The following is a 56,048-nucleotide window of genomic DNA, read 5'->3' as shown; positions in this document are numbered from 1 at the left end:
TCGCGACGACGGCGAAGCCGAGGGCGGCGAGCGCCTCACCGGTGCCCGGCATGGCGCTGTCGAAGGCCGGACCCGCCCGGTGGATCTGCGGGCCCGGGTAGATGCTGTCGATCACCGGGTAGCGCCGCGCGGGGTCGAACCCGTGCGGGCGCCAGAGCAGGCCGTACACCGGGGTCCGGCCGTCGGCGGCCGTCGTCCGGAAGCGCTCCGGCGGGCTCCAGCCGAGCTCGACGAGCGCGTCGGTGGTCGGCGCCTCCAGCTCCACCAGCACCTGACCGTCGCCGCCGAGCACCCGGGACCGGGGGGCGTGCGCGGGGGTGGAGGCCCGGTCGAGCAGGTGGCCGCCCTCGGCCGGGCTCTCCGCGTCGTGGTCGAGGTCGTCGTCGGTGAGCCGGGTGAACCCGGTCCCGTCCAGACCGACGCGGCAGATCTGGCGCGCGTACGGGTCGTCGGCGACCAGGCCGGTCGCGAGGAACCACACCTGCCGGGTGTCCTCGTCGACCCACAGCACCGTCCGGACGAGCCAGGAGCCGCGGGTGAGTTGGACCGGCTCGTCGGACCCGCCGGGGTACAGGTACAGGTGGCCCCACCCGTCGCGCTGGGACCACCACAGGATCTCCCCGGAGTCGAGCACGCGGACCATGGGCGGCTCGCCGAGCTGCGGCGTCGGGTCGACGCGGGTCTCCCCGGTCTCCTGCACGAGCGTCGTGGTCCCGCCGGTGGAGGGGTCGAGGCGGACGAGCTCGAGGGTCCGGGCATCGCGGGACTGCCGCAGGTGGTGGACCGCCTCGCCTTTCTCGCCCGACCACCACACGTGCGTCAGGGTCACCGGGTGGACGATCGGTCGCGGCTCCTCGTCCTGGCGCACGACCGTGCCCTCCGCGACGTCGATCACCGCCCACGACATCGTCGCCTGGGCCTCGTCGCCGGGGATCGGGTAGCGGAAGCGGTGCTCCACGGGCCGGCCGCCGTCGGCGGGGGACGACTCGACGAGGACCTGCTCGGCGACCCCGCGCTCGTCGAGGCGGTGCACCAGCAGCCGGGTGGAGTCCGGTGACCAGAACGCGAGGAAGATCGTCCTCAGCCCGAGGCGGCGCAGGTTCATGCGGCTGCTCATCGCGTCGGTGAGGGCGCCGTACTGCACGCCGGGTTCGGCGTCGTCGGTGAGGGCGGTCTCGTCGCCGGTCTCCGCCGAGCGCACCCACACGTTCCCGTCGCGGCGGAAGGCGACCCAGCGCTCGTCGGGGGAGGGGAGCTCGAACGGGTCGGTGGGGCCGTCGTCGAGCCGGGTGAGGGTGCCGTCGGCGAAGCTCCACCGTCCCCCGAGTGCGGAGAACCGCGGGACGTCGTCGTCGAACTCCAGGGAGGCGACCGGCAGGTCCGACGCCACGACGGCCGTCCCCGTCGCCCGGGAGAGCTCGGCGGCGAGGCGGTCGTGGTCGAAGGCGTCGTGCCGGGTGCCCGCGGCGGGGTCGACGAGCACCCATCGCCTGCCGGCCTCGTACCAGAACCGCCGGCCGTCGGCGATCCAGTGCGGGGTCACCCGGGGCACCCGTCGGCTCCGGTACGGGGCGAGCATCTGCTCGGCGCGGGCGTAGTCGGTCGTCGAGAGGTGGGTGTCCGTGGTCATGGCGCCATGAGAAACCCGGACGTCACGGCACACTCAAGTCCTGTCCGACGACGGGTCGGTCAGAAGGTCAGCGACGTCTCGTGCGGCCCCTGGTCGAAGTGCCGCCGGGTGTAGCGGGCGATCAGGAACAGCACCGTGCCGACCGCCAGGTAGACCGCCGCCAGCAGCCAGATCTCCGCCGACTGCTGGAAGAGCAGGGCGACGCTGGCGATCACGGCGAGGATCGGGACGATGCGCGGGATCGTGAAGTGGCGGTGGTCGACGCGGTCGTTCTTGAGGACCAGGCACGAGATGTTCGTCGAGATGAACACGAACACCAGCAGCAGCACGGTCATGTCGGCGAGTGTCCCGATCCCGCCGACGAAGCTCATGCCGATCGTCGCCGCGCCGACCACGAGGATCGCGACCCACGGCGTGCGCAGGGTCGGCGCGACGTTGCCGAAGATCGAGGGCAGCAGGCCGGCCTCGGCGAGCCCGTAGGTCGCGCGGCTGGCCATCACCATGAACAGCAGCGCGCCGTTGGCGATCGCGACCAGCGCGATCAGGGAGAACAGCCAGCCGGGGATCGCGAGGCCGGATGCCGTGATCACCTCGAGCAGCGGGCCGGTCGACTCGGCCATCCGCAGCGGGTCGACGACGATCGCGGAGCCGAGGGCGATGAGCAGGTAGATCACGCCCGCCGTCCCGATCGCCCCGAACAGTGCCCGCGGGTAGGCCCGGCTGGGCTCCTTGACCTCCTCGGCCATGTTCGCGGCGGCCTCGAACCCGAGGAAGGAGAAGAACGCCGTCACCGACGCCGCGAAGGCGCCGTAGAGGATGGGCTGGTCGGGCGACGGGGTCAGCAGCCGGGCGACGTCCCCGCCGCCGCTGCCGAAGACGATCGCGGCCACGACGATCACCAGCACGAGACCGCTGACCTCGATCACGCTGGCCACGACGTTGGCCGACAGCGACTCCTTGACCCCACGCAGGTTGATCGCGATCAGGAGCAGCAGGAAGATCACGGTCACCGGCGCCGCGGGCACGTCGATCAGCTCAGAGAGGTAGTCGCCGGAGAACGCGCTCGCGAGCAGGGCCGACGTCGTGATCCCCGAGGACAGCATGAAGAACCCGACGACGAACGTGACGAACGGGATCTTGAAGGCCCGCTCCGCGTACCGGGCCGCGCCGCCGGCGTGCGGGTACTTCGTGATCATCTCCGCGTAGGTGCCCGCGGTCAGCAGCGCGAGGACGAGGGCGAGGACCAGGGGCAGCCACAGCATGCCGCCGACGTCCTCGGCCATCGTCCCGACGAGCGTGTAGATGCCCGCGCCGAGGGTGTCCCCGACGATGAAGAAGAACAGCAGGACGGTCCCCACGGTCCGCTTCAGCTTCGTCGCCTGCGGCGCCGTCTCGGTCGGTGCTGCCGGTTCACCCATCGGGGAATGGTCACACGATCCGCGCCGTATGTCTGTTTCGCGGAGTTACGACGTCGTGACTCGCCGACGTGGGTCCCCGTGGACCCTCTCCGCGGGCGATGATCGTGCCGAGCCGACCTCAGCCGCAACGGAGCGTGAACCGATGACCGTGATCCGGGACGCCGGGCCCCTCGACGGGACCGCCCTGGGGGAGTTCCTCGCCGGGCTGGACCGCCGGTTCGAGTCCTACGCCGAGCTCCACCGCTGGTCGGTGGAGGACCTCGACGGGTTCTGGCGGGCGGTCCGCGACCACTTCGGGGTGGAGGGCCTGTCCGACGAGGTGCTCGCGAGCCGGGAGATGCCCGGCGCGACCTGGTTCCCGGGCAGCGCGATCAACTACGCCGAGCACCTGCTGCGCGGCGGGCCCGATGACACCGCGGTCGTCGCCTACTCCCAGACCCGCGAGACGCGCGAGCTGACCTTCGGCGAGCTCACCGACCGGGTCGCGCGGTGTCGCGCGGGACTGCAGCGGCTCGGCGTCGGGCGCGACGACCGCGTGGTGGGCTTCCTGCCCAACATCCCGGAGGCACTCGTCGCCTACGTCGCCTGCGCCTCGCTCGGCGCGGTCTGGGCCTCGTGCGCCCCGGAGTTCGGCGCGCGCAGCGTCATCGACCGCTTCGCGCAGGTGGAGCCGACGGTGCTGCTGACCATCGGCGGCTACGTCTACGGCGACAAGCCGATCGACAAGTCGGCCGACGTCGCGACGATCCGCGCCGGGCTCCCGACCGTGCGGCACGTGGTGGCCGTGCCCTACGGCGCCCAGGAGGTGCCGGACGCGCTGAGCTGGGACGACCTGCTCGCCGAGCCGGGAGAGCTCGCGTTCGAGCCGGTGCCGTTCGACCACCCCCTCACCGTGCTGTTCTCCTCGGGCACCACCGGGCTGCCCAAGGCCATCGTCCACGGGCACGGCGGCATCCTGCTCGAGCACCTCAAGAGCCACGCCCTCGCGCTGGACCTGCGCCCGGGCGACCGGTTCTGCTGGTTCACGACGACCGCCTGGACGATGTGGCCGATCCTCGTGTCGGGCCTGCTGTGCCGGGCCGCGGTCGTGCTCGTCGACGGCAACTTCCTGCACCCCGACCTCGGGCAGCAGTGGCGCATCGCGGCCGACGCCCGCCTCACCCACCTCGGCACCAGCCCCGCCTATCTCATGGCCTGTCGCAAGGCCGGGGTCGAGCCGCGGTCGGTGGGGGACCTGACGTCGCTGCGGGTCCTCGGCATCACCGGCTCCCCCCTTCCCGACGACGGGTACGACTGGGCCGCCGAGCAGCTCGGCCCGGACGTGCTCGTCAGCTCGATGAGCGGCGGCACGGACGTCTGCTCCGGCTTCGTCGGCGGGAGCCCGTGGCTGCCGGTGTACCGCGGCGAGCTGCCCGGGCCGTGCCTCGGCGTCGACGTGACGGTGTTCGACGAGTCCGGGCGGGAGGTCGTCGACGAGGTCGGCGAGCTGGTCATCCGCCGACCGATGCCGTCGATGCCGGTGCGGTTCTGGAACGACCCCGGCGACGAGCGCTACCGCGACTCCTACTTCGACGTCTTCCCGGGCGTGTGGCGCCACGGGGACTGGGCGATCCGCACCAAGCGGGGCAGCTTCGTGATCACGGGCCGGTCCGACGCGACGCTCAACCGCGGTGGCGTGCGGCTGGGCACGGCCGAGTTCTACAGCGTCGTCGAGGACCTCCCGGAGGTCGCGGACTCCCTGGTCGTCCACCTCGAGGCGTCCGACGGCGGACCGGGGGAGCTGCTGCTGTTCGTCGTGGTCGCCGGCGGCGGGGACCTCGACGACGCGTTGCTCGCCCGCATCCGGGGCGCGCTGCGATCCGAGCTCTCGCCGCGGCACCTGCCCGACGTCATCGAGGCGGTCCCGGCCGTCCCGCGCACGATGACCGGCAAGAAGCTGGAGAAGCCCGTGAAGCAGATCCTCCGGGGACGGCCGGTCGAGGAGGTCGCGAGCCCCGGGGCGGTCGACGACCCGACCGCGCTGACGGTGTTCGCGGAGCGGGCGGCGCGATGATCGACGTCCACGCCCACTTCGTCACCGACGCCTACGTCGCCGCGGCCCGCGCGGCCGGGCACGAGCAGCCGGACGGGATGCCGGGCTGGCCGTCGTGGACGCTCGCCGGGCAGCTGGAGCTGATGGAGGAGTGCGGGATCGAACGGTCGGTGCTGTCGATCTCCTCGCCGGGCACGCACTTCGGGGACGACGGCGCCGCGCGGGCGCTGTCGCGCGAGGTCAACGAGGTGGGCGCCGGGTTCCGGCGGGACCACCCCGACCGGTTCGGCCACCTCGCCTCGCTCCCGCTGCCCGACGTCGACGGTGCCCTCGCCGAAGCGGCGTACGCCCTCGACGAGCTCGGCAGCGACGGCGTCACCGTGGAGACGAACGCCCACGGCCGCTACCTCGGCGACGCGTCGTTGGCGCCGTTGTGGTCTGAGCTCTCGCGCCGGGAGACGGTGGTGTTCGTGCACCCCACCTCGCCGGTGGGGGCCGCCGCGCTGACCGCCGGGCGTCCCCGACCGATGCTGGAGTTCGTCTTCGAGACGGCCCGCACCTTCGCCGACCTTGTGCTGAGCGGCACCCTCGCCCGCTTCCCCGGCATGCGGTGGATCGCGACGCACGGCGGGGGAGCGTTGCCGCTGGTCGCCGAGCGGCTCGAGCTCTTCCGCTCCGGCTTCCTGGGTGGAGACGGCGAGCCGGTGCCCGACCAGCTGCGCGCGCTGTGGTTCGACACCGCGGGCACGCCGTTCCCGCACCAGGTCCCGCTGCTCGACCGCGTCGTCGGGCTCGACCACCTCGTCTACGGCAGCGACTCCTGCTGGACCCCACCCGCCGTCGTGACGGCGCAGGTCGCGTCGATCGACGCGGCCGACCCGCCGCCCGGAGGCGGCACGTGGCGGGAGCTGACCACCGCGAACGCCGGGCGGCTGTTCGCCTGAGGCCGCCCGGGGTCAGCGGCCGAACCGGGCGTCGATCCCGGCGACGAGGGCGTCGAGCTGGCGGTCGAAGCGGGCGGTCGTGTCGTGCCGGGCACGGCCGAGCTCGGCGACGAGCGGGACGCCGTCGCCGAGCCGTCGGTCGCGGTCCTCGTCCGCGTAGCGCGTGGGGTCGTCCGTGGCGGAGCGGAGGCGCTCCTGCTCCTCGATCACGAAGCCGACGACGAACGCGGTGACCAGGTCGAAGCCGTCGAGGGCGTCGATCGCCGACACGCCGGCGGCGCGCCAGCGCCGGAGCCACGGTTCCTGGGCCCGGAGGACCGCGGGATCGGTCACCAGGGTGCCGCTGAAGGTCCGGGCCCCGTCGCGGTGCGCGAGGTGGACGGTCCGCAGTGCCCGCGCGTAGGCGACGAGGTCGTCCGTCCAGTGCTCCCCGGGCGGGCGGCCGGCGAGCTCCGCGACCACGCGCCGCTGAATCTCGGTGCCCATCTCGTCGAGGAGCTCCTGCTTGTCGCGGACGTGGTAGTAGAGCGCGGGCGCCCGGACCCCGAGCCGGCCCGCCACCGCCCGCACGGTGACGCCGTCGATCCCCCGGTCGTCGAGGACCTCGAGCGCGGCGCCGACGATGCCCTCGCGGCTGATCCCCCTCGCCATGCTTGACAGCTTAACTTAGTTCGACGACGCTTCTGAACAAAGTTCAACACGGACGTCGCAGGAGGACCCGTCATGACCGCGCTCGGCTCCCCGGGACTGCGAGCCGACCGGCTCCTGCTCTTCAGCGACGCTGTCGCCGCGATCGCCCTGACGCTGCTCGTGCTCCCGCTGGTCGACCTCGTGCCCGAGGCGGTCGCGCGGCACGAGGCCCCCGTCGAGGTCCTCGCCCGGAACCTCGTCGCGCTCGGCAGCTTCGTCCTCAGCTTCTTCGTCGTCTGGCGGGTCTGGACCGTCCACCACCGCCTGTTCGACCGCACCGTGACCGTCAGCCCCCGCGTCGTGCGCCTCAACGCACTGTGGTTGCTGTGCGTGGTCTTCCTCCCGTTCCCGGCGGAGATGGTCGCCTCCTACGGTGAGGCGCCGCTCGTCCCGGCCCTCTACGTCGGCGTGCTGCTCGCCTCGAGCGTCACGCTGGTCGCGATGGCGGTGGCGATGCGCCGGACCGCCCCGGAGGGCGAGGCGCCGGACCGGGCGGACCTCGAGCGGGTGGCCGGGAACGCGAGCTGTCTCGCCGTCGCGTTCGTGATCGTGGTGGCCGTGCCCGCCGCCGGCTACTGGCCGCTCCTGCTGCTCCTCGTGGACGGGCCCGTGCTGGCGGTCGTCCGACGGGTCCGCCGGCGACTCGCCCTCGGGGGTTCCTGACGCCGCTCGCGAGTTCCCGTCACGCGTCCTGGCGGGACACGCCCGTCGTCCGGAACCGCCGCCGGTAGGCGCCGGGGGAGAGGCCGACCTCCTGGCGGAACCGCCGCCGGAGGGTCTCGGCGGAGCCGAGGCCGGACCGGCGTGCGATCACGTCCAGCGGGGCGTCCCCGGTCTCGAGCAGGGTGCGGGCGGCCTCCAGGCGGATCTCCTCCACGTAGCGCGCGGGCGAGACGCCGAGCTCCCGCATGAACACGCGCGCCAGGTGCCGTTCGCTGTAGCCCGCCCGCACGCTGAGGGCCGCGAGCCCGTGGTCGCCGGCGGGGTCGGCGACGACCGAGTCCAGCAGTCCGCGCAGCGCGGAGTGCGGCGGCGGCTCGTGGCGCATCCTCGCGCTGAACTGGTCCTGGTTGCCGGGGCGCTGCAGGAAGACCACGAGGAACCGGGCGACCTGCCGGGCGAGCTGCGGCCCGTGGTCGTCCTCCACCAGGGCCAGCGCGAGGTCGATCCCCGCGGTGACACCCGCCGAGGTGAACAGGTCGCCGTCCTGGGTGAAGATCGGGCCGCGTTCGACCTTGGCCTCCGGGAAACACTGTTCCAGGTCGTCCAGACACGTCCAGTGGGTCGTCGTGCGCTTCCCGTCGAGCAACCCGACGGCGCCGAGGAGGAAGGCGCCGCCGCAGACCGCGGCCACGCGCCGGCTCCGTCGGGCCCCTGCCGCCACGGCCGCGGACAGGGCCTCGTCGTGCATCGCCCGCTCCCAGTCGGGGCTCCCGGGCACGACGAGGGTGTCGATCTCCCCGGGGAGGTCGTCCGGCGACGAGCGGACCCCGAGGGTCATCCCCGAGCTGCACTCCACGTCGGCGCCGTCCGGCGACAGGACGACGACCCGGTAGAGCTCCGTCCCCGCCTCCTGGTTCGCAGTGGCGAAGACCTCCGCCGGGCCGCTGACGTCGAGCGACTGCGTCGTGTCGTACGCGAGCAGGGCCACGGTCCTCGCCACCGGGTCAGTATGCCCACGAGGTCCGGATCCGAGGGTGCCGTGTCATGGCGGACGACCGCGGGCGGGAGCAGCGTCGGTGCTCGTCCCGAGCACCTGTCCCCTGGAGGTCAGACCGTGTCCACGTCCCTGCCCAGCATCGTGTTCGCCCACGGTCTGTGGGCCGACGGCTCCTGCTACGCGAAGGTGATCCCGCTGCTGCGGGCCGACGGCTACGAGGTCCTGTCCGCGCAGAACAGCCTGGACTCGCTCGAGGGCGACGTGGCCGCCGTGCGTCGGGCCCTGGGGCGGGTCACGAGCCCTGCGGTCCTGGTCGGCCACTCCTACGGCGGCACCGTGATCACCGCGGCCGGCGCCGACGACCGCGTCGCCGGGCTGGTGTACCTCGCGGCGCTCGCGCCGGACGCGGACGAGACCTCACAGTCCCTGCAGGACCGGTTCCCGACGACCGACGTGTTCGCCCACATCGAGGTCGCCGAGGGCCGCATCTGGCTGCGCGCGAGCGGCATCGACTGCTTCGCGGGCGATCTGCCCGCGGAGGAGCAGCAGGTGGTGTGGGCCACGCAGGGCGTCCCCGACGCCGGGGTCTTCGACCAGCAGGTCGCGGGCACCGCCTGGCGGACGAAGCCCAGCTGGTACGTCGTCGCCCGCGACGACCGCACGGTGAACCCCGAGCTCCAGCGCTTCTGCGCCCAGCGGATGGGGGCGACGACCCACGAGCTCGCGAGCAGCCACGTGCCGATGCTGTCCCACCCCGAGGAGGTGGCCGACGTGATCCGGGCCGCGGCCGCGGCGGTCGGCTCGTCCGCGGCCGGCGTCGCTGCGGGGGGCTAACCGGACGGGTCGGGACCGTGGTCCCGGACGAGCGGCGTCGCGTACCGCTCGCCCCACTCGCGCAGGGCGCCGATCACCGGCATCAGGTCCTGCCCGGCGCGGGTGAGCAGGTACTCGTCGCGCGGGGGGTGCTCGGAGTAGCGCCGCCGCTCGACCAGGCCGGACGCCTCGAGATCCCGCAGGCGCGCCGCGAGGCTCGCCCGCGGGGCTCCGGTGAACCCCTGGATGTCGGTGAAGCGGGTGACCCCGAAGCCGAGTTCGCGCAGCGCGAGCAGGGCCCAGCGGTCGCCGACCAGGGTGAGAGCGTCGGCCACCGAGCACACCCGCGGCCGAGTCGGTTCGACATCTGAACTCACGTCCTCTAGCGTAGCGCTCGTCAGTGAGTTCAGATGTTGAACCGACAGGAGGACATCTGCCATGAGCTCGGTACTGATCACCGGGGCGTCGAAGGGGATCGGGCGCGCGATCGCCACGGAGTTCGCCCGCCGCGGCCACCGGGTGGTCGCGACGGCGCGGAATCCAGCGACCCTGGCCGACCTCGACGTCGCGGATCGCCTCGCCCTGGACGTCACCGACCCGGGGAGCATCGCCGCGGTCGAGCGGGCGGGGGAGGTGGACGTGCTCGTCTCGAACGCCGGGGTGATCTTCTACGCCGCGGTCGAGGCGACCCCGCCGGAGGAACTGGCATCCCTCTTCGAGCAGAACACGGTGGGCGCACTGCGGGTCGCCCAGGCCGTGCTGCCGGGGATGCGGGCCCGCGGGTCCGGTCGGCTGCTCTTCATGTCGAGCGTTGCAGGGCGCACCGTGCTTCCGCCCGGCGGCGCGTACGCCGCGACGAAGTGGGCTCTCGAGGCGCTCGTCGAGGCGCTGGCGATCGAGGTCGCCCCCTTCGGGCTGCAGGCCACGCTGCTGGAACCCGGCGCGGTGAGCTCGGGCGCGCTGGACGACGTCCCCTGGCACCGGCTCCCCGACGACCCCTACCCCCAGCTCGGTGCGGGTGGCTCGGCACGCCGGACGTTCATCACCCCCGAGCAGGTGGCGACGGCGGTGGTCGACGCCGCCGAGACCCCGGACCCGCCGCTGCGTCTCCCGATCGGTGAGCCCGCCGAGAAGCTCCTCGCCGCTCGCCACGCGGCTCCCGACGACCGCCCCTTCGTCCCATGACCGTCCTGGTCACCGGCGCGACCGGTCGGCTCGGCGGTGCGGTGAGTGCGGAGCCTGGGCGCAGCGTCATCGACACACCCGGGACCGTGTCCGAAGGACACGGTTGCCGCGTTGCCGCTGAGTCGCCGCGGCCCCTGCGCCGTGCTGGTGGACCCGCATCCGGCTCGAGTCGGCGGCGGCCGGCCGGTCCACGTCCCCGGGCGCTCAGTCGGCGGGTTCGGTCGCTCGGGCCAGCAGCTCCAGGGAGTGCTCGAGCTGCTCGCGGCCGATCAGGGGCAGGTAGGGCTGGGCCTCGGGGTCGGAGTTCCGCGACCAGTCGTAGATCTGGCTGACCTCGGTGTCCTGCCCTGCGGTGACGAGCCGCCAGACGAAGGTGTGGCCGGCCGCGGGCTGTCCGGGCTCGCCCGGCGCCCAGCCGATCGCGCGGTCCGGTTCGTGGACCACGACGTGGTTCTCGATGCGGTGGTCGCCCTTGAAGTCGTTGCGCATGTTGATCAGGAAGGTCGTCCCGACGCCTCCGATCGGGGACTCGTCCTGCGCCTCTCGGATCATCCCGCTGGTGTCGAGGGCATGGTGGTTCCCGGGCCGGGACAGGAAATCGAAGAGGACGTGCGCGGGCGCCCGGACCGTCCTCGTGACGGTGATCGACTGCTCGCCATCAGTCACGGTGCCGCCCCCCAGCTCGAGATGGAGCAGCACCGTACTCGCCGGGCTGGTGGCCTCACGATCCGTCCGTCGCGACGAGCACCGCCCTGCCGTCGACCACGCCGGCCCGGTCGTCCTCCATGGCCTGCCGGGCCTGCTCCAGCGGGTAGGGCACGGTCCTCGGCGTGCGGAGGTGACCGGCGACGGCCCGGGCTGCCGCGTCGGCGAGAGCGCCGGGCACCCACCGGCGCCCGACGAAACGCACTCCGTACCGCGGTGCCTGCGGGTCGGCGACGGTGACCACCCGCTCCGGCCCGCCCGCCAGGGCGACCAGGTCGGCGAGGTCACCATGTCCGGCGAGGTCGAGCACGCCGTCGACGGCGGGTCCGTCGGACTCCGGGCGGGCGACCGCCTCCCGGACCCGGTCGCGGAGGGCGTCGCCGCGGACCACGGGCGTGGCGCCCAGCGAGGCGACGTACTCCCGATGGGTCGGACCCGCGGTCCCGACGACGCGCAGCCCGTCCGCGACGGCGGCCTGCACGGCCATCGTCCCGACCCCGCCCGAGGCCCCGTGGACCAGCAGGACGGCGCCCGCGAGGAGCGCCAGCTCGTCGAGCGCACTGCGCGCGGTGTGCACCGCCACCTCGAGAGCGCCCGCGACCTCCCAGCTCATCGCCGAGGGCTTGACCACGATCTCGTCCACCGCGGCCAGGGTCTTCTCGGCGTACGCACCGCCCGTGGCCCGGCCGAGCACCTCGTCGCCGACGGCGAAGGCCGTGACGCCCTCCCCGAGGGCCTCGACCACCCCGGCGACGTCGGTCCCCGGCACGACCGGCGCGTCGGGTGCCTCGGAGGACGCCAGGAGCCCGTCGCGCAGCTTGTGGTCGAACGGGTTGACTGCGGCCGCCCGCACGGCCAGCCGGACCTGCCCGGGTCCGGGCTGCGGGTCCAGCCGCGTCTCGGCCTCCAGGACCTCGGGTCCGCCGTAGCGGGCGTAGCAGAACGCGTACGAGCGGTGCTCGTCGTCGGTCACGGTGGCTCCTCGTGCTGGCTGGGATGACACAGTCGCAGTGTAGCTTTAGCACAAAGCTACTTGGCGACGTGCTAGGTTCCGCATGTGGGCGGCGGCGAGCAGGACGTCGGGCGGCGGCAGCGCGAGCAGGTCGCCCAGGCGCTGTCGGCGTACGCGGCGGGCCAGAGCGAGCTCGGCCGCGTCTTCGCCCGGCGCTCCGGGCTGCACCCCACCGACGCGGCGGCGCTGGTGGAGATCCTCCGGGCCGAGCAGCGCGGGCACCCGCTCACGCCGGCGCGCCTCGCCCCCCTCGTCGGTCTGACCAGCGGCGCGACCTCGATCCTGCTGAACCGGCTGGAGGAGGCCGGTCGCGTGACCCGGGTGCGCGGGCACGCCGACCGCCGCACCGTGACGCTGCACTCGAGCGCCGCGGTCACCGAGTCCTCCGAGGCCTTCTTCGGCCCGCTGCGCGCCCGTCTCGACGAGATCCTGAGCAGGTACTCCGCGACCGAGCTCGACGTGGTCGGGACGCTCGTCCACGAACTGAGCGCCGCGGTCGACGCCTACACCGGGCCGCCGTCGACCTGACGCCCCACTCGGCGCGCGCCCGGCGGAGGTCCGGGGCTACCGGTCGCCGCTCGTCTCCGGGGTGAGGTCCTGACGGCCGACCACGCCGAGCAGCTCGAAGAGCTCGACGGAGTCGGTGCCCACCGCCGGGGTGAACCACAACAGGCGCTGGAGCCCGTCCTCGCTGAACAGGTTGAGGCAGTTGACCTCGATGACGCCGAGCTGCGGGTGGACGATCCGCTTGCGGTCGTCCCGCCGGACCGCGACGTCGTGCCGGTCCCACAGGGCGACGAACTCCGGGCTTCGGCGCCGGAGATCGGTGATCATCGCCGACGCCTCCGGGTCCGTCGGGCCCCGGCGGGCGACGGCGGCGCGGAGATCGGCGACGAAGGTCGCGGCGTGGCGGTCGTGGTCGTCCTCGGGGTACAGGCGACGGCTCGCCGGGTCGGTGAACCACCGGTGGACGAAGCTCGCCGCGAACCCCGTCTGCCCGACGGCGGGTCCGAGCAGCGCCTCGGCGAGGTGGTTCTGCACGAGGGTGACGTGCAGGTCGGTGACGACGGCCGCGGGCGTGCCCGACACGCGGGTGAGCAGGTCGAGCATCCCGGGGTGGACGTGCCCGGCCGGGCCGCCCGCGGCGGGCACCGGGCGCCCGGCGAGGTGGTGGAGGTGGTCGCGCTCGTCGTGGGTCGACCGCAGCGCCCGGCTGAGCGCGGCGACGGTCTGCTCGGAGGGCTGGGCGCCGCGGCCCTGCTCCAGCTCGGTGTAGTACTCCACGGACACGCCGGCGAGGCGGGCGACCTCGTCGCGCCGCAGACCGGGGACCCGGCGTCGGGCGGTGGCGGGCAGACCGACGTCCTCGGGCCGGACGCGGTCACGGCGCGACTTCAGGAAGCGACCCAGGTCGACGAGGTCCACGACGCCCAGTCTGCGCCACCCGCCGGCGGCGAGGCAGGCGTCGTCGACCCAGGGGACGTCATCCCCAGGGTGAACGCCCGCTGGTCGATCTCTGCGGTCGCGACGACCGTCGACGGCGTCCCACCCACGGAACACACCGAGGAGAGATCGTGTCGGATCGCATCGCACTGGTGACGGGCGGCAACCGCGGACTCGGCCGGTCCACCGCGCTGGCCCTCGCCGAGGACGGCGTCGACGTCGTGCTGACCTACCGCTCGAACGCGACGGAGGCCGACGATGTCGTCACGGAGCTGGAGAAGACCGGGGTGCGGGCGGCGGCCCTGCGCCTCGACGTCGGCGAGGTGGACGGGTTCCCGGCCTTCGCCGAGGAGCTGCGCACCCTGCTCGGCCGCACCTTCGGCCGCAACCGGATCGACCACCTGGTCAACAACGGCGGCCACGCCGCGCAGACCCGACTGGGCACCACCACGGTCGAGGACGTCGACCGCCTCTACGCCGTGCACTTCAAGGGCCCGTACTTCCTGACGCAGGCCCTGGCCGGGCTGATCTCCGACGGCGGGTCGATCGTGAACCTCTCCAGCGGGCTGTCCCGCTTCGCGGGCGACGGCTGGTCGGTCTACGGCTCGCTCAAGGCCGGCGTCGACCAGCTCACCCGCTACCTCGCCACCGAGCTCGGCCCACGCGGCATCCGCGTCAACGCCGTCGCCCCCGGGCCCATCGCCACCGACTTCGGCGGCGGGACGATGCGCGACGACGACGGGGCGCGGGCGTTCATGGCGTCGCGCGCTGCCCTGGGGCGCATCGGCGAGCCCGACGACGTCGGCCCCCTGATCGCGACGGTCCTCTCCGAGCGCGCCCGGTGGGTCACCGGCCAGCGGATCGAGGCGTCGGGCGGCACCCTGCTCTGAGGTCGGATTCGTCCAAGCCGCCGGGCGCGCCACCGTCGATCATCGGGTGCCATGACGAACAACCGGACGCGCGGGCGCGAGATCACCGTGATCGGGGCGGGGGTCATCGGGCTCTCGATCGCGGTGCTGCTCGCCGAGCAGGGCGACCACGTCGCCGTGGTCGCGGACCGGATCGCGGAGGAGACGACGTCGTGGGCCGCCGGTGCGATGCTCGGCATCGCCGGCACCCCACCGGACGACCCGTCCACCCGGTGGGCGGAGATCGCGACCCCGCGGTTCACCGAGCTCGCCGCCGAGCCCGGGAGCGGAATCCACCTCCTGCACGGCCGCATCTTCACGGACTTCGCCGACGAGGCCCCGCCGTGGGCCCGCGCGCTCCCGGACTTCCGGGCCCTCACCGGCGCGGGGACCGAGGGCTTCCGCAGCGCGATGGAGGTGACGCTCCCGTTCGCCGACATGCCCATCTACCTGGAGCACCTCCGGCGCCGTCTGGAGTCGGCGGGCGGCCGGATCGAGCGACGGCGGGTGAACGACCTGCGGGACGTGGTCGGCACGGCGGACGTCGTCGTCAACGCCGGCGGCGCCGGTGCCCGCGACCTGTGCGGGGACGAGGCCGTGCGCCCGGTCCGCGGAGTCCACGTGGTCCTCGACCACCCCGGGCTCGACACCTTCCGTATGGAGGCCGTCGCCACGCCCGCGTGGACCAACGTCTTCCCGTACCCGGGCCGCGTCGTCGTCGGCGGGGTCGCCCTGCCGGAGGGCGAGGGTCCTCCCGACGACGAGGTCGCCGAGGCCGTCCTGCGCCGCGCCGTCGAGCGGCTCCCGGAGCTGGCCGACGCCCGGGTCCGTGGGCACGAGGTCGGGTGGCGGCCGGTGCGGGCCCGACCCCGCCTCGACGTCGAGGACCGCGAGGGCACCACCGTCGTCCACGCCTACGGCCACGGCGGGATCGGCGTCACGGTGTCCTGGGGTGTGGCGCACGACGTGCACGCTGTGCTCGACGGCGCCGCCTGATCGGGAGCGCTCGACCGCCGAGCGGGTACGCAGCGCTGTCGCAGGTGCGTCCGGAGAGCGCTCAGCACCCGTTGATCACGGTCGTGCGACCCCGAACTCCGGCCGGCGCTTCGCGAGGAACGCGGCGATGCCCTCGCGGCCGTCCGCCGAGGCACCCCGGGCGTACAGCGCTGCGGACTCCCGGTCGAGCTGCTCGTCCAGGGTGGCGTCCGGGCTCGTCGCGACGAGGTGCTTGATCGCGCCCAGCGACCCGGGTGACCCGCGCAGGGCGGCGTCGACGTAGTCGTCGACGGCCGCGTCGAGCCCGCCCGCCGGCACGACCTGGTTCACCAGTCCCCACTCCACGGCGGTCGCGGCGTCGAGGCGGCGGTTCGTCAGGGCGAGCTCGAAGGTCCGCCGCTCGCCGACGCGGCGGGGGAGGAAGTACGAGGCGCCGCCGTCGGGGGACAGGCCCGCCGCCCCGTACGCGAAGACGAAGCTCGCCTCTTCCGCGGCCACCGCGATGTCGGCGGCGGCCACCAGCGACAGGCCGGCGCCGGCCGCCACCCCCTGGACCCGGGCGATCACCGGGGCGTCCGCCGCCGCGAGCGCCCGGACCGCGACGTGGAACGCCTCCGCGGTCTCCTGCAGCCGCGGAGCGGGATCTCCGGTGAACGACGACAGGTCGCCCCCGGCGCAGAAGAACCGTCCGGTGCTGCGCAGGACGATCACCCTGGCGTCCGCGGCCTGCTGTGCGGCGGTGCCCAGGGCGGTCGCCGTCGCGACGTCGATGCTGTTCGAGGCCTCGGGACGGTTCAGCTCGACGACCGCGACCCCGCGGTCGTCGACGGTCAGCCGGACGGGCTCAGGAGACGCCACGCCCGGCAGTCTCCCAGTACGGCGCTCGGAGCTCGCGCTTGAGGATCTTCCCGGCGCCCGAGATCGGCAGGGCCTCGACGAACTCCACGCTGCGCGGGCACTTGTAGCCGGCGATCAGCGCGCGGCAGTGGTCCCGCAGCTCCTCGGCGGTGGTCGACGCCCCCGGTGCGATGACGACGACGGCGTGCACCCGCTCGCCCCACTGCTCGTCCGGTACCCCGATGACGGCGCAGCTGCTGACGGCGGGGTGGCGGGCGAGCGCGTTCTCGACCTCGGCGGAGTACACGTTCTCCCCGCCCGACACGATCATGTCCTTGATGCGGTCGACGACGAACAGGTAGCCGTGCTCGTCGAGGAAGCCGCCGTCCCCGGTGTGCATCCACCCGCCGCGCAGCGCGGTGTCGGTCTCCTCCGGGCGGTTCCAGTAGCCCAGCATCACGTGCGGGCCCCGCGAGACGATCTCGCCGACGGTGCCGGGCGGCACGTCCCGGTCCTCGTCGTCGACGACCCGGACCTCGCTGTGCGGGGCGGCCCGTCCGGCGGAGCGACGCAGCCCGTCGCGACCGTGGTCGTCCGGCGTGAGGATCGTGCACACCGGTGACAACTCGGTCATCCCGTAGAGCTGGGAGAACTCGGCGGTGGGCAGGCGCTTCGCGGCGCGGTCCAGGACGGCCTCGCTGATCGGGCTCGCGCCGTACACGACGCGCTGGAAGCTGGACAGGTCGTACGACGCCGCCTCCGGCGAGTCCACCAGCATCTGGATCATCGTCGGGACCAGCAGCGCGTCGGTGACCTCGTGCTCCGCGACGGCGGAGCCCACCCCGACCGGGTCGAACCCGGGGACGATCACGTGCGTGCCGCCGACGAGGTTGCGCGCCACCCAGGCGGCCCCGTCGGCGAGGTGGAACATCGGCGCGGTGTGCAGGAGCCGCCCACCCGGCACCAGGAAGTGCTCCGTCGCTGCGGTGCCGAGTGCGGAGCTCAGCAGGTTGGCGTGGCTCAGCATGACGCCCTTGGGGCGCCCGGTCGTGCCGCCGGTGTAGTAGATCGCGGCGAGGTCGTCCCCGCCGCGCAGCGCGTCCGGCACCGGATCGTGCCGCGCGATCAGGTCCTCGTAGGCGTGCTCGCCGTCTCCGACGTCGTCCCCGACGTGGATGACGGTCCCGACGCCGGGTGCGCGCTCCAGGATGCCGGGGACCATCGTCCGGAAGGTGTGCTCGACGATCAGGACCCGGGTGCCCGAGTCGGCCAAGGAGAAGGCGATCTCCTCGACGCTCCAGCGGGTGTTGACCGGGACGGTCACGCCGCCCGACCACGGCACCGCCAACTGGACCTCGTGGTAGTCGTCCCGGTTGAGCGAGAGGATCGCGACGCGGTCGCCGGTCTCGACCCCGAGCGCGCGGAGCGCCGCGGCGAACCGGGCGACGCGGTCCTGGCTCTCCCGCCACGTCCGGGTCCGGCCGCCGAACACGGTGGCGGCGAGGTCGGGGGTCTGCTGGGCGGCGCGGGTCGGCCCCTGGGTCAGGCGCATCGGTCACCTCTTCGTCGAGAGGACTACAACCTCACATCACGCCTCGAACTAGTCAAGGCGTACTAGTCAGCGGGTACGGTGACCCGGTGCCGGCTTCCACGAACGCCCCGCTCCCGGTGCAGCAGCGCGCCTGGGAGACCCGCGAGCGCATCCTCGGCGCCGCGGTCACCTGCCTGGCCGAGGACGGGTACGCGGCGGCCACCACCTCGCGCATCCAGGCGCGGTCCGGGGTGTCGCGCGGCAGCCTGCTCCACCAGTTCCCGTCCCGGGAGGACCTGCTCATCGCCGCGGTGCAGCACCTCGCGGCCGCGCGCACCGCCACGCTCGACGCCCCGCCCTTCGAGCGCGGTGACGTCGACGCCTCGATCGACGCGCTGTGGAACTCCCACCACGGCACGCTGTTCGCGGCCACCCTCGAACTGTGGGTGGCCGCCAAGAACCACCCCGACCTGGCGACCGCCCTGGCCCCCCGTGAGCACGAGCTGGGCCGGGCGATCCGGGGCGCCGTCGCCGAGATGTTCGGCCCGGAGATCGCGGGTCGGCCGTGGTTCGGCGACTTCGTCTCCGTCCTGCTCACCAGCCTCCGCGGCGCGGCGTTGACCTACACGTTCGCGGCCCGCGAGCACACCGTCGATCCCCTGCTGGGCGTCTGGAAGCGCCTCGCCCGCCTCTACCTCGCGAGCGACCCCGGGCTCGCGTGACCGGGTGCCCCGCCGCCGGTCACGTCGTCGCCGGCGTGGCGAGGTGGAGGGTCTCCGTCAGGTAGCGGCGCAGGTGCTCGGGCGCGACGGTGTCGTCGACGAGCCCGAGGTAGCCGTCGGGCCGGACGAGGGCGATCCCCTCGGAGCCGAACCCGTAGTGCCGTCGCAGGAGCCCGTCGGACTCGGCGAGCTCCACGAGGGTGCCGAGGTCGCCCAGGCCGTGGCGCAGCTCGTCGACCCGGGCCGGGTCGTCGCACCGGACCAGGGCGAGGAACCCGGGGGCGGTCGCGAGGTCCTCGACGGCGACCGTCGTGCCGTCGGACCGGGTCAGCCCGAACGGGTCGGGAGCGTGGTCGCCGGCCTGTGCCGCGCCGTGGTGGTGCGGGGCGTGCTGGACCGAGAGGACGCTGTCGCGATAGGAGACGGTGACCTCGGTGGTCTTGGCAGCGACGGCGTCCGCGACCCGCCGGACGTGGCCCACGAGGTACAGCGCGAGATTCCGCACGGCGGCCTCCGCGCCGGTCGCGGTGCCGACGGCGGTGAGCACGGTGGTGGTCCGGACGACGTCCGCGCCCACGGGGTGGCGTTCGTCGTGGTAGGTGTCGAGCAGGCGCGCGTCCGCCCCGCCCCGGGCGACCGTCGCCAGCTTCCAGGCGAGGTTCGCGGCGTCCTGGATGCCGGTGTTCATGCCCTGCGCGCCCGCGGGGCTGTGGATGTGGGCGGCGTCGCCGGCCAGGAACACGCGACCGTGCCGGTAGCGGGGGACCTGGGCGTGGTGGACCTCGAAGTAGGTCAGCCAGAGCGGGTCCCGCATCCGCACCCGCCCACCCATCCGCACGTCGGCCAGGGCCTGCACCTCCGCCAGCGTCGGCGCCTCGACCCCCGCGGGCGGCGGGTCGACGAGGAAGATGGTGCGGGCGCGACGGCCGGCCAGGGGGAAGAGCATCGCGATGCCCTCGTCGTGGGTGAACATCCGGATCGTGTCGGGCGAGAGGTCGGTGTCGACCTCGACGTCCGCCATCGCGAAGTGCTGGCCGTGGAAGCCGCCCTCGAGCTGCGTCCCGACCAGCTGCCGGGTGGTGCTGTGGCCGCCGTCCGCGCCCACCACCCAGCCGACGCGCCGACGCTGCTCCCCGCCCGCCGCGCGCAGGGTGACCTCGACGCCGTCGTCGCCCTGCGCCAGGGCCGTGAGCTCGACGCCCCGCTCCACGACGACGCCGAGCTCCGCGGCACGCTCGGCCAGCACGGCCTCCGTGTCGGGCTGGGCGATGTCGAGCATGCAGGGGTGACGGCTCGGCACCTGGTCGAAGTCCATCCGGGCGCGGGTGCGACCGGAGGTGCCGTCGAGCATCTCGAGCCCCCCGATCCGGCGCCCGCGGGCCTCCAGCCGCGGCAGCACGCCCAGCGACACGAGCATCTCGAGGCTGCGGGGGTGCACCCCGACCGCGCGGGACTCGGTCGTCGGTTCCCCGAGCCGGTCGACCACGCGCACCGCGACGCCGAGCCGGGCCAGCTGGCAGGCCGTCGTCAGGCCCACGGGCCCGGCGCCGACCACCAGGACGTCGTCCGTCATCGGGCCTCGCTCCCGGTCGGGGCACGACCCAGCCGGTGGGTCGTGAGGATCAGCAGTGTGAACGCGACGATCGCCAGCACGACGTAGACGATCAGCCCGCCGACCGAGTCCCAGACGGTGTGCAGCACGACGGCGACGACGTAGGTGCCGAGGAACCACCACAGGCCGTGCCCGAGCCGGGTCCACCGCCAGAGCGCCGCCGCGGTCAGCCCGGTCCAGGCCATGTGCGCGGCCGGGCTGAGCAGCCCGCGGAGCAGCAGCTCGCCGTCGACGGCGGCGATGTTCCCGCGGGTCTGGACCAGCACGGTCAGCGCGTAGCCCATCGTCTCCAGCGCGGCGAAGCCCGCACCCGAGGCGACGCCGAGCACCAGGCCGTTCGCCGGGCCGTGCCGGAAGCGGGCGACGGCCAGCATGGCGGCCGGGATGATCAGCTTCGCCGCCTCCTCGATGAGCGCCACGGCCAGCATCGGCAGCCCGCCGAGGCGTTGCATCGCGTCGTACTCGAGGGTCCCGGCGACGACGGTACCGATGACGCCGCCGAGCAGGGCCGCGACCACGATCGGGCCGGAGCCGAGGTCGGTCGGGAGGCGGCGGCTCGCGACGAAGGTGAGGAAGGCGGCCGGCACGACGGCGGCGCCGAGCAGGATCAGCGAGGGCAGGAAGTTCGGGTTCTGGGTCGCGACGAGGGTCCGTCGGACCAGCTCGAACAGCACGATCCCGACGACGAGGACGACGATCCACGTCCAGCGCGCGACGCGCGGCGGCGCCTCCGAATCCCTCCGGCCGGTCCTCGTGCTCTCCACCTGGCTCACGCCGCACCTCCTCGCCCGGACCCGCCGTCGGGAACGGTCTCGTCGAGCCAGTCGAAGATGCGCTCGCCGCGCAGGGCCGGCGCGAGGGGCTCGCAGTGCCGGTCGGCGCCCTCGACCGCGGTGAAGGACATCCGGGTGACCGGGCAGGTCAGCGCCTCGGCGAGCCGGGCGGACTGCCCGGGCCAGAACTGCTCGTGCTCGGGGTCGGTGATCAGCACCGGACAGCGGATCGCCGCCATCTCCTCGGGGGTGAGCCGGTACGCGCGGGCGGCGGTGAAGAACTCGTAGGGCGAGGTGACCCCGTAGGGCCGCATCCGCCAGGCGAGCATCGTCGCCAGGCCGCCGCGCGAGAACCGCAGCCCCCAGGACATCTCCTTGTCGAACTTCACCTGGTCGCCGGCGTCGAGGACCTTGCGCAGGAAGCCGGGGAGGTTCGACGTCATGGCCGTGGAGACGTCCATGACGCCGGGGTCGACGACGGCGGCGGCGACGCGGTGCTCGTGGGCGATCGCCCGCGGCACCCAGAAGCCGCCCTGGCTCAGGCCCAGCACCGCGACGCGGTCCGGGTCGACGTCCGGGCGGGCGCTGACATGGTCGATCAGCGGGGTGAGGACGACCTCCCAGTCCGGGCGGAAGGGGATCCCCTGGCGGACGAGGGCGGCGTTCTGTCCCGGCCCGTCGACGGTGACGACCGTCCAGCCGCGCCGGAGCGCGTCGACGGCACAGTCGGTCCAGGCGCTGACCACGGACCCGTCACTGCCGTTGACGAAGATCAGCGTGCGTCGCGGTCCGCTGCCCGGGGTGCCGAACACGTACCCGGGCAGGGTGGTGTCCTCGTAGGGGACGGTGATCGGCTCGATCGTGGTCTCGCCGATCCGCGTGGTCAGCTCCGCGAACCGGTCCCAGGCGTCGCGGTGGTGCTCCCAGACGCCCGTGAACGCCTCGGTCGTGTCGGCGGAGTCGGTCGCCCGCGCGTAGTAGTTCGAGGCCCGCAGCCACCGGGCGGCGGCGGAGCGGAGGTGGCCGGCGGTCTCGGCGGTGCGGGCCTCGTCGGCGACGCGGTCGGCGGTGGCGGTCCACTCGGCGACCCACGCCTCGGGCTTGCCGTCGGGGATGCGGGCGATGGTCGCCAGCACCTCGCCGACGTCGGCGGCCCCGTGGAGGACGGCGCCGAGGGTGCACTCGACCCCGTACTGGAACCCGTCGTCGGAGAAGAACGTGTGCCTGGCGTTCGTGCTCATGCTCGTGCTCCCTGGTGCCCGGTCGAGCCGTGGGGTTTCTCGTTGCGCATGACCGTCCACGCGACCATGGCGGAGTCGAGGTAGGCGCGGACCTCGACGATCCGCGCCCCCGGCTCGTCGGAGTCGAAGCGGCAGACCCAGCAGAAGGTGTTGTCGTAGGGCGCCCCGTCGAGCGTGGTGGACAGGCCGCGCAGCTCGGCGATCACCGTCACCCCGTCGACGAACAGGTGCTCCAGCGCGAGGTGGACCTCGTCGCGCATCAGGGGGCCGAGCCGTCCGAAGTCTGTGCCACGAACGTCGTCCTGTCGGTCCACCGCCCCGCGAGGGGGTGGGTGCCCTGCACGGTCCAGTCGACGTCGTCGGCGACCCGGCGGAAGAAGGCGGGGATCGTCTCCGGATGCGCGAGGTTCTCGAACAGGCGGGTGCGGTCCTCGCGGAGCACGGTGGTCATGGCGCCTCCGGGTGCTGTCCGAGGACGCCGTCGAGCCAGCGGAAGAGGCGCTCGTGGAACACGGCGCGTCCCGTCATCTCGCAGTGGCCGGTGACGTCGTCGTCGTGCCCGAACTCCGCGTACTCGACGGGGCAGGTCAATGCGGCGGCGAGCTTCGGGGCGTCCGCGCTGATGTCGTCGCCGAGGGTGTGGGCGACGAAGGTCGGGCAGCGCACCAGGTGCTCGCGGCCCTTCATCGTGTAGTCCCGGGCGAGCTCGATGAAGGCCATCGGGTCGGCGACGTCGTGCACCCACAGGTTGCGGCGCAGCGCCCAGCCCGCGGAGGGCTTGCGCATCGTCGACTCCATCGCCTTCTCCAACACCCCCAGCGCGAGCCGGTTGCCGTCGGGGAGCTGGTGGGCGAGGACCCCGGGGATGCGGGAGACGGTGGCGTCGTAGAGGTCGTACGGGCCGGAGTCCGCGACGCAGGCCGCGAGCCGGTGCTCGCCGGTGGCCGCACGTGCCGCGGTGTAGCCGCCGAAGCTCCAGCCGACGAGCACCAGCCGGTCGGCGTCCACCTCCGGCCGGGCCACGGCGACGTCGACGACGGGCGTGACGACGTTCTCCCAGTCCGGGCGGAAGGGGATGCCCTGGTCGAGGATCACCGAGCCCTGTCCCGGCCCGTCGAAGGCCAGGACGTGGTAGCCGCGCTCCAGGGCGGCGGCCGCGTTGGCGAAGTACAGCTCCTCGACGGTGCCGTCGTATCCGTTGGTGAGCATCATGGTCGCCCGCGGTGTCCGGTCGTCCGGGTCGCCGGCGCGGAAGAAGTACCCGGGCAACGTCGTGCCCTCGTAGGGGATCGCGAGGATCTCCGGAGGGGAGTCGAACAGGGCCGCGCCCGCGCGAAACGCGGCGGTCTGCCGGTGGGAGGTGTCCCGGAACCGTTCGTCGACCGGCTTGCCCATGAGGAACAGGCCGGCGGTCCGGAAGTAGTTCGAGGCGCGGAGGTACGCGCCGCGGGCGCCGACCCGGTCGCCGGCCGTGGTGGCGGCGTGCGCGGCCGCCTCGGCGCGCTCCGCCGTGGCCAGCCACTCGCGGTACCAGAGCTCGCCGTCGGTCTTCGTGATCCGCCGCGCGGTCCCGAGGCACTCGCCGAGCTCCGCGCCGCCGGACCGCACGTAGGCGAGCGCCCGGACGAACTGGGCGTCGAAGAGGTCGTCGTCGAGGACGATGTTTGACACAGCGTCAGCATCGACGTCTCGACGATCCCTCATCATCGGCCGACCAGGTGACGTACCGGGCGCGGATGACCGGTGTTCACTGCACCCGGTGTAAGAGGCTGGTTCCTCAGCTGGACGGCGGGACGGGCGGGAAGTCGACGGCGCTGTAGATCAGCGGGAGTTCTCCGGACCGCGGACCGGGTGGCGGCTGCGTGAGCACGGTCTCCGGTGTCACGGTGCCGACGTAGGTCAGCGAGTCGATCACCCACGGGAGGTTGGTGGCGGTGAGCGGCTGCGGCGAGTCCATCAGCCCGAAGTGCAGGTGGGACTCACTGGTGTTGCCGGAGTTCCCGGTGCGCGCGATCTCCTGCCCGCGTCGGACCCGGTCGCCGACGCGGACCTCCGGCGACCCCGTCCTCAGGTGGGCGTAGAAGGCGTACACCCCGTTGCCGAGGTCCAGCACGACGCGGTTCCCGCCCAGGTCGTTCACGGGGAGGGTCAGGAACTGGTGCGGCGGCGCCTCGGGGAGGTCCCCGACGACGGCGACCACGGTCGCGTCCCCGACGGCGAGCACCGGCTGGTCGAACGTGAGGTAGTCCTCGTTGCGCGTGGGATCGCCGCGGAAGGTGGCCTGGGTGCCCGCGGTCAGGTCGACGATCGGCCGCGCGGTCAGGTCGAAGCGCGACCAGTCCACGGCGTAGCGCTCCCCGCCGTTGATGCGGCCGTCGAGCGGCACCATCGCGCCCCGGTGCGGCGACAGTTCGCAGCACGCGTTCACCGCCACCCAGTCCGGTCCGCTCAACGGAGGTCCGATCACGGTGGGAGGCCGGCCGTCCGCGCGGACCGGCTGCCGGGTGACCTGCTCACTCGTCGTCGGGAAGTTCCCGGCGAACGTCGCCTGCCCGGGCGGGAGAGGTCCGTAGGTCGCCCGGACCCGGTGCACCGTCGCGACGGGTACCGCCTCCGGCGTGTCGTACACGTCCTCCAGGATCAGCAGGATCGTGCGTCCACCGGGGACCTCCGCGACCGGGACCGGCGGGAGCGTGTAGTCCCCGACGAGCAGTGACCGGGCGGTCACCTCCGGGCCGGCCACGCTCCCGACCACCCGGCCCCCGGGGCCGTCGGCGAGCGAGTCGACGGAGGTCAGGGTCGCGGCCCGGGGCCCGGCGTTGAGCACCTGGAGCTCGTAGACCAGGTGGTAGCGGCCGTCCGTCCCGCGCACGGGTGCCGGCGGCTGGTCGAGCGGCGTGATCACCAGGGGCTCGAAGACGGCCGGGTCCTGCGGGGCGGGCCCCGTCGGGGGCGGGGGAGCCGGGGCCGCCGTGCTGCATCCGGCGAGCACCACGGCCGTCACGAGGACGGCGGCGGCGAGGCGGGCACGGCGCATGCCGGCTCCTCGGGGACGAGGGGGAGGGACCGGTCCGACGCTAGGCACCCCGACGACGACGCGGCATGGGTCCAGGTCCCGTCCGCGACCCGACTCCTGTCCATGACGCCCTCGTGGACGGTCGGGTCGCGCGCTGAACCCGGGTCACCACCCGGAGGGCGCCTCCAGCACCAGCCGCGTGCCTCGCCCGTCCGGGCTGTCGAGCACGACCGTCCCGCCCAGCGCGCCGGCGCGGTCGGCGATGCCCCGCAGCCCGGCGCCCCGGCCGACCGCGGCACCACCGATCCCGTCGTCGGCGACCGTCACCCGCAGCCGGCCGCCCACGCGGGCGAGGTCCACGTCGACCTTGGTGGCCCGTGCGTGCTTCACCGCGTTCGTGACCGCCTCGACGACGAGGTGGTAGACGGTGCTCTCCACCGCCGGCGGCAGATCCTGGTCCACGCCCGGCCCGGTCACGAGGAGCACCGGCAGCGGGCTGCGACGGGCGAGGTCCTCCACCGCGGCGACGAGACCGCGCTCGAGCAGCAGGGCCGGCATCACCCCCTGGACCAGCTCCCGCAGCTCGGTGACGGCGTCCTCGATGCCCCGACGCACCGCCGCGAGCGACCCCTCCTCGGCGATCGCGGCGTCGGAGGCGGTGATCGCGAGCAGCACGAGGCGGCTCTGCAGCCGGTCGTGCAGGTCCCGCGCGAGCCGACGGCGTTCGCTGTCGCCGGAGCTCAGCAGGCGGGCGCGGGAGGCGCGCAGCTCGTCACGGCTGGCGAGCAGCTCGGCGGTGAGCCGCTCCCGGTCGGCCGCGAGCGCCACGATGCGCCCGGCGGCCCGGACGGGCCCGGGGTCGGGCAGCAGCGCGCGGTCGTGGATCACGACGGCGACCTCGCGGTCCGCGAGCACGACCGGCATCGCGACCCGGTCGGCGCCGGGGGTGGGGAGCGCGACCGCCGTGCCCGACTCGTCGACCCACTCCCCGGTCGGCCCCTCGGGGTGCTCGACCCGGAAGGCGAGAGCCAGCGAGGGGTCGCCGAGGGCACGGGCCAGGGCCCCGCGCAGGTCGCCCCCGCGGCCCGGGCGGGCGAGCCACGCGGCGAGCTCCTCGAGCTCCCCGGTCCGCGCGAACCCGCCGCCGAGCATCGCCGCCGTGAACGCCACCGGCACGCCGGCCTGCACGAGCAGCTGGACGAGCGGCACGACGATCGGGTCGACCCCGGCGTAGCGGGTCAGGGCACTGAGCACGGCCACACCGAGGATCGCGGCGGCCCCGTAGGCGTACACGGGGGCCAGCGCGTGGCGGCGGGCCCGGTCGGCGGCCACCAGGCGGCGCACCAGCACGACGGCCACGACCGCCACGAGGAGGGCCGCGGCGACCGACTGCACCACCGACGCGGCCGCCGCGACGTCCGGCCGGTTCGCGACGAACAACGGGTCGTAGGGAGGCCGCGCCGGCGTCGCCGCGTACCGCACGGGTTGCGGCACCACGGCGACGACGTAGGCCAGCGCGACCAGGATCCGGGGGCCGTGTGCCACGAGACGGGGCGGAGCCGCCGCGCCGGAGGTCGGAGAGCGGCCGGCGAGGCGTCCGGACGGGAACGCGAGGAGCGCGTGCACCACGACCGCGACCGGGACCCACGCGACGATCTGCCCGGCGGCGATCAACGCCGGCACGAGCGTGTTCACGAGGCCCGCGACGAGCCAGGCGAGGCCGCCGGCGACGAGCAGGGCCCCGATGCGGTTGCTGGGTCGCCGCTCCCACGCCACCGCGCCGACCGCGACGTAGATCAGCCCCGTGAGCGGGAGCAGCACGAGCAGCCCGTAGGGCGCCTCGGGGCTCCCGACCAGCAGGACCATCTCGATCGCGACGACGAGCACGGCCGCGCCGAGCAGGGCGAGGAGCGCGAGGCGCAGCGTGCGGTGTGCGCCGGTGCGCGTCCTCCCGTCGATCACGGGGGAACCGTGGCACGACGGCGCATCCGGGTCGAGCGCCGGGAGTCGCGCACCTCCTCGCCTACGGCGCCTCCTCCGGCGAGGGGGCGGCGTCCGTGGCGGCCACGGTGAACAACGCCGGCTCGGTGCGGGACGGCATGAACCCGTTCCCGCCCCGGTGGTCGGCGGCGAGGCCGAAGGTCCCGGTCCCGATGCGGTCGACGGGGATCGTGAACGTGGCCCGGCCGTCGACGACGTCCGCCGACCCGATCCCGGCCACGTTCCCCGGCCAGGTCATGAGGAACTGCACGCGCCCGGAGGCTGCCGACGGCAGGGTGGCCGTCGCGCGGAGCTCGTCGCCGGGCTGCAGCGTCGTCGACTCGAGCTCGATGGTCTGGGCGAACACCGTCACCGGCGTGGCGGCCGACTCGCCGGGGAGGTAGCGGGCGTCGCCGCGGTGGACGACGCGGAGTTGGTGCTCGCCCTCCGACAGCGGGACCGCCAGCCACCCGCGGCCGGCGTGCAGCTCGACGGTGCCCACGACGCGGTCGCCCTCCAACACGTCGACGGGTCCTTCGGCGTAGGGCAGCGTCACCGTGAGCTCGGCGTCCGTGCCCGGGGTGACGTGGGTGAAGGGCGTGGTCACGGTGGGCCGCGCCGTCGGCTTCGGCACCGAGATGCCGCCCGAGGACGTCCGCATCGCGGGGTACGTCGCGTCGCCGGAGTACGTGGCGAGGATGGCCTGGTTGGACCCGGCCTCGATCGCGCCGGGCGGGATGCGGACGGTGGCGCGGCCGTCCACGACGGGCGCCTCGCCGAGCTTCACGTGGTCGGCCCAGGACCGCTCCCAGTAGATCTCCGCGGTGCCCGACGCGTCGGAGGGCATCGCGACGGTGACGGTGCGGGCCTCGTCGCCGTTCGCCGGGGTGTCGCCCTTGTAGAGCGTCAGACCCGGGCCGGTCGACCGGTACTCCACCTTGGTGTCGCGGGGGTGCAGCGAGCCGACGGGCAGGCGCATCTGGGGCTTCCACTCCGACCACTGGTCGGTGTCCACGCGCCAGAACCACTCGGTCGCGGCGTGACCGTCGATCGGGAACGTCGAGATGCCGCGCGCCTCGGTCCACGGAGCGAGGGAACTGCAGGCGGCGCGGACCCGGTAGCCCTCGGTCGGGTACCGGTACTCCTCGACGAACTCCGAGGTGCACGACGAGACGGGCGGGTGTCCGGGGGCGGTCGAGCCGCGCTCCGGGATCTCGGGGATGCCGGCCTCGGCCGGCGCGGCGAGTCCGACGAGTCCGGTGACGACGGCGGCGAGGACGAGTCCGGCGCGGCGCCGCCGCCGGGGACGTGGGGGAGGGGTGACGTCGACGCTCGTGTCGGCGGTCAAGGGAGGTCTCCTCTCGGGGCACCGCGCGGTGCGGTGCGTCCCGGGAAGCGTCCGGCGCCGGGGCCTCCGGTCCTGTCCCCCGACGGGCCCGCGCTCCGGGGGAACGCTCCGTCCTCCCGTCGGAGGACACCGGAGTCTGCCGTCACCCGTCCGGACGATGGATCTGCTCGGAACCGGGAGGAACGGTACGAAGCGTGACCGACACCGTCGCCGCGCCCGAGGTCCACCCGTCCGTCGAGCAGATCGTCACCGCCCTCGAGGCCGCGGGCGACCGGATCGTCCTGGTCCACCCCGACGGCCGGACCACCGGGGCCGAGCTCCTGGCGGCGATCCACCGCTACGCGCGGGCGCTGGACGCGCTGGGCATCGGCTCCGGCGACCTGGTGGCGCAGTACGCCCCGAACCGGCCCGAGGCGCTGGCCGTGCGCTACGCGACGCACCTGATCGACGCGGCCGCGGTGTACCTGTCGGCGCCGCCCGGGGCCGACCGCCGGGCCCGCCAGCTCGAGCAGATCGACCCGCGGCTGGTGGTGGTGTTCCCACAGACCGCGCACTGGCTGCCGGAGACGACGGCCCCGGTCGCGTCGGTCGGCCCGGTCGACGGCGTCGAGGCGCGCCTCGACGAGCTGGCCGCCGGGGCGTCCGCCGAGCCGTTCGCGTCGCGCTCACGGCTCGGCGACCTGGGGACGGTGCTGTCCTCCGGCGGGACGACGGGCATCCCCAAGGCCAGCGTCCGCGACGTCGCCGCGTGGGCCGCGGCCGTGGCCACCCCGCACCGTCCGGAGCGCCGCCAGCTCGCATCCGGGGCCGAGGCGTACCTGACACAGATCCTCGTCGCGCAGACGATCATCGGCGGCGGGACGGTCGTGCTCCGCGACGACTCCGAGCCTGCCGCGTTGCTCGAGCAGATCGAGGCCGAGCGGATCACCGACCTGTTCCTCGTCGAGTCGCAGCTGGTCGAGCTGATCGACCACCCCGACGTCGAGCGGCGCGACCTCTCGAGCCTGCGGACCCTCACGCACATCGGTGCCTCGGCCCCGCCCGCGCTGCGCCGCCGGGCCCACGAGCGGCTCGGACCGGTCCTGCAGCACACCTACGGCGCCAGCGAGATGGGCATCGTGAGCGCGCTGCGGCCGGACGAGTACGACCCGACCGAGGACGAGCGGGCCACGAGTGCCGGCCGCATCCTCCCCGGGGTCGACGTCCGCTTCCGCGCCGCGGACGGGACCCTCGACCCGACGTCCGGAAGCATCGAGGTCCGCTCGCCGGCGATGGCGCACGGCTACCGCAACCGACCGCAGGAGCAGGCCGAGCACTTCGTCGCCGGTTGGTACCGCACCGGCGACCTCGGCCGCCTCGGCGCGGACGGCCACCTGCACATCCTCGGCCGGGCGGTCGACTGCGCCGTGGTCGACGGCCGGCTGGTGACCCCCACCGCGATCGAGGAGACCCTGATGGGGCTGCCGACGGTCCGCTACGCCGTGGTCGTGTCCGACCTCCCGCACGACCGGCGGGTCGCAGCGGTGCTGCCGTGGGCCGGCTCCGAGGTGGACGCCCGGGCCTGCCGCGACGCGGTGGCGGCCGCGCACGGCGAGGCGGTGGCGGCCACGCTCGTCGTCCCGATGGAGGAGCTCCCGCTCACCGAGCAGGGAAAGCCGGACCGCGCCGCGATCCTGGCGCGGGCGTCTCAGCGCTGACCGTAGCCACGGAGCCGTTCGACGACGTCCGCGACCTGGTCGGCGTCGAGCAGCCGCGGGGTCCCGACGGCGGACGCCCGCAGCCAGACGTCGCAGAGCCACTCCAGGTGGGCGGCGCCGTCGTAGGCCGCGCGCAGCGAGGAGCCGAGCACGATCGTCCCGTGGTGGCGCATGACCGCGGCCGTGCGGTCGGCCAGGGCGGCCGAGGTGTTCTCGGCCAGCTCGTCGGTGCCGTAGGGCGCGTACTCGGCCACCGACACCCCACCGCCGAAGATCGCGGTCTGGTAGTGCACCAGCGGCACGTCGTCGCGCACCAGCGACAGCGCCACCGCAGCGGCCGAGTGCGTGTGGACCACGGCGGACGCCCCGTGGCGGGCGTAGCAGAGCAGGTGCAGCGGCAGCTCGCTCGTCGGCCGCAGGGTCCCGACGACGGGTGCGCCGGCCAGGTCGACCACGCAGACGTCGTCGGCGGTCATCGTGTCGTAGGCGACCCCGGACGCGGTGACCGCGACCAGGTCGCCGACCCGCACGCTGAGGTTGCCCGCCGTCCCGGCCACGAGCCGGTCGGCGACCAGCCGCCGGGCGTGCTCGGCGACCGAGGACCGGGCGGCGGCGAGGGCGGGATCGTCGAGGCCGGTCACGGCAGCGTCGTACCAGAGAGCGCGAAGTCCTGTGCCTGCCGCGCCCAGAACTCCCGCGCCGTGTCGACGTGGGCCCGGTAGCGCCGGTACCCGGGCTCGTAGCAGTCGTCGGCGTGCGCGCTCGGCTCGACGGTGCGCGACGGCGCCGCCCAGTCGGCGGGGTCCACGTCCTCGCCGAGCGCCCGCAGGGCGGTGACGGCGGCGCCGCGGGTGCCCAGGCCGGGGTCGTCCGGGACCACCAGCGGCACGTTCAGCACGTCCGCGAAGATCTGCGCCCACGGGCCGGAGCGTGACCCGCCACCGCACGCCACCAGTCGCCCCTGCACGTGCGACGCCTCGGCCGCCCGCTCGAAGCAGTTCCGGGCCGTGTAGGCGATCCCCTCGCACACCGCCCGGACCACCTGGCCGCGCGTGGTGGAGAGCGTGACGCCCTCGACCTGGCCGCGCGCCCGGGTGTCGACGAACGGCGCCCGCTCGCCGGAGGCGGACAGGAACGGCAGCGCCGAGACCCCGCCCGCGCCGGGCATCGTGCCGTCGAGCAGCTCGGAGAGCGCGTCGATCCCGACACCGAGGAAGTCGAGCAGCCAGTCCAGTCCGGCGGTCCCGACCATCGCCGGCATCGCCCGCAGCCACCGGTCCGGCTCCGGCGTGCACAGCCACATCCCGGCCGGCTCGCTCGCGGCGCCGATGTCGACCGTGTCGGTGAAGACCTCGCAGGCCAACGTCGTGCCGATGATCAGCAGCCCGTCGCCGGGTCGCGACAGACCGGCACCCACCGCGCACGCGGGCAGGTCGAACGGTCCGCCGGTGACGGGAGTGCCGACGGGGAGGCCGGTGATCTCCGCGCCGCGCCGGTCGAGGGCGAGGACCGTCCCGGCCGGCGCCGGATCGGCGAGCAGGTGCCGGTACTCCTCGATCCCACAGGCCGCGATCGCCGCGTCGTCGTAGCGGCGGGTCGCGACGTCGAGGAAGGGCAGGGACGCGTCGGAGGCGTCGACCGTGATCTCCCCGGTCAGCCGCTGGATCAGGGCGTCCACGCAGTAGCCGGCGACGGCCGCACCGCCGAGTGCCTCCGGCTCGTGACGGGCGAGGTGGTGGATCAGCGGCGCGTGGCAGCCGGGGAAGAGCCCGGAGCCGGTGCGCCGGTAGACCTCGTGCACCGTGCCGTCGTCCTGCCAGCGCCGGACGACGTCGCCGGCCCGGTCGTCGAGCCAGGAGATCGGCGGGCGGGTGGCGTGCCCGTCGGCGTCGCGCAGCCACAGGCCGTCGCCCTGCCCGGTGATCGCGAGGACCCGGACCGGCCGGTCCCCGACCTCGTCGGAGACCCGCCGGATCACGTCGGCCGCGCTCGCGAGGACGTCCTCGAGGTCCTGCTCGACCCGCCCGTCGTCGTACTGCTCGAGCCGCGACGCGCGCTCGGCGGAGGCGAGCTTCGACCCGTCGTCGTCGTAGGCGTCCGCCTTGGTCATCGACGTGCCGACGTCGACCCCGATGATCATCGCGTGCTCCCGACCGTGTTGGCCGGGTGCGCGAGTGCCTCGCCACGCAGGAACCGGGCGGCCTCACCGGCGGCGATCGCGGCCGCCCGGTGGGCGGTCTGCCGGGTCGCGCCGGCGAGATGCGGGGTCGCGACGACGTTCGGCGCGCGGTGCAGCGGCCAGTCCGGCGGCGGCGGCTCGACGTCGTAGACGTCGAGCGCGAGCCCGCCGAGCCGTCCCGACTCCAGTGCCGCGGGCAGCGCCCCGTAGTCCAGCAGCCCGCCGCGGGCGGTGTTGACCAGCACGGCCCCGTGGGGGAGCAGGTCCAGCTCGCGGGTACCGATCAGCCCCCGCGTCTCGTCGGTGAGCCGCGCGTGCAGCGACACCACACTCGCGCGGCGCAGCAGGTCGTCGAGGTCGGTCAGCTCGATGCCGTCCTCCGCCGGGGCGTACGGGTCCGAGACCAGCACGGTCGCGCCGAAGGCCCGCAGCACCCGCGCGACGATCCGCCCGATGGCGCCGTAGCCGACGAGCCCGACGGTCGCGCCGTCGAGCTCCAGCCCGGCCTCGTCGTAGGCGTAGAAGTCGCCGCGCCAGCGCCCGTCCCGCAGCTCGCCGTCGGCCAGCGGGATATGGCGCAGGGCCGCGAGCATCATCCCGACCGCGAACTCCGCGGCCGCGGCCGCGTTGCGCCCCGGCGCCTGCGCGACCGCGACCCCCGCGGCGTCGGCGGCCGCGAGGTCGACGTTGACCGGGCCGCCCCGGCACACCGCGACCATCTCGAGCTCGGGTCGGGCCTCGAAGACCCGGGCGGTGAAGGGCGCCATCTGGGTCAGACAGACCCGGACGCCGTCGAGCGCGGCGATCAGGTCGTCCTCGGTACCGGAGGCCTCGTCGACGACGCTGTCACCGGTGCCGACGGGACCGAACGGCTCGGTCGGCCACCCGGCGGTCAGGGTCCGCCCGTCGAACTCGGCGGCGCCCTCGGTGCGCAGGGCGTCCAGGAACAGGTCCGGGGCGACGAAGTGGTCGCCCGCGGCGAGCACACGCAACATCGGGTGGCTCCTCTCGCTCAGCTGTCCTGCTCGAACGCGGTGATGTGGGCGACCTTCTCGGCGCTCGCCGAGGTGGGGTCGAACTCGTAGCCGAGCCACTCGTCGACGATCTTCTTCGCCAGTTCCGGGCCGATGACCCGGCCACCCAGGCAGAGCACCTGGCAGTCGTTGGAGCGGATCGAGCGCTCGGCGGAGTAGCTGTCGTGGGCGACCGTCGCGCGGATCCCCTCGACCTTGTTCGCGGAGATCGCCATGCCGATGCCGGTGCCGCACACCAGCACGGCCCGGTCGGCCTCGCCGTGCGCGACCGCCTGGGCCGCAGCCAGGCCGAGGAGCGGGTAGGCGCGGTCGTCGGAGTCGTCCGGGACGCCGAAGTCGGTCACCTCGGCGACGCGGTCGTCCTCGCGCATCATCCGGGCGAGGGTGTCCTTCAGCGCGACGCCCGCGTTGTCCGCGGCGACGGCGATGCGGATGCGACCGGTCACTTCTCCTCCTCCAGGGCGGCTGCGACCGCCACGGCCATGAGCGCGAACGACGTGGCGCCGGGATCGGGGCTGCCACGACCGCGGTCGCCGAGCCGGGCGGCCCGGCCGACGGCCGGCGTCAGGTCGGCGGTGTCCTCCGCAGCGCGCCGTGCCGTGTCGGCGGCGGCCCGCCAGGCGCGGGTGACCGGCTCGTCGGTGTGCTCGCGCAGCGTCGTGGTGAACGCGTCGAGCGCGTCGACCATGGTCTTGTCGCCGGGCCGGGCGCCGCCGAGCTCGGTGACGGCGCGCTGGGCGCTGTCCAGGGCGTCGGCCAGGGCCGCGGTCGTCACGGGACCCTCCCCGTGCGGGGTGAGGCGGCCGCCGGTCTCGGTGAGCAGGAGCCCGAACAGCGCGCCGGACGCCCCGCCCGCGGCGTCGGCGAGGGCGGTGCCGGCGGCGAGGAGAGCGGTCCCGACCGCACTCACGCCGTCGCCGTCCGACCCGGACGTGCGGGCGGCGGCGACCGCGGCGCGCATCCCGCGCACGATGCCCTGCCCGTGGTCGCCGTCGGCAGCCACCGCGTCGAGGCGTCCCAGCTCGTCCTCGTGCTCGGTGACGGCGCCGAGGGCCGCGGTCAGCACCCGGGCTGCGATTCCTCCCTGCGCGGGATCGGTGTCGTCCAGTTCGGGCAGCGACGACACGGTGGCGTCCTGGTCCCGGAGTCGGTCGCCCGCCGCGGCGAGCGTGCCGCCGGCCGGGAGCCGGAAGCCGGGGGTCTCGCACGGGGCGTCGTAGAGCGCGGCGAGCTCGTCGTCCAGCGGCATCAGGGTCAGGGAGAGCCCGGCCATGTCCATGCTCGTCACGAACTCGCCGACCTCCGGGCGGTGGGGCGTGAGGCCGGCCTGCCGCAGCCGCTCGTCGACCCGTCCGTAGGTGATGAACAGGTCCTCGTAGGTCGTGGAGCCCAGGCCGTTGAGCAGCACCGCGACCCGGCCGTCGCCGGTGTCCGGCAGCTGGGGGAGGAGCTGGTCGACGAGGGCGTCGGCGAGCTCGTGGGCGTCCATCGCCTCGGTCGTCCGCATGCCCGGCTCGCCGTGGATACCGAGGCCGAGCTCGATCGAGCCCGGCGCGACCGTGAACAGCGGCTCGTCCGCCCCCGGCAGCGTGCACCCGTCGAACGCGGCGCCGAAGGTGCGGGTGGCCGCGTTCGCGCGCTCGCCGGCGGCCATCACGGCGTCCAGGTCGTCGCCCCGCTCGGCGGCGGCCCCGAGCGCCTTGAACACGAAGAAGTCCCCCGCGACCCCACGGCGGTCGGAGGCCCGGTCGGCCGGAGCGCTCGCGACGTCGTCGGTGACGATCATCTGGCGCGCGTCGATGCCGTCGGCGGCCAGGCGTCGGCCCGCGAGGCCGAAGTGCATGACGTCGCCGGCGTAGTTGCCGTAGGAGAAGACGACGCCGGCCCCGCCGTCGACGGCCCGGGCGGTCCGGTAGGCCTGCTCCGCGGACGGGCTGGTGAAGACGTCGCCGACGACGGCCGCGTCGGCCAGTCCCGGCCCGACGAGGCCCGCGAAGGCGGGGTAGTGCCCGCACCCGCCACCGATGATCACGGCGACCTTGCCGCGGCGTGGCGCGACGTTCGAGAGCACCCCGAACGCCCCCGGTGCCGGGCGGACGGTGCGGGAGTAGGCGGCGCAGAGCCCGGCCATCCAGCGCTGCTTGAAGGTGGTCGGCTCGGAGAGGGTCGTGCTGCTCATCGGACCGCCTCCACCGCGAGCAGGTCCACGATCTCGGCGTGCGCGGACGCCACGCCGTCCGCGCTGCGGGCGGCGAGGGCCAGGGCGTCCGGCTTCGGGGGGTAGGTCGGGTTCGGGATCGCGACGACGGTCATCCCCGCGGCCGCGGCGGCCCGGATGCCGTTGCTCGAGTCCTCCACCCCCACGCACCGCGCCGGGTCGACGTCGAGGCGGCGGGCCGCCTCCAGGTAGACGTCCGGTCCGGGCTTGCCGCGCTCGACCTCGGCCGAGGAGACGGTCGCGCCGAACGACGACGTCAGGCCGTTCGCCTCCAGCACGGCGTCGATCAGACGCCGCGGGGCCGAGGTCGCGAGCGCCACCGGGACCCGTCCGGCGACGTCGCGGACCATGTCCACCGCGCCGGCGTAGGGCTCCATCCGGCCCTGGGCGAGCGCGTCGACCATGTCGTCGACGACCGCGCGCTCACAGGTCGCCGCGTCGTCGTGGCCCCCGGCCCGCTCGGCCAGGTAGGACGACCACTCCGGGGCGCTCATGCCCTGGACGTGTCCGGTGTCCTCCGCGGTCCAGGTGACCTCGTACCGGGCCGCGTAGCGCGTCCACATCTCCTCCCAGAGGTGCTCGCTCTCGATGAGCACCCCGTCGAGGTCGAACACCACGGCGGTGGGCGGGCGGTTCGTCATCGTCGATCTCCTCCCAGCGACGATGCGAAGTTAACATTCAAAATGTGATCAAGGAAGGCGTTCGCGTGATCCGGGTCATGCCGTCCGGGCGCGGGTGCTCGGTCGCGGTGCGGTGATCGGCGATGCTGGTCGGCGTGAGCACCGAAACGACCTCGACGAAGGGCGGCCACGCGCGCAGCACCCGCCAGCAGCGGATCGTCGACCACGTCCTCGCGGCCGGCTCCGCGAGCGCGACCGAGCTCGTCGAGCTGACCGGCGTGAGCCTCATGACCGTCCACCGCGACGTCGACGAGCTCGTGCGCCGGGGACTCGTGCGGAAGTACCGGGGCGGGGTGTCGGCGCAACCGACCTCGGTGTTCGAGTCGCACTCGGAGTACCGCCGCACGGTGCGCCTCGCGGAGAAGAACGCGATCGCGGACGCGGCCGTGGCGCTCGTCGAGCCCGGGTCGTCGATCGTCCTCGACGACTCGTCGACGGCGTTGACGCTGGTCGACCGCCTGCCCGAGGTCGGGCCGCTGACCGTCGTGACCAACTACCTCCCGGCACTGGAGACGCTCAAGACCATGCCGGAGGTCCGGTTGATCGCCCTCGGCGGCGACTACTCGCGCACCCACGACTCCTTCGGCGGCATCGGCTGCCTCGAGGCGATCGCGGCCATGTCGGTCGACGCGGCCTTCGTCTCGACGTCGTCGATGACCGGCTCGATGACCTTCCACCAGGAGCAGGAGATCGTGGCGGTGAAACGGGCGATGCTCGACATCGCGACCCGCCGGGTCCTGCTGATGGACTCCAGCAAGGCGCCGCGGCGTGCGTTGCACCAGCTGCGTCCGCTGTCGGCCTTCGACGACCTCGTCGTCGACGACGGCGTGCCCGCGGACCTCCTCGAGGAGATGCGCGAGCACACCCGGGTGACGGTGGCATCCGGCAAGAACTGACGCACTGCCCTTGTGAAATTAACAGAGACGCTGATACATGTGATGCGCCGCACTGTCGAGGAAGGGCGCAGACATGACCACGTCGACCGCGGACGGCCCGCTGACGGGCATCGAACGCTGGGGCATCCCGTACCCGCTGCGCTGGGGGTTCGTCGGGGTCCTGATCTTCATGATCGGCGACGGCGTGGAGACCAGCTTCCTGTCCGCCTACCTCGCCGATCCGGCGGGCGGGGCGCTCGACGGCGCCCAGGCCTCGTTCGCCACCGTGACGCTGTACGGCGTCGCCGCGCTGGTCGCGTCGTGGTTCTCCGGGACCCTCTCGGCGATCTGGGGCCCACGCCGCGTGATGTGGCTGGGCGCGGCGATCTGGATCGTCCTGGAGATCCTGTTCCTGTTCGTGGCGATCCCGGCCCAGGACGCGACGCTGATCATCACCACCTACGCGGTCCGCGGCCTGGCCTACCCGCTGTTCGCCTTCGCGTTCCTGGTCTGGATCCAGACGATCGCGAAGCCGCGGATGCGAGGGTCCGCGGCGGGCTGGTTCTGGTTCGCCTTCACCGGGGGCCTGCCGACCTTGGGCGCCGCCCTCGCGGCGATCGCGGTGGGCCCGCTGGGGATCAGCGAGTACGGGACGTTGGTGATCTCGCTCGTCCTCGTCGCGGTGGGCGCCGCGATCGGCTGCTTCGCGGTCACCGAGCCGCAGGGTCTGCGCCCGATCGCGGACGAGACCACCCCGCACCCGACGAGCCTGCGCCGCCTCACCGAGGGCGTGGACATCCTCTGGCGCGACCGGCGGACGATCGCCGGCTTCTTCGTCCGGCTCGTGAACACCGCCCCGCAGTACGGTTTCTTCGCGATGTTCCCCTTCGTGTTCGGCCCCGAGACCCCGGGTGGGGGCTTCCTGACGACGGCGCAGGTCGCCGTCCTCGCGACGGTCGCCTACGCCGCGAACATCGGGGCGAACCTGTTCTTCGGGGTGTTCGGTGACCGCTTCGGGTGGCGCCGCACCGTCACGGTGTTCGGCTGCCTGGGCTGCGCGGTCGCGGTCCCGCTCTGGTACTTCGGCGCGATCGCCTCGCAGAGCTTCCTGCTCACCGCGATCCTGGGCGCGGTGTACGGCATCGTCCTCGCGGGCTTCGTCCCGCTCTCGGCGCTGATGCCGTCCATGGTCGAGCTCAAGGACAAGGGCGCCGCGCTCGCGGTCCTCAACACCGGGGCGGGCGGGGCGGCGCTCCTCGGTCCGCTCACCGTCACCGCCCTGTTCCCGCTGTTCGGGGGCGGCGGCGTGGTGATCGCCTACTGCGTGATGTACCTGCTGGTCGCCGTGCTCTCGCTGGTGATCCACTCCGAGATCGACCCGGCCGTCGCGCGGCAGCGCGAGCACGAGGCCGCGGTCGCGGCCCGGGACGTCCCCGCGTGAGCGGAGCGGTCTGGATCGGGGTCGACCTCGGGACCCAGAGCGTCCGGGCCGCGGCCGTCGACGACGACGGTCCGCGCCCGGGCGTCGCCTCGCGGCCCCTGCGCAGCACTCGGTGGCGCGCCGAGGACGGTTCCGCCCGCCACGAGCAGGACCCGGCCGCCTGGTGCGCCGCGGTCGACGAGGTCGTCGGCGAACTCGTGGCCGGCCTCCCGGACCCGGCGGCCGTCGGCGGTGTCGCGGTCGACGGGACGTCCGGGACGGTCGTGGCGGTCGACGGCGCGGGGCGTCCGTGCGCGCCCGGGATCATGTACGACGACGCCCGCGGCCAGGGGCACGTCGAGCGGGTCCGCGAGGTCGGCGCCGAGGTCTGGGCCCGCCTCGGGTACCGGGTCGGGGGCTCGTGGGCCCTCCCGACGCTGCTCGCCCTCGGCCCCGCCCCGGGCCACCGCCACCAGACCGACGTCGTCACCGCGCACCTGGTGGGGGCGCCGACCGCGTCGGACGCCTCGACCTCGCTGAAGACCGGCTACGACGCGCTCGAGGGCCGCTGGCCGGTCGAGGTGCTGGCCGAGCTCGGCCTGGACCCGGCGACGCTGCCCGCGGTGGTCCCGCCGGGCACGGTGCTCGGCGGGATCGGGGCGGGGGCCGCCGAGCGGACCGGGCTCGCCGCCGGGGTCCCGGTCGTCGCCGGGATGACCGACGGGTGCGCGGCCCAGGTGGCCGCCGGGGCCGTCGCCCCGGGGCAGTGGAACGTCGTGCTCGGGACGACGCTGGTGCTCAAGGGGGTGGCCGACCACCTGGTCCGCGACCCGGGCGGCACCGTGTACTGCCACCGCGGGCCGCAGGGCGGCTGGTGGTGGCCCGGCGGTGCGTCGAACACCGGTGCGGCCGTCCTCGCCGACCTGGTCGATCCGTCGCGGTTCGAGGCCCTCACGGCCTCGTTGGACCGGGACCCGGTGCGGCCGCCGGTGGTGCTGCCGCTGCCGGGGCGCGGGGAACGGTTTCCCATCGAGGCACCCTCGGCCGAGGGCTTCTGGTTCCACGACGACGGCGCTGTACGCCCGCTCGGCGACCTCCTCGCGGCCGTGGGGGAGGAGGCGGCGTTCGCCGGGGTGGCCGAGGGGATCGCGTTCCTGGAGCGCCTGGCGTTCGAGCGGGTCGCGGCGCTCGGCGCGGACGTCTCGGGCGCACGGTCGATCACCGGCGGGGCCGCGGCGAACCGGTGGTGGAACCAGCGCCGCGCGGACGTCCTCGGGGTGCCGCTCCGCCGGCCCGAGCACGCCGAACCCGCCGTCGGGATGGCGGTCCTGGCGCGCGCCGCGACGACGGCGGACGGGGACGAGCCGGACCTCGTGGCGGCGGCCGGCGCCGTGCGGGATGCCGCGGGCGGACGGACCTACGAGCCGCGACCGGACGCGGCGCTCGACGACCGCTACGGGCGGTTCCGCGCCGCGCTGGTGGATCGGGGATGGGTGGACCGGTGACGGAGCTGGTGTTCGTGCGACACGGCGAGACCGAGTGGCACGCGGAGAACCGCTACGCCGGGCGCACCGACGTGGCCCTGACCGCCCGCGGGGTCGAGCAGGCGGGGGCGCTCGCGACCTGGGCGGCGGGGGCCGGCCCGGACCTCGTGCTGAGCTCGCCGCTCTCCCGGGCCCGGCGCACCGCCGAGCCGGCGGCCGCGGCGGCGGGGTGTCCGCTGGTCGTGGAGGCCGGTCTGGTCGAGGTCGACTTCGGTGCCGGCGACGGCCTGACCCGCGACGAGATGGCCGACCGGTTCCCCGACGCCCTCGCCGCCTTCCTCGCCGCGCCGTCCTCGCACCCGTTCCCCGGCGGGGAGCGCGGCGACGTCGCGGTGACACGGGCCCGCCGGGTGCTCGACGGGGTCGTCGCGCAGCGGCCGGACGCCCGGGTCCTCGTCGTCGCCCACCAGACGCTGCTGCGCCTGCTCCTCTGCGACTACCTCGGCCTGCCGCTCGACCACTACCGCGCCGTGTTCCCGCGGCTGGACCCGGCAGCGCGGACGGTGATCGTCCCGGCGGTGGACGGACCGGCCGCGCTGCGGGCCCTCAACGTGCCCGCGGGGTGACGTTCTGGTTCAGGCGCAGGACGTTGTCCGGGTCCCAGCTCGCCTTCAGGGCGGCGAGTCGGTCGTGGTTGACCCCGTAGGCCGCGCGGACGCGATCGGGGCCCTCGACCCCGAGGTTGTTGACGTAGACCGCATCGGCCAGATGCGGGGAGAGCGCGTCGTAGGCCCGGCGGCCGAAGGCGATGTTCCGCTCGTCGTCGGCCGGGTCGTCCCACTGCCCGAGGACGAGCAGGTCGTACTGGGGCCTGCGGTGCGGGAACGCGGTCGCGTCCACGGGGACGCGGGCGGCCGCGCCCCGCAGCCCCTGGAGCCCGATCCCGGTCGTGGAGGACGGGATCCGCGGGACCAGGTCGAGCAGGACCGCGACGGCGTCGTCCGTGAGGTGCGGGAGGTAGCCGGACTTCCAGTGGTGCCGGCGGCCGAGGGGGTAGCCGGCGTCCGGCGCCCGCTGCCACGTCACGAAGGGGACCGGGGCGACGGTGTCCGCGACGGGGCCCGCGAAGCACCGCAGCGGCGCGAGGACCCGCCGGCCCGTCTCGGCGTCGCCCGACCAGCACAGCACGATCGTGACCTGCGGTCCGGCGACCGGGTCGCGGCCGAGCGAGACGATCGTCGCCAGCTCGTCCGGGCCGTCGGCGACCAGCTCGTCGTGGAACCGCAGCACGTCCGCGGCCGCCGACCACGGCCAGGTCACGGCGCCGGCGAGCACCGTGTCCACGGGGTGCAGCCGGTAGGTGAACGCGGTGACCACCCCGAGGTTCCCGCCCCCGCCGCGCAGGCCCCACAGCAGGTCCGGGTCGTGGTCGCCGTCCACGCGGCGCAGGTCGCCGTCGACCGTGACCACCTCGGCGGCGAGCAGGTTGTCGCAGGCCAGCCCGAACCGCCCGCCCAGCCACCCGAGCCCGCCGCCGAGGGTGAGCCCGCCGAGGCCGGTGCCGGACATGACCCCGGTCGGTGCGGCCAGGCCCTCTGGTGCGGTCGCTCGGTCGAGGTCGGCGAGCAGGCAGCCCGCACCGGCGACCGCGGTGCGCCGGCCGGGGTCGACGTGGACCGAACGCATCGGGGAGAGGTCGAGCATGACCCCGCCGTCGCAGACCGCGGTGCCGGCGACGTTGTGTCCTCCGCCGCGGACCGAGAGCGCCAGATCCCGTTCGCGGGCGAGGGCGATGCCGCGGGCGACGTCGGCGGCGTCGTGACAGCGGACGATCGCGGCGGGTCGTCGGTCGATCATGGCGTTGAAGACCGTCCGGGCGGTGTCGTAGCCGACGTCGTCGGGGCGGAGCAGGTCGAGGCTCGTCATGCCCGCCGAGGCTCGGGGTCCCGGCTAAGCCACGGCTAACCGCCGGTGAGTTCCTCCAGGTCCTGCAGGGCGGCGTTGACCCCGCTGCGGTGACCGATGCGCCGGTGGATCGCGAGGGCGAGCTCGAAGGATTCCCGCGCCCGGTCCACGTCGCCGATGGCGCGTGCGATACGCCCGTGGAGCATCGCCGCCGACGCCTCCCCTTCGCGGTAGCCGACGAGGCGGTAGTGGGCCAGGGCGGTGCCCGCGAGTCGGTCGGCCCGGGCACGGTCGCCCCACCGCAGTTCGATCGAGGCGAGCACGTCGGCGGCGAGGCCCCGGGCGAGGTCCTCGCCGACGTCGTCCGCATGGCCGGCGGCGCGCAGCGCGAGCACGCGGGCCGCGTCGGGCTGTCCGCGATCGCGGTGCAGCCGGGCGAGCTGCGCCTCCTCCATCGCGGCGCGCCAGACGTCCCCACCGGCGAGGGAGGCGGCCACGGCGTCCTCGTAGCGATGCTGGGCGCGGTCGAACCGGCCGCGGGCCCAGTCCGCGGTCGCGCGCAGGGCCTGGGCGTCGCCCTCCCAGCCCGGCTGGCCACGCTCGCGGGCGACCCGGTACTGCTCGGCCGCGACCCGCTCGGTGTCGTCGAACTCGCCGCGCCCGAGGTGGAGCAGCGCGCATCCCGACAGCAGGGCCGGCCGGTCCGGATGGTCCGGACCGACCGCGCCCAGCGCCGCCGTCGACCAGCGCAGCCCCTCGTCGCGCGACCCGCGCACGTCCCAGTAGTGCCACAGGACCCCGACCAGCCCGACGAGGACCGCGGTGTCGCCCTCGTGGTCGCAGGCCCAGGTGAGCGCGGCCCGCAGGTTGTCCCGGTCCGCGTGCAACGCGTCCAGGTGCGGGCCGGCCCCGGCGCGCTGCAGGGCCGGCCCGACGGCACGGACGACACCGAGGTAGTGGTGGGCGTGCCGGTGCCGCAGCGCGGCGCGCTCGCCGGCCGGGAGGCCGGTGCGGGCGAACTCGCGCGTCGACTCCAGCAGTCGGTAGCGCCACCGGGAGGCGGAGCGGTCCACGACCTGCACCAGGCTGGTCTCCACGAGCCGTCCGAGCGTCGAAGCGTCGGCGCCCGCGACCGCGCCGACCGCCGCGGCGTCGAAGCTCGCGGGGAAGACGCCGAGCCGGCCGAACAGGCGGTGCTCGTCCTCGTCGAGGAGGTCCCGGCTCCACGCCAGGGTGGCGGCCAGGCCGTCACGTCGCGAGGCCGTCGCGTGCCGGTGCGAGGGGGAGAGCAGGCGGAAGCGGTCGCCCAGGCCGGCGGCCAGGGCGTCGACGGACAACGACGACGTCCGCGCGGCGGCCAGCTCGACGGCGAGCGGCAGGCCGTCGAGGGCGGTGCAGAGGCCGGCGACCTCCGTGGCGTCGAACCGGCTGCCCGAGACGGTCGCGGCACGGTCGAGGAACAGCCGGACCGCGTCCGCGAGGGGCAGTGGGTCGAGCAGGTACACGAGCTCACCCGGGACCCCGAGACGCTCCCGGCTGGTCGCCAGGACCCGGAGGTCGGGGTCGCGCCCGAGGAGCCCGCGGGCGAGGTCGGCGCAGGCATCGAGGACGTGCTCCGCGTTGTCCAACACGACGAGCGTCCGCTCCCCGGCGAGCGCGTCCGCGACGGCGCCCGCGAGGTGCGCCCCGGACAACCGGATGCCGAGCGCGTCGGCCACGGTGTCGTCGAAGCGCTCCGCCCCCGACGCGCGCGTGAGGTCGACGAACACGGCGCGGAGGCCGACGCGGCGGGTCGCCTCGATCGCGAGCCGGGTCTTCCCCGTCCCGCCCGGTCCGGTCACCGTGACCAGCCGGTGGGCCTCCGAGAGCGCGGCGAGCCGGGACAGGTCGTCGACCCGGCCGACGAAGGTGTCGATCGGCGCGGGTGGCCGCTCCGGCCGTCGCCGCGGGCCCCGGGGGACGACGCCGCGGCGGAGGGCGGACTCGAGGTCCTGTAGCCCGCGCCCGGGGTCGACCCCCAGCGTCCCGGCGAGCGCCGCCCGGGCACGGCGCAGGACCTTGAGCGCATCACCCGTACGGCACGACCGGGCGAGCGCCTCCGCGAGCCGTTCCGCGGCGTGCTCACGCGTCGGGTGGGCGGCCACGTGCGGCTCCAGCACGCGCACCGCCCGTTCCGGGTCGTCCCGCCCGAGCTCGGCGTCGGCGAGCAACTCCGTGGCGCGCAGGCGGAGCTCGTCGAGACGCGTCGCCTCGTCGCGGACGTACGGCAGCTCGATGCCGGCGTAGGCGGGGCCGCGCCAGAGAGCGAGCGCCTCGCCGAGCAGGTGCGCCGCCCGTGCGGGCGACGAGGTCACGCACGGGCGGGCCTGCTCCACCAGATGCTCGAACTCGTCCGCGTCGACCACGACGTCCGGGTCGAGGACGTACCTCCCGCCCCGGGACAGCACGAGAGCACCGCCGTCGTGGCCCCGCCCGGGGAAGGCCGCGTCCCGGAGGCGCTGCACCGCGGCGTGGACCATCGTCGGGGCACTCCTCGGCGGATCGGCGCCCCACACCACGTGGACGAGGTCGTCGACCGAGCGGGGGTGCCCCGGCTCCACGAGCAGCGCGGCGAGGACCTCCGCCGTCCGCGTGCTGCGGAAGGTCACGGTCCGCGACCCGTCGGACAGCGCGACCTCCCCGAGGACCCCGCAGCGAAGCACCACGGCCCCCTCCACCGGTCCCGCACGACCTCCGTCCGATCGAACCAGCCGGGGGCGGTCCGCGACACGGTGCTCGCGGCCCGGAGCAACCCCGGCCCGGTTTCGTGAATCCGGGCGGAACCTGACCAGATGCGCTCCTACCGTCCTCCTCGTTCGCAGCCCCTATGGAGAGGACCCACCATGAACCTCGTCTCCGTCCGCGTGATCACCGACGACGTCGCCCGCCTCGTCGCGTTCTACGAGCGGGTCACGGGCGGGTCGGCGACCTGGTCGACCCCGGACTTCGCGGAGCTGGTGACGACGTCCGGGACCCTCGCGATCGGCAGCACCCGCACGGTCGGGCTGTTCGGGCCCGGCTCGGCGGAGGCCGGCGCGAACCGCTCGGCGATCCTCGAGTTCATCGTCCCCGACGTCGACGCCGAGTTCGCGCGACTCCGCACCTGGATCGGTGAGTTCGTCACGGAGCCGACGACGATGCCGTGGGGCAACCGTGCCCTGCTCTTCCGCGACCCCGACGGCACGCTGGTCAACCTCTTCACGCCGGTCTCCGACGACGCCGTCACGAAGTTCGCGGCGACGCCGCGGTGACCGGCCCGGGTCGCCGTCAGCGGTCGCGCAGCCAGTCCGCCGCGAGCGGGCCGAGCACCCCGAGGTCCTTGTAGTCGCGGACCTCCGGCGGCAGCGTGTCCAGCACGGACACCAGCCGCGTGCGCCAGCTCGGCACGGCCGCGACCTCGGCGAGCGGCAGGGTGCGGACGCCGATGAGGAACAGCACCGCGCCGGTCATCGGGAGCCGGACCAGGTGCTGCACCTCGGTGCGGAGGTGGACCTCGGCGCCCACGTCGGCGACCCGGAGCGCGGCCCGGCGGAGGCCCCACTCCGGGAACGCGTCCAGCGACAGGTCCGGGCGGTCGTCGAGCTGCAGGCCCCAGTTCAGTCTGCGGTAGGCGTCGCCGGGGTGCAGCCGCAGCAGGAACCGCTCCGCCCGCACGAACACCTCGGGCGAGGGGACCGGGCCGTGCAGCTCCGCGAAGCTCATCCCGGCGTCGAACGCCAGCGACCAGACCGAGGCGAACACGACCATCCCGGCGTCGAGCCAGAGCCGGTCGTCCCGCGCCCCGAGCACGACGACGTCCTCCTCGACCCGCCGTCCGGCGAAGGCCAGCGGGTGCTCGGGCAGCGTCGAGTCCTCGCCGAGGACGAACTCCTGCTCCACACCGAGCCGCGCATCGTGCCAGCGGTAGGCGTGCCCGTCGCGCTCCAGCGACACCTCGGCCGGCCGCTCGACCGCCGTCCGGCCGAGCAACCACACCAGCGCGTCCCACGACGCCGGGCCCGCGTGCGGGGCGGCCACGAACCGGCGCGGCTCGCGGTCGAGGATCGCCGAGCGCGCCTGCAGGACCGCCTCGTGCGACGCGCCGACGTGCAGGATCGGCGCCGTCGCCGGCTCCACGTTGGCGCTGATCCGGTAGGTGTCGTGGGCGAGCGGGAACGGGAAGCTCACAGGTCCAGCTCCACCGTTCCGCTGGCCCGGGACACGCACAGGGCGATCCCGCCCCCGCCGGCCGCGTCGACGTGGTCGCGGTGCTCGGCGCGTCCTGAGAGCAGGCCGGTCACGCACTCGCCGCACACCCCCTGCCGGCACAGGTGCGGCGGAGCGAGCCCGGCCCGGAGCAGGGCGTCGAGCAGGGACTCGGTCGCGGCCACCTCCACGGCCGCGCCCGACCGCAGCCGCGCGGTGAACGGCTCGCCCGGCGGCATGGCGGCCACGAACGGCTCGGCGTGCACCCGGGCGTCGACCCAGTGCGCGGCCCGGGCGGCGGCCGCGACCGCCGCGATCAGGCCGGGCGGCCCGCAGACGTAGAGGTGGCTGTTCCACGGCGCGTTCCCGACGACGGGTCCGAGTCGGTCCCGCATGTCGGCCCGGTCCCGCGCGAGGGTGACCGGCCCGAGTTCCCGTAGCTCCGCGAGGTGCGGGGTGCCCACGGCGAGCACCTCGAACGAGTGCCCCCAGAACGCGTGCCACCGCGCGTGCGACAGCAGCGGCGTCACCCCGATCCCGCCCGCCACCAGCACGTGGTGCGCCGCGGTCTCCACCGGCGGGAACGACGAGCGCGGCGGCAGCGCCCGCACCCGGTCGCCCACCGCCAGCTCGTGCACCCACCGGGAACCCCCGGAGCGGTGGGCCACGCTGATCCGGTAGGTCTCCGGGGCGATCCCGAGCCCGGTCAGCGAGTACGGGTTGACCCTCCCCGGCGCCCACTCGACCGGGAGGTGCGCGCCGGGCGGGTGGGCCGGGAGGTCGCCGACCAGCGTCACCGACCGCACGTCCGGGGCGGGCGTCGCCACGTGCGCGACCCGCAGGTCCAGCATCAGACCGGCACGCCGAGGTGGGCGCCGTGCCGCGGGGACACGTGGTCGTCGACGACCAGGGCGAGCTCGCAGGCCGGGCACCCGACGGAGCGACCCGCCGTCGGGAAGACGTGGTGGCAGTGGGCGCAGAAGACGGTGCGGCCGTCGTCGCCGACCGCCTCGACGGTGATCTCCTCGTCCAGCGCGCCCCGCGCGAGCGCGGCGGCGCGGACGAGCAGGCCCGCGCGCGGGGTGCCGACGATCCGGAGGCGCCAGCCCGTCGTCAGCCGGGGGAGCTCGTCGTCGAGGACGGCTCCGGCCTCGTCGGGGGACAGTTCCCGGACCCGCTCGTGGGGGCCCGGGCGGACCTCGGCCCCGTCCACGGCCAGGACCAGGTGCGGAGCACTCACTTGATCAGCCCCTGCACCTCGCGGAAGGCCGGGTTCGTGCTCGCGCCCAGCCACTCGAACACGACCATCTCCGTCGTGACCACCTCGACGCCGTGGTCGCGCATCCGGGCGATCGCCGCGTCGCGGTCGTGCTCGGACCGGCTGCCGACCGCGTCGGCGACGACGGCCACGTCGTGCCCGCCCGCGCGCAGGGCCAGCACGGTCTGCAGCACGCACACGTGCGCCTCGCAGCCGCAGACGACGACCCGCGCGTCGAACGTCAGCTCCGCCGCGAAGGTCGACTTCGTGACGGCGGGTGCCGGCAGCAGCTCCGCGATCTCGCCGACGGTCGGGCCGAGCTTCGCCGGATCCTGCTCGGTCGTCGTCACGTCGACCCCGAGCCGGGTCGCCGCCCGGACCAGCCGGCCGGCGTTGCGCAGCACCCCGGTCGCGCCGGAGATCGCCGGCATCAGCCGTTCCTGCAGGTCGACGACGAGGAGGCTGGAGGACCCCGCGGTCAGCGCCGGCACCCGTCCGACCGTACGCGGACGGTCAAGATCTGATCGGCAGGAGCGGACCGATCGGTCCCCGCCCCTGTCCGCTCCCCGGAACAGGATCTTCGTGCCGCCGAGCGGGGTGGCGCCGCACGGATCGACGGAGTAGATCACCGGGCATGACCACCGCGGGATGGACCTACCGGGTCGAGCGCTACGTCGAGCGGTTCGGGGCGTTCCTGACGGACGAGGTGGCGCCGCTGGAGGAGGACCTCGCGCGCCAGGACGTCGGGACGGCGTTCAATCCGCGACTCGACGAGGCCGGTCGGATGCACCCCGCGGTCTGGGAGGCGCGCCGGGAGGTGCAGCGCCGTTCGGCGGCGGCCGGGCTGTACGCCCCGCACGTGCCGTCGGGCGGCGGGTTCACCCGCGCGGAGATGCAGCACGTCGAGGAGTTCGTCTACCACCGCAGCGGGCTCGGCCTCGGGCTCGCTGCGCTGGCGTGGACCGAGGGGCCGAACACCGCGATCGAGCAATGCTCGGCCACGGCGCGGGAGCGCTGGCTCGAGCCGCTGCTCGCCGCCGGGATCACCGCGGCGTTCGCGAACACCGAGATCTCCGTCGGCACCGACGTCCTCGCCATGGAGACCCACGCCGAGCGCGACGGCGACGACTGGATCCTCCACGGGCACAAGGCCTGGATCACCAACGCGCACTTCTGCGACGTCATCCAGGTCACCGCCGTCACCGAGCCCGGCGCGGGCACGCGGAGCCTCTCGATGTTCCTGGTCGACGCGACCGCGCCCGGCGTCACCCGCGGCCGCGACATCCCGACGATGCTCGACGACGGCCTGACCGGCGAGCTGCACTTCGACGGCGTCCGGGTCGCTCCCGAGGACGTCGTCGGCGAGCCCGGCGACGGGTTCGCGCTCGCGATGACGTGGATCAACTGGCGGCGGATGGCGCGCGGCGGGATGTGCGCCGGGTGGGGGTCGTGGCTGCTGGAACGCGCCGTCGAGCGCGCCCGCACGCGGACCTCCGGTGGGCGGCCGATCGCCGAGCAGCAGGTCGTCGCGCACATGCTCGCCGACATGGACCTCGACGTGTACACCGCCCGCGCGGCGTCGCTGCAGATCCAGACCGAGCTCGACGCGCTGCCCGGCGGGGCGTCCGGGCTCCCCCTGCACCCCGAGGCCCCACGGCTGATGAGCCTGATCAAGCTGGTCAACGACGAGGCGTTCCAACGCGTGGCCGACCGCGCGATGCAGGTCCACGGCGGTGCCGGTCTGCGCAAGGGGTCGCCGGAGGAGAAGCTGTTCCGGGTCGCGCGCAACCTGCGGATCCCGGCGGGCACCGTCGAGATCCAGCGCAACGCGATCGCCCGCGGGCTGCTGCGGTGACCCTGCTCGACGGTCTGGCCGCCGTCACGGGCCGGTTCCAGCCGGTGCACGACCAGCACCTCGAGCTGTTCGCCCTCGCGCTCGAGGCCCACGACGAGCTGGTGGTGGCCGTGACCAACCCGGACAGCGGCGCCCGTCGTCCGGAACGCACGTCCGATCACCGGCACACCGACGCCGCGAATCCGTTCACCTACTACGAGCGGGTCCGGCTGTTGCGCGCCGCGCTGGCCGGCGCGGGCCTGGCGGAGCGCGCGGTCGTCGTCCCGTTCGACCTCACCCGCCCGCACCTCTGGCCGGAGTACGTGCCGTCGCACGCCGTCCAGTACGTCCGCGCGTACTCGGCGTGGGAGCGGGACAAGGCCGCGCAGCTCGGGTCCGTCTATCCCGTGCAGGTGCTCGACGGCGACCCGACGACGAAGCTCGACGCCACCGACATCCGGGCCCGTTTCGACGACGGGTCCTGGGTCGACCTGGTGCCGCCGTCGACGGTGCCCGTCCTGAGGAGCCTGCTCTGATCGCCTACGGCGAGACCCAGCCGCGGCTCGACGACGACCGGCTGCCGGTCGTGCTCGTCGTCCTCGACGGGCTGGGGGACCGGGCCGTCCCCGCGCTCGGCGGGCGCACCCCGGCCGAGGCGGCGCGGACCCCGGTGCTCGACGCGCTCGCCGCCCGCGGGTGCTCGGGATGGCACCTGCCGTTCGGCTGGGGGAGGGCGCCGGCGTCGGAGCTCGCGCACTGGGCGATGTTCGGGTTCTCCGACGTGCCGTTCCCCGGGCGGGCGGTGCTCGAGGCGCTGGGGGCGGGGGTGGAGGTGCCGCCCGGGGTCGCCGTGTGCCACGCGGCGCTGCGGACCTCGCGGGTCGAGGACGGACGGGTGTGGATCACCGGCCGGGCCGCCCCCGACGACGCGGCCGACGCGGCGGCGCTGTTCGAGGCACTCCGGCCGGTCGCGGCGGCGCACGACGTGGAGCTGACCCCGCTGGGCGGGCGCGGCGAGGCGCTGCTGGTGCTGCCCGGATGCGACGACGGCGCCGTCACCGACTCCGATCCGTTCTTCGAGGACCGCCACCCGTGGCTGCGGGTGCGTCCGTGCTCGTCGTCGCCGGCCACCGCCGACCGGCTCCACGCCTTCCTGCTCGACGCCCGACGCCTGCTGGTCTCCCACCCCGTCAACCGCTCCCGCTGGGCACGGCCCGCCCTCGACGTCCTGACGACGAAGTGGTCCGGCCGCCGCGACCCGCTCCCGACCTTCGTCGAGCAGACCGGGGTCGCGGGCGCCGCCGTCACCAGCACCCGCCTCTACCGCGGGATCGCGACGCTGCTCGGGATGGCGTCCCGGCACGTCGCGCCGGTCGCCGACGTCGGGGAGGACCTGGCCGCGCGGCTCGTCGTCACGCAGGAGCTGATCGATGACGGAGCCCGCTTCGTCCACGTCCACACCAAGGCCACCGACGAGGCCGGCCACACCAAGGAGCCGCGGGCCAAGCTCGACGTCCTGGAGGCCGCCGACCCCGGGCTCGCCGGGCTGCTCGACCTCGCCGACCGCGCGGTCGTCGCCGTGACCGGCGACCACGCCACGCCGTCCGTCGACGGGGTCCTGCACACCGGGGACCCGACCCCGCTCGTCGTCGCGGGCCCGACCGTCCGCCCCGACCCGGTCACGGCGTTCGGCGAGTCGTCCGCGGCGTCGGGCTGGTACGGCCGGATCACCGCCGCGGAGCTGCTGCCGCTCCTCTTCGGCCACGCGAACCGTCCGGACTTCCTCGGCCACCGTCCCACGCCCCGTCGGACGCTCGCGCTGCCGGACGACCCGGAGCCGGTGATCGTCGACGAGTGACCGTCAGGCCGGCGCCATCCCGGGGACGCGGGCGCGGATCGCGGCCATCTCCCGCTCGTCGGACACACCCTGGACGTCGTGCCGCGGGGTGTACGGCGCCTCGAGCGCGCGGACCTCGTCGTCGGTGAGCTCGAGGTCCAGCGAGGCGACCGCGTCGTCGATCTGCGCGATGCTCCCGGCGCCGACCAGGGGAGCGGTGACGACGGGCTGCCGGTGCAGCCACGCCAGGGCGATCTGCGCGCGGGACACTCCGCGCGCCTCGGCGATCCGCCCGACGGCGTCGACGATCGCGCGGTCCGCCGCCTCGGTCGCTGGGGAGTAGAGGAGGTCCGCGTAGGCGCCGTCGGTCTCGGCCCGGGCGGTGGACCTCGCGTCGTCCCACGGGCGGGCGAGGCGGCCGCGGGCGAGCGGGCTCCAGACGATCGTGCCGACGCCCTCGTCGAGGCAGAGCGGGATCATCTCGCGCTCCTCCTCGCGGGCGAGCAGGTTGTAGTGGTCCTGCATCGACACGAAGCGGGCCCACCCGTGGGCGGCCTGCAGGTGCAGCGCCTTGGCGAACTCCCAGGCGTGCATCGAGGACGCGCCGAGGTAGCGGACCTTGCCGGCACGGACGAGGTCGTCGAGGGCCTGGAGGGTCTCCTCCAGCGGTGTGGCGTGGTCGTTGCGGTGGACCTGGTAGAGGTCGATGTAGTCGGTGCCGAGGCGCGCGAGGCTGTGGTCGACCTCCGTCATGATCGCCTTGCGGGACAGGCCGCTGCTGTTCGGGCCCGTGCGCATCGGGTGGCGCAGCTTCGTCGCGATGACGACGGCGTCCCGGTCGGCGAAGTCGCGCAGCGCGCGGCCGAGGATCTCCTCGCTGGAGCCGTGCGAGTACATGTTCGCGGTGTCGAAGACGTTGATGCCGACCTCGAGGGCGTGCTTGATCAGCGGGCGGGCGTCCTCCTCACCGAGGGACCAGACCGGGTGCCCGCGGTCGGGCTCCCCGTAGGTCATCGCGCCGATCGCGACGGGGGAGACGTCCAGGCCGGTCGAGCCGAGCTTCACGTGGTCCATTGCGGGTGCTCCGGGATCGTGGTGCGATGCGGAGAGTTCTCCGTATCGCCGACAACGTTAGCGGAGAATTCTCCGTTTCGTCGAGGAGGGCAATGACCGAGCAGGGACCGGCGCGTGCCGACGCGCGGCAGAACCGGGCGCGGATCCTGGAGGTCGCCGCCGAGGCGCTCGCCCGCGACGGCGACGCGTCGCTGAACTCGGTCGCGAAGTCGGCCGGCGTCGGCGCGGGGACGCTGTACCGGCACTTCCCGAATCGGGAGGCGCTCGTGCTGGCCGTCTACCGGGCGGAGGTGCAGCGCCTCGTGGACCGTGTCCCCGAGTTCCTGGCCGCCGAGCCGCCCCGGTCGGCGCTGCGGACCTGGTTCGCGCAGCTGGCCGCTCTGATCCGCCTGAAGCGGGGACTGGGCGACGCCCTGACCGCGGCGAACCACGAGGTGGCGACCGCCGAGTCGTACGGCCCGGTGATCGGCGCGATCGCCGCCCTGCTCGCCGCGGGCGAGGCCGACGGGAGCCTGCGCGCCGGTCTGGATCCCGACGACGTCCTGATGCTCATGAGCTCGGTCTGGCGGGTGCCGGACGGGCCGCAGGCCGAGCGGCTCCTCGACCTCGCCGCCGGGAGTCTGCGCACCGACGGGCCCGACCCGGCGTCATGACGACGAAGCGGACGAAACGGGCCGATCGTGCTCTGACCTGCGACGATTCACCCGGTGAGGGGGTCGTTCGGGGCCGTTCGGTGGCACACTCCCGAACATGACGACGACCACGGACGCGCCCGACACGGCGCCGACCCGTGCTCCGGAACGCAGTGCGACGCCCGTCCGGCCGGCCCCGGAGCGAGAGGCGCCGCGCTCGTCGGGCACGCCGTGGATCGTGTCGCTGCTCGTCCTGGTGACCGGGATGTTCATGTCGGTGCTGGACGTCAGCATCGTCAACGTCGCGATCCCGGCGATGCAGAAGGACTTCGGCGTCACCACCGACGACATCCAGTGGGTGTCGACGGCGTACTCGCTCGCGCTCGGCGTCATCGTGCCGGTCAGCGCGTGGCTGGGCGCGCGTCTCGGGCTGGGGCGGGCCTACGTCATCTCGCTGGTCGCGTTCGGCGTCGGCTCGGCGCTGTGCGGGTTGGCGTGGGACATCAACTCGATGATCGTCTTCCGGGTGCTGCAGGCCATCCCCGGCGGGATCATCCCCGTCGTCGCGCTGTCGATGGTCTACCAGATCGTCCCGCGCGAGCGGATCGGCGCGGCCATGGGTCTCTACGGCCTCGGCATCGTCTTCGCGCCCGCCGTCGGGCCGACGCTCGGCGGGTACCTCGTCGAGTACGTCGACTGGCGGCTGATCTTCTTCATCAACGTGCCGATCGGCGTGCTCGGCGCCGCCGCCGCGATCATCTGGCTGCCCATGGCGCGAGGTGCCCGCGGGAAGCGCTTCGACGTGCTGGGCTTCCTCGCGATCGCGACGGGGCTGTTCTCGCTGCTCCTCGCGCTGTCGGAGGGGGAGTCGTGGGGGTGGACGTCCTATCCCGTGATGATCCTGATCACCGTCGGCCTGCTCGCACTCGCGCTGTTCGTCGTGATCGAGCTCGAGGTGGACGAGCCCCTGCTCGACGTCCGGGTCTTCCGGTACTGGGCCTTCACGAACTCGCTGCTGCTGATCGCCGTGCTCTCCGTCGGCCTGTTCGGCGTGCTGTTCTTCGTGCCGCTCTTCCTGCAGCAGACCCAGGGCCTCGGCGCCTTCGACACCGGTCTGCTGCTGCTCCCGCAGGCGATCGTCATGGGCATCCTGATGCCGGTCGCGGGACGAATCTACGACCGGTTCGGGCCGCGGTGGCCGGCGGTGATCGGGCTGTCGATCCTGGCGCTCGGCACGTGGATGCTGCGCGACCTGTCCGTCGACACCTCGTGGACCGAGCTGCGCTGGATCCTCGCGTTCCGGGCGGTCGGGATGGGGCTGGCGATGATGCCGATCATGACCGGCGGGATCTCCGCGGTGCCCGCCGACCGCGTGTCGGGGGCGAGCGCGTTCAACAACGTCACCCAACGCACGGCCTCGGCGATGGGTCTGGCGGCGCTCACCGCCCTGTTGGGGTCGCGGCAGGCCCAGCAGATGTCGGACTCCGGCGCGGTGACGACGATGCCCGCGTCCACCGGCGGGGGCGGCCCGGCCGCACTGCTGACCGAGTACTCGATGTACGGGAAGGTGCAGTCCGCGGCCTTCGTGACGGCGCTGGACGACCTGATGATGGTGACCGCGGGCCTCACGGTGGTGGGCGTGGTCCTGGCGTTCTTCCTGCGCAGCGGACCCGCCCCCGCGTCGGGTGGGCCCGCCGTCGTCGAGGCGTGAGTCAGAGCCTGCGGAAGTACCGGGCGATCGGCAGGAGCACGAAGCCCTCGCTCTCGTAGAGGCGGCGGGCCGGCGCGTGGCCCGGGTCCCCGCCCGTCTCGACCATGGCGACCGTCATGCCGTGATCGGTGAGCCAGGTCAGGGCGTGCGACGTGAGGGCCGAGCCGACGTCCTGTCCCTGGTGTGCCGGGTCGACCGCGATGATCACGATCTCACCGAGGCCGGGTTCGCGGTCGAGCTGGGCGCTCACGTAACCGGCGAGGGTGCCGTCGACCTCGGCGACCCACGTCGGGTGCTCGCGACACACGGTCTCCACGGTCTCCCGCTGCCCCGCGCGCCAGTCGGGGTGCATCTGGCGGTACCCGCCGGTGTCGCCCAGGACCTGCTCCAGCGAGGCGTGGACCGGCGCGAACGCGCGGAGGGAGAGGGCGACCAGGGTGTCGAGGTCGCCGTCGGCGAAGGGCCGGATCGTCAGTGGCACGGGAGGGATCGTCGCGGTCCCGCGTCGGGGGCGCACCGGAGATTCGCCGGCGCCGAGCGGGCCCTGCGGGTGCGGTCGAGCAGCGCTCCGTGCCCGTTGATCATCGGCGCGGCGACGGCCCGACGGTGGATGGCGATCTGCACGCATCCGGTGGGAGCAGCTCGCCATCGTCGACGGGCGCCGGGCCGCTCCGGCGCCGGGTGGGCCCTGCGGGTGGCTTCGGGCAGCGCTCGGGCCTTCGGTCGGGCGGTGGATGGCGATCTGCTCGCATCCGGTGGGAGCAGCTCGCCATCGTCGATCCGGCGCCGGGCCGCTCCGGCGCCGGGCGGGCCCTGCGGGTGCCTTCGAGCAGCGCTCAGTGCCCGTTGATCATCGGTGCGGCGACGGCCCGGCGGCGGATGGCGATCTGCTCGCATCCGGTGGGAGCAGCTCGCCATCGTCGATCCGGCGGGCCCGCTACGACGCGGCGACGGCCAGGCCGACGGCGTCGATCCGCGACCGGGTCCGGGCGACGGCGGCCCGGGTGGCGTCGCGGCGGCGACCGTCGGTGTCGGTGCGACCGTCGGGGCCGGACACCAGGGGTGCGGCTCCGGCATCGGCGACGAGCGCGCACCACCACAGGGTGTCGCGGGTGGCGGACTCCTCGTCGGTGAGCCCGCCGAGGTCGAGCCCCGCCACCTCGGCCTCGACGCCGGACGCGAGCTGGTGGGCCACCAGGGCGAGCAGCCGGTCGGGATAGCGCCGCGCGCGGAGGAAGCGGGCGGCGTCGAGCGACGGGAACCCCGTCCGGGCGGCGACGGGGGAGCGGCCGACGTCGAGGAGGACCGCGGCGTGGATCAGCGGCTCCCGGTCGACCTCCGGCAACCCCGCCAACCGCACCGCCTCGCGGGCGATCGCCTGCGCCCGGCGCCACCGCTCCGGGAGGTGGTCCGCGAGCAGGGTCTCGGCCAGGGCCCGCGACTCGGCGAACGACGGCAGGTCGGACGGCACGGACCGCGACGCTATCCGT

55 protein-coding genes (2 of these 55 only partly in view) are annotated in these 56,048 nt (G+C 74.5%); 20 read left to right on the top strand and 35 right to left on the bottom strand.

The annotated features are described in order from the left end of the window. Both QRT03_RS20425 and QRT03_RS20420 read right to left on the bottom strand, forming a co-directional pair. Window positions 1-1,630, bottom strand: partial view of a S9 family peptidase gene (locus QRT03_RS20425; protein ID WP_286054869.1) — the 5' portion only. 602 nt of this gene lie to the left of the window's left edge; the window shows 1,630 of its 2,232 coding nt (coding positions 1-1,630); its start codon is at window positions 1,628-1,630; its stop codon lies beyond the left edge, outside the window. Between the two features lie 59 nt (window positions 1,631-1,689). Next, a complete protein-coding gene (locus tag QRT03_RS20420) occupies window positions 1,690-3,048 on the bottom strand; it encodes an APC family permease (protein WP_286054868.1) in 1,359 nt (452 codons plus the stop codon). Window positions 3,049-3,190: 142 nt separating this feature from the next. On the opposite strand from QRT03_RS20420, the gene QRT03_RS20415 reads away from it, so the two are divergent. Then, the gene (locus QRT03_RS20415; RefSeq protein WP_286054867.1) at window positions 3,191-5,101 is read left to right on the top strand and encodes an acetoacetate--CoA ligase; all 1,911 of its coding nucleotides are present in this window, start codon (window positions 3,191-3,193) and stop codon (window positions 5,099-5,101) included. Then, window positions 5,098-6,024, top strand: coding sequence for an amidohydrolase family protein (locus QRT03_RS20410; RefSeq protein ID WP_286054866.1), 927 nt, complete (start codon window positions 5,098-5,100; stop codon window positions 6,022-6,024). The genes QRT03_RS20415 and QRT03_RS20410 overlap by 4 nt, the downstream gene beginning before the upstream one ends. Window positions 6,025-6,036: 12 nt before the next feature. Here QRT03_RS20410 and QRT03_RS20405 read toward each other — a convergent pair whose 3' ends face one another. After that, window positions 6,037-6,675 (bottom strand): TetR/AcrR family transcriptional regulator C-terminal domain-containing protein, encoded by a 639-nt coding sequence (locus tag QRT03_RS20405; RefSeq protein WP_286054865.1) that lies wholly within the window; start codon window positions 6,673-6,675, stop codon window positions 6,037-6,039. Window positions 6,676-6,747: 72 nt separating this feature from the next. On the opposite strand from QRT03_RS20405, the gene QRT03_RS20400 reads away from it, so the two are divergent. After that, entirely contained in the window at window positions 6,748-7,377 is a 630-nt protein-coding gene (locus QRT03_RS20400) for a TMEM175 family protein (RefSeq protein WP_286054864.1), read from the top strand. 19 nt (window positions 7,378-7,396) lie between these two features. Here QRT03_RS20400 and QRT03_RS20395 read toward each other — a convergent pair whose 3' ends face one another. Next, window positions 7,397-8,377 (bottom strand): GlxA family transcriptional regulator, encoded by a 981-nt coding sequence (locus QRT03_RS20395; RefSeq protein WP_286054863.1) that lies wholly within the window; start codon window positions 8,375-8,377, stop codon window positions 7,397-7,399. A gap of 114 nt (window positions 8,378-8,491) precedes the next feature. Between QRT03_RS20395 and QRT03_RS20390 the strand changes: the two genes are divergently transcribed. Continuing rightward, window positions 8,492-9,208, top strand: coding sequence for an alpha/beta fold hydrolase (locus tag QRT03_RS20390; RefSeq protein ID WP_286054861.1), 717 nt, complete (start codon window positions 8,492-8,494; stop codon window positions 9,206-9,208). On the opposite strand, the gene QRT03_RS20385 is transcribed toward QRT03_RS20390, so the two are convergent. Continuing rightward, a complete protein-coding gene (locus tag QRT03_RS20385) occupies window positions 9,205-9,522 on the bottom strand; it encodes a winged helix-turn-helix transcriptional regulator (protein ID WP_286054860.1) in 318 nt (105 codons plus the stop codon). The genes QRT03_RS20390 and QRT03_RS20385 overlap by 4 nt on opposite strands. Window positions 9,523-9,625: 103 nt before the next feature. On the opposite strand from QRT03_RS20385, the gene QRT03_RS20380 reads away from it, so the two are divergent. Beyond that, window positions 9,626-10,372: an SDR family oxidoreductase gene (locus QRT03_RS20380; RefSeq protein WP_286054859.1), complete on the top strand. Its 747-nt coding sequence runs from the start codon at window positions 9,626-9,628 to the stop codon at window positions 10,370-10,372. Between the two features lie 204 nt (window positions 10,373-10,576). Here the strand turns inward: QRT03_RS20380 and QRT03_RS20375 are convergent, their stop codons facing one another. Next, entirely contained in the window at window positions 10,577-11,071 is a 495-nt protein-coding gene (locus QRT03_RS20375; protein ID WP_286054858.1) for an SRPBCC family protein, read from the bottom strand. Between the two features lie 22 nt (window positions 11,072-11,093). After that, entirely contained in the window at window positions 11,094-12,050 is a 957-nt protein-coding gene (locus QRT03_RS20370; RefSeq protein ID WP_286054857.1) for an NADP-dependent oxidoreductase, read from the bottom strand. 84 nt (window positions 12,051-12,134) lie between these two features. On the opposite strand from QRT03_RS20370, the gene QRT03_RS20365 reads away from it, so the two are divergent. Further along, window positions 12,135-12,617 (top strand): MarR family winged helix-turn-helix transcriptional regulator, encoded by a 483-nt coding sequence (locus QRT03_RS20365; protein WP_286054855.1) that lies wholly within the window; start codon window positions 12,135-12,137, stop codon window positions 12,615-12,617. A 36-nt stretch (window positions 12,618-12,653) separates the two neighbouring features. Here QRT03_RS20365 and QRT03_RS20360 read toward each other — a convergent pair whose 3' ends face one another. Then, window positions 12,654-13,514 (bottom strand): helix-turn-helix transcriptional regulator, encoded by an 861-nt coding sequence (locus tag QRT03_RS20360; protein ID WP_286054854.1) that lies wholly within the window; start codon window positions 13,512-13,514, stop codon window positions 12,654-12,656. Between the two features lie 149 nt (window positions 13,515-13,663). Here QRT03_RS20360 and QRT03_RS20355 point away from each other — a divergent pair, with 149 nt between their 5' ends. Together QRT03_RS20355 and QRT03_RS20350 are read left to right on the top strand one after the other, a co-directional pair. After that, complete coding sequence (locus tag QRT03_RS20355) at window positions 13,664-14,422, top strand: SDR family NAD(P)-dependent oxidoreductase (RefSeq protein ID WP_286054853.1); 759 nt, start codon at window positions 13,664-13,666, stop codon at window positions 14,420-14,422. 51 nt (window positions 14,423-14,473) lie between these two features. Then, the gene (locus QRT03_RS20350; RefSeq protein ID WP_286054852.1) at window positions 14,474-15,436 is read left to right on the top strand and encodes an FAD-dependent oxidoreductase; all 963 of its coding nucleotides are present in this window, start codon (window positions 14,474-14,476) and stop codon (window positions 15,434-15,436) included. A gap of 75 nt (window positions 15,437-15,511) precedes the next feature. Here QRT03_RS20350 and QRT03_RS20345 read toward each other — a convergent pair whose 3' ends face one another. Then, entirely contained in the window at window positions 15,512-16,294 is a 783-nt protein-coding gene (locus tag QRT03_RS20345) for an enoyl-CoA hydratase/isomerase family protein (protein WP_286054851.1), read from the bottom strand. Beyond that, on the bottom strand, window positions 16,281-17,825 hold the full coding sequence (locus QRT03_RS20340) for an acyl-CoA synthetase (protein WP_286054850.1): 1,545 nt from the start codon (window positions 17,823-17,825) through the stop codon (window positions 16,281-16,283). The genes QRT03_RS20345 and QRT03_RS20340 overlap by 14 nt, the downstream gene beginning before the upstream one ends. A gap of 86 nt (window positions 17,826-17,911) precedes the next feature. Between QRT03_RS20340 and QRT03_RS20335 the strand changes: the two genes are divergently transcribed. Continuing rightward, window positions 17,912-18,526, top strand: a complete 615-nt coding sequence (locus tag QRT03_RS20335) for a TetR/AcrR family transcriptional regulator (protein ID WP_286054849.1) — start codon at window positions 17,912-17,914, stop codon at window positions 18,524-18,526. 19 nt (window positions 18,527-18,545) lie between these two features. Here the strand turns inward: QRT03_RS20335 and QRT03_RS20330 are convergent, their stop codons facing one another. The 9 genes from QRT03_RS20330 to QRT03_RS20290 all read right to left on the bottom strand — a co-directional run bounded on the left by QRT03_RS20330 (window position 18,546) and on the right by QRT03_RS20290 (window position 28,496). Continuing rightward, the gene (locus QRT03_RS20330; protein WP_286054848.1) at window positions 18,546-20,099 is read right to left on the bottom strand and encodes an FAD-dependent monooxygenase; all 1,554 of its coding nucleotides are present in this window, start codon (window positions 20,097-20,099) and stop codon (window positions 18,546-18,548) included. Continuing rightward, window positions 20,096-20,911, bottom strand: coding sequence for a PrsW family intramembrane metalloprotease (locus tag QRT03_RS20325; RefSeq protein ID WP_286054847.1), 816 nt, complete (start codon window positions 20,909-20,911; stop codon window positions 20,096-20,098). The genes QRT03_RS20330 and QRT03_RS20325 overlap by 4 nt, the downstream gene beginning before the upstream one ends. After that, complete coding sequence (locus QRT03_RS20320; RefSeq protein ID WP_286054846.1) at window positions 20,908-22,152, bottom strand: alpha/beta hydrolase family protein; 1,245 nt, start codon at window positions 22,150-22,152, stop codon at window positions 20,908-20,910. Before QRT03_RS20320 ends, QRT03_RS20325 begins: the two co-directional genes overlap by 4 nt. Beyond that, entirely contained in the window at window positions 22,149-22,412 is a 264-nt protein-coding gene (locus QRT03_RS20315; RefSeq protein ID WP_286054845.1) for a nuclear transport factor 2 family protein, read from the bottom strand. Before QRT03_RS20315 ends, QRT03_RS20320 begins: the two co-directional genes overlap by 4 nt. Continuing rightward, entirely contained in the window at window positions 22,412-22,603 is a 192-nt protein-coding gene (locus QRT03_RS20310; RefSeq protein WP_286054844.1) for a hypothetical protein, read from the bottom strand. The genes QRT03_RS20315 and QRT03_RS20310 overlap by 1 nt, the downstream gene beginning before the upstream one ends. After that, a complete protein-coding gene (locus QRT03_RS20305) occupies window positions 22,600-23,823 on the bottom strand; it encodes an alpha/beta hydrolase family protein (protein ID WP_286054843.1) in 1,224 nt (407 codons plus the stop codon). The genes QRT03_RS20310 and QRT03_RS20305 overlap by 4 nt, the downstream gene beginning before the upstream one ends. A gap of 106 nt (window positions 23,824-23,929) precedes the next feature. Then, on the bottom strand, window positions 23,930-25,189 hold the full coding sequence (locus tag QRT03_RS20300) for a M23 family metallopeptidase (protein ID WP_286054842.1): 1,260 nt from the start codon (window positions 25,187-25,189) through the stop codon (window positions 23,930-23,932). 144 nt (window positions 25,190-25,333) lie between these two features. Next, entirely contained in the window at window positions 25,334-27,130 is a 1,797-nt protein-coding gene (locus QRT03_RS20295; protein ID WP_286054841.1) for a sensor histidine kinase, read from the bottom strand. Between the two features lie 61 nt (window positions 27,131-27,191). Further along, a complete protein-coding gene (locus QRT03_RS20290) occupies window positions 27,192-28,496 on the bottom strand; it encodes an Ig-like domain-containing protein (protein ID WP_286054840.1) in 1,305 nt (434 codons plus the stop codon). Window positions 28,497-28,690: 194 nt separating this feature from the next. Here QRT03_RS20290 and QRT03_RS20285 point away from each other — a divergent pair, with 194 nt between their 5' ends. Next, the gene (locus QRT03_RS20285) at window positions 28,691-30,193 is read left to right on the top strand and encodes a class I adenylate-forming enzyme family protein (RefSeq protein WP_286054839.1); all 1,503 of its coding nucleotides are present in this window, start codon (window positions 28,691-28,693) and stop codon (window positions 30,191-30,193) included. Here QRT03_RS20285 and QRT03_RS20280 read toward each other — a convergent pair. From QRT03_RS20280 to QRT03_RS20255, 6 genes are read right to left on the bottom strand one after another with little or no spacing between them, the layout of a single operon-like run. Continuing rightward, a complete protein-coding gene (locus QRT03_RS20280) occupies window positions 30,184-30,834 on the bottom strand; it encodes a class II aldolase/adducin family protein (RefSeq protein ID WP_286054838.1) in 651 nt (216 codons plus the stop codon). The genes QRT03_RS20285 and QRT03_RS20280 overlap by 10 nt on opposite strands. Continuing rightward, complete coding sequence (locus tag QRT03_RS20275) at window positions 30,831-32,333, bottom strand: FGGY-family carbohydrate kinase (RefSeq protein WP_286054837.1); 1,503 nt, start codon at window positions 32,331-32,333, stop codon at window positions 30,831-30,833. Before QRT03_RS20275 ends, QRT03_RS20280 begins: the two co-directional genes overlap by 4 nt. Next, window positions 32,330-33,364, bottom strand: coding sequence for a 2-hydroxyacid dehydrogenase (locus QRT03_RS20270; protein WP_286054935.1), 1,035 nt, complete (start codon window positions 33,362-33,364; stop codon window positions 32,330-32,332). The genes QRT03_RS20275 and QRT03_RS20270 overlap by 4 nt, the downstream gene beginning before the upstream one ends. Before the next feature lie 20 nt (window positions 33,365-33,384). Beyond that, entirely contained in the window at window positions 33,385-33,840 is a 456-nt protein-coding gene (locus tag QRT03_RS20265; protein WP_286054934.1) for a ribose-5-phosphate isomerase, read from the bottom strand. A gap of 8 nt (window positions 33,841-33,848) precedes the next feature. Beyond that, window positions 33,849-35,585, bottom strand: a complete 1,737-nt coding sequence (locus QRT03_RS20260) for a dihydroxyacetone kinase family protein (RefSeq protein ID WP_286054836.1) — start codon at window positions 35,583-35,585, stop codon at window positions 33,849-33,851. Continuing rightward, on the bottom strand, window positions 35,582-36,265 hold the full coding sequence (locus QRT03_RS20255) for an HAD family hydrolase (RefSeq protein WP_286054835.1): 684 nt from the start codon (window positions 36,263-36,265) through the stop codon (window positions 35,582-35,584). Before QRT03_RS20255 ends, QRT03_RS20260 begins: the two co-directional genes overlap by 4 nt. 134 nt (window positions 36,266-36,399) lie before the next feature. On the opposite strand from QRT03_RS20255, the gene QRT03_RS20250 reads away from it, so the two are divergent. The 4 genes from QRT03_RS20250 to QRT03_RS20235 all read left to right on the top strand — a co-directional run bounded on the left by QRT03_RS20250 (window position 36,400) and on the right by QRT03_RS20235 (window position 40,709). Beyond that, window positions 36,400-37,200: a DeoR/GlpR family DNA-binding transcription regulator gene (locus tag QRT03_RS20250; protein ID WP_286054834.1), complete on the top strand. Its 801-nt coding sequence runs from the start codon at window positions 36,400-36,402 to the stop codon at window positions 37,198-37,200. Between the two features lie 73 nt (window positions 37,201-37,273). Continuing rightward, window positions 37,274-38,620: an MFS transporter gene (locus QRT03_RS20245; protein WP_286054833.1), complete on the top strand. Its 1,347-nt coding sequence runs from the start codon at window positions 37,274-37,276 to the stop codon at window positions 38,618-38,620. Further along, complete coding sequence (locus QRT03_RS20240) at window positions 38,617-40,104, top strand: FGGY-family carbohydrate kinase (RefSeq protein WP_286054832.1); 1,488 nt, start codon at window positions 38,617-38,619, stop codon at window positions 40,102-40,104. Before QRT03_RS20245 ends, QRT03_RS20240 begins: the two co-directional genes overlap by 4 nt. Next, entirely contained in the window at window positions 40,101-40,709 is a 609-nt protein-coding gene (locus QRT03_RS20235) for a histidine phosphatase family protein (protein ID WP_286054831.1), read from the top strand. Before QRT03_RS20240 ends, QRT03_RS20235 begins: the two co-directional genes overlap by 4 nt. On the opposite strand, the gene QRT03_RS20230 is transcribed toward QRT03_RS20235, so the two are convergent. Together QRT03_RS20230 and QRT03_RS20225 are read right to left on the bottom strand one after the other, a co-directional pair. After that, the gene (locus tag QRT03_RS20230) at window positions 40,690-42,009 is read right to left on the bottom strand and encodes an FAD-binding oxidoreductase (RefSeq protein WP_286054830.1); all 1,320 of its coding nucleotides are present in this window, start codon (window positions 42,007-42,009) and stop codon (window positions 40,690-40,692) included. The two genes, QRT03_RS20235 and QRT03_RS20230, sit on opposite strands and share 20 nt — an antisense overlap. A gap of 35 nt (window positions 42,010-42,044) precedes the next feature. After that, window positions 42,045-44,693 (bottom strand): ATP-binding protein, encoded by a 2,649-nt coding sequence (locus QRT03_RS20225; protein ID WP_286054829.1) that lies wholly within the window; start codon window positions 44,691-44,693, stop codon window positions 42,045-42,047. A 177-nt stretch (window positions 44,694-44,870) separates the two neighbouring features. Between QRT03_RS20225 and QRT03_RS20220 the strand changes: the two genes are divergently transcribed. After that, complete coding sequence (locus tag QRT03_RS20220; protein ID WP_286054828.1) at window positions 44,871-45,278, top strand: VOC family protein; 408 nt, start codon at window positions 44,871-44,873, stop codon at window positions 45,276-45,278. A 16-nt stretch (window positions 45,279-45,294) separates the two neighbouring features. On the opposite strand, the gene QRT03_RS20215 is transcribed toward QRT03_RS20220, so the two are convergent. The 4 genes from QRT03_RS20215 to QRT03_RS20200 are packed head-to-tail and all read right to left on the bottom strand — an operon-like array spanning window position 45,295 to window position 47,961. Beyond that, window positions 45,295-46,194 carry a heme-dependent oxidative N-demethylase subunit alpha family protein gene (locus QRT03_RS20215; RefSeq protein WP_286054827.1) on the bottom strand — a complete coding sequence of 300 codons (900 nt, stop codon included), beginning with the start codon at window positions 46,192-46,194 and terminating at the stop codon, window positions 45,295-45,297. Further along, entirely contained in the window at window positions 46,191-47,063 is an 873-nt protein-coding gene (locus QRT03_RS20210) for a PDR/VanB family oxidoreductase (protein WP_286054826.1), read from the bottom strand. The genes QRT03_RS20215 and QRT03_RS20210 overlap by 4 nt, the downstream gene beginning before the upstream one ends. Beyond that, window positions 47,063-47,452, bottom strand: coding sequence for a dimethylamine monooxygenase subunit DmmA family protein (locus QRT03_RS20205; protein ID WP_286054825.1), 390 nt, complete (start codon window positions 47,450-47,452; stop codon window positions 47,063-47,065). Before QRT03_RS20205 ends, QRT03_RS20210 begins: the two co-directional genes overlap by 1 nt. Beyond that, complete coding sequence (locus QRT03_RS20200; protein ID WP_286054824.1) at window positions 47,449-47,961, bottom strand: isochorismatase family protein; 513 nt, start codon at window positions 47,959-47,961, stop codon at window positions 47,449-47,451. The genes QRT03_RS20205 and QRT03_RS20200 overlap by 4 nt, the downstream gene beginning before the upstream one ends. 143 nt (window positions 47,962-48,104) lie before the next feature. Here QRT03_RS20200 and QRT03_RS20195 point away from each other — a divergent pair, with 143 nt between their 5' ends. From QRT03_RS20195 to QRT03_RS20185, 3 genes are read left to right on the top strand one after another with little or no spacing between them, the layout of a single operon-like run. Further along, a complete protein-coding gene (locus QRT03_RS20195) occupies window positions 48,105-49,325 on the top strand; it encodes an acyl-CoA dehydrogenase family protein (protein WP_286054823.1) in 1,221 nt (406 codons plus the stop codon). After that, window positions 49,322-49,840, top strand: coding sequence for an adenylyltransferase/cytidyltransferase family protein (locus tag QRT03_RS20190; RefSeq protein WP_286054822.1), 519 nt, complete (start codon window positions 49,322-49,324; stop codon window positions 49,838-49,840). The genes QRT03_RS20195 and QRT03_RS20190 overlap by 4 nt, the downstream gene beginning before the upstream one ends. A gap of 50 nt (window positions 49,841-49,890) precedes the next feature. Beyond that, window positions 49,891-51,162 (top strand): BPG-independent phosphoglycerate mutase family protein, encoded by a 1,272-nt coding sequence (locus QRT03_RS20185; RefSeq protein ID WP_286054821.1) that lies wholly within the window; start codon window positions 49,891-49,893, stop codon window positions 51,160-51,162. A gap of 3 nt (window positions 51,163-51,165) precedes the next feature. Here the strand turns inward: QRT03_RS20185 and QRT03_RS20180 are convergent, their stop codons facing one another. Further along, window positions 51,166-52,215, bottom strand: a complete 1,050-nt coding sequence (locus tag QRT03_RS20180) for an aldo/keto reductase (RefSeq protein ID WP_286054819.1) — start codon at window positions 52,213-52,215, stop codon at window positions 51,166-51,168. 92 nt (window positions 52,216-52,307) lie between these two features. Between QRT03_RS20180 and QRT03_RS20175 the strand changes: the two genes are divergently transcribed. Together QRT03_RS20175 and QRT03_RS20170 are read left to right on the top strand one after the other, a co-directional pair. After that, complete coding sequence (locus QRT03_RS20175) at window positions 52,308-52,868, top strand: TetR/AcrR family transcriptional regulator (RefSeq protein ID WP_286054818.1); 561 nt, start codon at window positions 52,308-52,310, stop codon at window positions 52,866-52,868. Between the two features lie 97 nt (window positions 52,869-52,965). After that, on the top strand, window positions 52,966-54,558 hold the full coding sequence (locus QRT03_RS20170) for a DHA2 family efflux MFS transporter permease subunit (protein ID WP_286054817.1): 1,593 nt from the start codon (window positions 52,966-52,968) through the stop codon (window positions 54,556-54,558). A 1-nt stretch (window position 54,559) separates the two neighbouring features. Here QRT03_RS20170 and QRT03_RS20165 read toward each other — a convergent pair whose 3' ends face one another. The 3 genes from QRT03_RS20165 to QRT03_RS20155 all read right to left on the bottom strand — a co-directional run. Further along, window positions 54,560-55,039, bottom strand: a complete 480-nt coding sequence (locus tag QRT03_RS20165; protein ID WP_286054816.1) for a GNAT family N-acetyltransferase — start codon at window positions 55,037-55,039, stop codon at window positions 54,560-54,562. A 456-nt stretch (window positions 55,040-55,495) separates the two neighbouring features. Next, window positions 55,496-56,029: a phosphohydrolase gene (locus QRT03_RS20160; RefSeq protein WP_286054815.1), complete on the bottom strand. Its 534-nt coding sequence runs from the start codon at window positions 56,027-56,029 to the stop codon at window positions 55,496-55,498. A gap of 11 nt (window positions 56,030-56,040) precedes the next feature. Next, window positions 56,041-56,048, bottom strand: partial view of a hypothetical protein gene (locus QRT03_RS20155; RefSeq protein ID WP_286054814.1) — the final stretch only. Its footprint extends 340 nt past the window's final position; the window shows 8 of its 348 coding nt (coding positions 341-348); its start codon lies off the right edge, out of view; it ends in the stop codon at window positions 56,041-56,043.

Origin of the sequence: Actinomycetospora termitidis, from assembly GCF_030286555.1 — a bacterium.
GTDB classification, from domain to species: domain Bacteria; phylum Actinomycetota; class Actinomycetes; order Mycobacteriales; family Pseudonocardiaceae; genus Actinomycetospora; species Actinomycetospora termitidis.
Note: the sequence above shows the minus strand (reverse complement) of the source record. Positions and strands in the feature narration are given on the sequence as shown.

Excerpts from the sequence above, each read along its gene's own strand:
- QRT03_RS20380 (WP_286054859.1), top strand. The coding sequence starts at position 9,626 with ATGAGCTCGGTACTGATCACCGGGGCGTCGAAGGGGATCGGGCGCGCG.
- QRT03_RS20170 (WP_286054817.1), top strand. The coding sequence starts at position 52,966 with ATGACGACGACCACGGACGCGCCCGACACGGCGCCGACCCGTGCTCCG.
- QRT03_RS20310 (WP_286054844.1), bottom strand. The coding sequence starts at position 22,603 with ATGACCACCGTGCTCCGCGAGGACCGCACCCGCCTGTTCGAGAACCTC.
- QRT03_RS20350 (WP_286054852.1), top strand. The coding sequence starts at position 14,474 with ATGACGAACAACCGGACGCGCGGGCGCGAGATCACCGTGATCGGGGCG.
- QRT03_RS20410 (WP_286054866.1), top strand. The coding sequence starts at position 5,098 with ATGATCGACGTCCACGCCCACTTCGTCACCGACGCCTACGTCGCCGCG.
- QRT03_RS20230 (WP_286054830.1), bottom strand. The coding sequence starts at position 42,009 with ATGACGAGCCTCGACCTGCTCCGCCCCGACGACGTCGGCTACGACACC.
- QRT03_RS20330 (WP_286054848.1), bottom strand. The coding sequence starts at position 20,099 with ATGACGGACGACGTCCTGGTGGTCGGCGCCGGGCCCGTGGGCCTGACG.
- QRT03_RS20220 (WP_286054828.1), top strand. The coding sequence starts at position 44,871 with ATGAACCTCGTCTCCGTCCGCGTGATCACCGACGACGTCGCCCGCCTC.
- QRT03_RS20175 (WP_286054818.1), top strand. The coding sequence starts at position 52,308 with ATGACCGAGCAGGGACCGGCGCGTGCCGACGCGCGGCAGAACCGGGCG.
- QRT03_RS20245 (WP_286054833.1), top strand. The coding sequence starts at position 37,274 with ATGACCACGTCGACCGCGGACGGCCCGCTGACGGGCATCGAACGCTGG.
- QRT03_RS20210 (WP_286054826.1), bottom strand. The coding sequence starts at position 47,063 with ATGCTGGACCTGCGGGTCGCGCACGTGGCGACGCCCGCCCCGGACGTG.
- QRT03_RS20340 (WP_286054850.1), bottom strand. The coding sequence starts at position 17,825 with ATGCGCCTGACCCAGGGGCCGACCCGCGCCGCCCAGCAGACCCCCGAC.
- QRT03_RS20405 (WP_286054865.1), bottom strand. The coding sequence starts at position 6,675 with ATGGCGAGGGGGATCAGCCGCGAGGGCATCGTCGGCGCCGCGCTCGAG.
- QRT03_RS20195 (WP_286054823.1), top strand. The coding sequence starts at position 48,105 with ATGACCACCGCGGGATGGACCTACCGGGTCGAGCGCTACGTCGAGCGG.
- QRT03_RS20400 (WP_286054864.1), top strand. The coding sequence starts at position 6,748 with ATGACCGCGCTCGGCTCCCCGGGACTGCGAGCCGACCGGCTCCTGCTC.
- QRT03_RS20320 (WP_286054846.1), bottom strand. The coding sequence starts at position 22,152 with ATGAGCACGAACGCCAGGCACACGTTCTTCTCCGACGACGGGTTCCAG.
- QRT03_RS20300 (WP_286054842.1), bottom strand. The coding sequence starts at position 25,189 with ATGCGCCGTGCCCGCCTCGCCGCCGCCGTCCTCGTGACGGCCGTGGTG.
- QRT03_RS20260 (WP_286054836.1), bottom strand. The coding sequence starts at position 35,585 with ATGAGCAGCACGACCCTCTCCGAGCCGACCACCTTCAAGCAGCGCTGG.
- QRT03_RS20415 (WP_286054867.1), top strand. The coding sequence starts at position 3,191 with ATGACCGTGATCCGGGACGCCGGGCCCCTCGACGGGACCGCCCTGGGG.
- QRT03_RS20420 (WP_286054868.1), bottom strand. The coding sequence starts at position 3,048 with ATGGGTGAACCGGCAGCACCGACCGAGACGGCGCCGCAGGCGACGAAG.
- QRT03_RS20275 (WP_286054837.1), bottom strand. The coding sequence starts at position 32,333 with ATGATCATCGGGGTCGACGTCGGCACGTCGATGACCAAGGCGGACGCC.
- QRT03_RS20255 (WP_286054835.1), bottom strand. The coding sequence starts at position 36,265 with ATGACGAACCGCCCGCCCACCGCCGTGGTGTTCGACCTCGACGGGGTG.
- QRT03_RS20315 (WP_286054845.1), bottom strand. The coding sequence starts at position 22,412 with ATGCGCGACGAGGTCCACCTCGCGCTGGAGCACCTGTTCGTCGACGGG.
- QRT03_RS20180 (WP_286054819.1), bottom strand. The coding sequence starts at position 52,215 with ATGGACCACGTGAAGCTCGGCTCGACCGGCCTGGACGTCTCCCCCGTC.